Source organism: Loktanella agnita (genome assembly GCF_046640325.1).
Classification (GTDB): Bacteria; Pseudomonadota; Alphaproteobacteria; order Rhodobacterales; family Rhodobacteraceae; genus Yoonia; species Yoonia agnita.
On sequence record NZ_JBJMBF010000009.1, the window covers coordinates 1 to 56,431 of the forward strand.

Below are 56,431 nucleotides of genomic sequence, written 5' to 3' on the forward strand. Positions count from 1 at the left end.
GCCCAGCTCAATCCCGCGCTGACCTTGCTGGAAGATGGCGACGTGATCCAGCCCATCGCGCCGACCATCGGACAACAAGGCGGACGACCCTCGCGCATGTTCGCCGTCAACCCCGCGATCCACCAGACAGCAGGTCGCTAGACCTGCACCGGACCCCGGCGACAAAACCGACAAAACTGACATTACTCCCCCAAACCGGGGTTTTGTCAGTATTGTCGGTTTTGTCATGAGGTGAATCAGCGCGCGCCCGACCAAGCCGCGACGCCCCCGCTAGACCCGGGAACCTACCAAAAGCACAGATTCCATAACGGGGAGCAAAAGGGGGAACAGAAATCGCGCTAACGCGGATTTGTGTTTAAAAACAATGCTTTATGTGGGGTATCTGGCGGACAGACAGGGATTCGAACCCTGGAGACGGTCTCCCGCCTACACACTTTCCAGGCGTGCGCCTTCGACCACTCGGCCACCTGTCCGTGGAGCGCGGTTTAGCCGCATCCGCCCCCCTTTTGCAAGACCCCATCCAGATGTTTGTGACACCTGTTTGCCCTGCCCTGCGCCCTGCCCTATATCTGAACCTACAAAACCGAGGGCCCGGCGCGCCATGTTGTATGAACCATCACCCGCCACTGCCGCCGACAAGCGCAGTGACACAAATCGTTTGCAGACCGGGGCCCTTGTCATCATCGCCTTTGCGGTGGTGCTTTTCCTGCTTGTGCAAGCCCGGTTCATCCTGATTTCGCTGGCGACGGCCATCATCCTTTTCAGCCTGACGAGCGATGTGATCAGCTTCATCGCGCGGCAGCGGGTCGGGCCGTTTCGCATTCCGAATGCGCTGGCCAGCGTCGCGGCGATGCTGTTGATCGCGCTGGCATTGATTACGCTGACCTCGATCCTGTTGGCGCAGGTGAACACGGTGCTGGTCACCACGTTGTCCTATACTGAACGCGCCCCCTCTGCAGTGGCGTCACTTTTCAGTTTTCTGGGCGAGGATAGCCAAAGAGCGATCCTGAACGCGCTGCAATCTATCGAAGTCTCGGGCTATCTGCGCAGCGCCGCGAGCCAGGCCAGCGGCCTGACCCAAGCCACTGTGCTGGTGATTCTATTCGTCGGTTTTCTCTTTGCAGAGCGCATCTGGTTTCAAACCAAGCTGAACAATTTCTTTGGTGATGCGGATCAGGCGGAACGGGTTGGCAGGATTATCCAGTCGATCATCCACCGGGTGAACTATTACCTGCTGGTCAAAACGCTGATCAGCGCGATCACCGGGGCAATGATTTATGTGCTGGCCAAGGCGTTCCAGCTGGAACTGGCGACCTCTATCGGCATCATTACCTTTGTGCTGAACTTCATCCCGAATATCGGCTCTATCGTCGCGACGGCACTGATCGCGCTGGTGGCCCATGTACAGATTGGCGACCCGACAACGACATTGGCAATCTTCGCGATTGCAGGCGTGATCCAGTTCATCAACGGCAGCGTAATTGATCCGATGCTAATGGGACGCGCGCTGCGCCTGTCGTCTTTCGGGATCATCCTGTCACTGGCCTTCTGGGGGGCAGTCTGGGGCGTTCCGGGCATGTTCCTGTCGGTGCCGATCATGGTGATGCTGCTGGTCGTGTGCAGCCATGTGCCCAACCTGCGGCCCTTTGCAATCCTTTTGTCACGTGAAGGGCTGCCAGAGTCCGAAAAAATGCTGAATCAACCGATTGACCGGGATCTTTTCGGACAAGAGCTGCGCCCAGATCAATCAGAATAAGGCGCGATTCAGCGTGCAGGGGCCGCCGCTGCGGGCTTGCCGCTGACCGGCTGCCGCGCATAATAGGTCACGTCTTCGGTGAAATATTGAAAACTGTCTGCGTTCTCAATGGCATGGCGCGGGTTGTAGCTTGCCATATCAGCACATTCGCTGCGCGAATAGCAATGATCGTCGGTATTTGCGACCGACAAGAAATGCGATAGCTCGTGCACCACCGTCCCTTCGCGCGTTCCGTTGTCGCTGCGGCGCGTCCCCGGCTGAAGCGTCGTCAGCGCTGGCAGGTTGAAGAAAGACGGGCAGATATGCATCAAGAACGGTTCATGCGGATAGACCCAAGCATATTCGCCTGCATTACAGCCATCCTCGCCCACCGTGTGGCATTGCGCCGTCACCCCGCCGCCCCGGATCGCAGATACAACTGATTTGAGCGTGGCGCGGACCTGTTCGGCGTTACTGGCGGAATAGGTGCCGAACCAGCGGTCGTATTCCGCTGTGTCGCCGACGGCAGTGGCGGCTTTCAGGGTCAATTCCTTGGCGTTTCGCATGGCCGCGTCAAGGGTCAGCTCTTGCTCTTTGTTGCAGTCTTCAAAAACCTGCGCCATCGCCGGTGCGGCGAAAATCGAGACGACAAAACAAACAACCACGGCGGATTTCATGATACTACTCCAGATGCAGATAGACGCGACGGTTCTGGCGCCCCTTCTTTTCAATCTTGCCTAGCCGGACGCGGCCAATCTCTTCGGTATTGGCCACATGTGTACCGCCACATGGCTGCAAGTCGGCGGTTTCAGGACCAACGCCGATCCGGATCAGCCGGATTTGACCACTCCCGCGCGGTGGCTGAACGGACATTGTCTTGACCAGATCAGGCTGCGCGTCGAGCTCCGCATCGGTGATCCATTCCTCTGACACATCCATATTGCAGGCGATCAGGCGGTTGAGGTCATCCTCCAACGCCGCCTTATCTTCGGGCGCGTCGGGCATGTTGAAATCCAGCCTGCCCTTGTCCGTGGCAATGGCACCGCCAGAGACCGGCAGCGGAATGATGACCGACAAAAGGTGTAATGCCGTATGCACCCGCATCAGACGGTAGCGCCGGTCCCAATTCAGCTTTTGTGAAACCTCTTGCCCGATCGCGGGCAGTGGCGCGGGTTCGGCTGGTAGCAGGACAACATCATCCCCCTGCCCTTTGACAGCGGTCGCGATATCCAGCGTACCGCCCTTCCACGACAATGTCCCGCTGTCACCCGGCTGCCCGCCAGAGGTCGGATAAAAGACAGAGCGGTCCAGCACGATCCCCCCTTCCGAGGTGATCTCCGTGACCACGCCCGTCGCTTCGCGGCAGTAGGCATCATTGCGGTACAAAAGCTCTGTCATGTGTCCTTGTCTTTCAGCACCTCAGGGTTACGCAGCCAGATATCGCGCTGCGCAAACGGAATTTCGATACCTGCCTCGCCGAATTTCTTGGCGATTTCATGGTTCATTTCTGACTTTGTCGAGAGCACATAATTCACATCACGCAGGATAGCCCGGATTTCAAAATTCAGTGAATCCGCGCCAAAGCCTTGAAAGACCACCGAAGGGGGCGGTGTCAGCAACACCATCGGATGCGCCTCGGCGATACCTTTCAGGATTTCGGTTACCTTATCGACATCAGTGCCATAAGCCACACCGACAGGCACGATCACCCGCCCGATCAGGTTGCCACGGGTCCAGTTTGTCACCTGCCCGCTAACCAAATCGGCATTCGGCACAATCACGTCAGTGCGGTCAAACGTCTCGATCCGTGTTGACCGGACAGAGATCGACCGGACATAGCCCATCTGCCCGCCCACCTCGATCCAGTCGCCTTCGCTGACAGGCCGTTCAATCAGCAGGATGATCCCTGACACGAAATTCGAGACGATGTTTTGCAGACCAAAACCAATACCGACCGACAGCGCACCGGCAACAATAGCAAGGCTCGACAGATCAATCCCGGCACTGGTGATTGCTATAATCGCGGCCAGAATGACACCCACATAACCGAACCCGGCGACAACCGCATTCTGCCCGCCCAGATCAAGACGTGTGCGCGGCATCACGGTCCTGCGCAACGTGCCTTGGATAAAACGGGTCAGCAAGAAACCCAGCGCAAATACCAGTGCGAACGTCAGGAAATCGGTGGGCGAAATCCGGGTGTCACCAATGGCAAAACCTTCCCGGAAGCGGGCCCAAACCTCCAACAGATCATCGACGCGCGCGCCCCAGATCAATGCAAAGATCGGCAGGCTGGCAACATACAGCACGAAACTGACCAGCACAGGCAGCAAGGCAAAGACACCTTTGCCGCCCTCGTCATGTTCCGTGGGTTCGGAAAACGCCCCCAGCTCTGCAATGACCCGCTGCAACACCATCACGACGCCAATTAGCGACAGCGACAGAATTGATGGGATCATCAGCGCGCGCCCGGCAGCAACATAGCCAAATGCAGCCACGGTTGGCGCCGCAATGGCGACAATGATGCAAAGCCGCCCGATGAACCCGCGTGTGCGGCCCGGCGAAACTGGCTCGCCCTCCTCGGCCGTGGGGGCCTGCCGGATCGCCCGACCCAAGCGCCACAACAACAGCCCTAGGATCACAAGCACGGGCCATTCAATGGCCGCGCGGGTGCCGGCGCTCGTCTCAATCGTGCGCAATGCCGCGTCAAAGAGCGAACCAATCGCCAACACCCAAGCCAAGCTTAACCCATAGCGGCGGACCGTCGCCCGCGTTTCGGGGCAATATCCCAGATATCCGGGACGCATGCCCACCGGGAACAGCTGCCGCCCCAGCCACCACGCAAAGACCACAAGAAATCCGGCCCGGGGAATGGCCGAAATCACGTCACTGCCGCGCACCCCGAAAATCGGCAGGGCCTGCAATCCAGTGGTCAAAGCCCAAAGCCCCGCCACAGGCACCGCCATCTGCGCGAGCGACAGAATAAACAGCCACAGTGGTAAAAGCGGCCTGTTGCCATCGGCAAATTCGGCGCGCCGTGCCGTGATCCAGCGGCGGCCAATGCCGAGCAAGACAATGGCCAGCCCCACAAGAAAAATCGCCCGTGGCAGGTTCGCCATAAGCTGCTCGCCGGCGATGCTCTGTCGGGCTTGCGATGCCGTTTCCGTCGTTACAATATGGACCGTGCTCCAAACCGCCGTCGCTGCACCCAGCAAATGTTCGGGATCAAGCGGTGTCGCGCCGCGCGCTGTCAACTCGCCAGTCTGCCGCTGCAATAACTGCGTATCCAATTCGCCGATTAGCCCGTTGGCGCGGGCATAGGCCTCTTCCGCCAGCAGGCGCGGTGCAATCAATTCAAGACGTTGGGCGACCAACTGCGCGCGGCGGTTCGCGACACTCTCCGCTTCCTCCCCGCTGTCAGGCGCGGGACCAAGGGCGGCAATCTGCGTATTCACCGTCGCAATACGGCCCCCATTGACAGAGGTTTCCGAAAGAAAGCGATCCCGCCATTGCACCAATTCAGCACGCAGGCGGTTCAAGGCAAAACGCGACACATCTTCGCGCATCGCCATGCGTTCGGCACGGCTGGCAAGCCGTTCCCACTCCGTATCCGGCGGTGGTGGCACCTCCTGCGGCTCTGCCTCGGCGGCGGGCGATTGGGTTGTCTCAGTTTCGGTCGTCGCTTCAGGCGGCGTTTCCTCAGCTGCCGCATCTTCTGCGGCGCCGCCAAACAGCTCATTCAGTACCTGCGCATCCGACAGCGCAGGCCAACCGGCAATCAGCGTCACCAGCCCCAGACAAAGTAAAAGACTGCGGATCATTCGGCCTCGAAAACGGCGGGAAGTACTGTTTTACTTTCCAGCCAATCTGGCACCGGCAAACCTTTTTCGCGCATGAAATCAGGGTTGAACAGCTTTGACTGATACCGCGTGCCATAGTCGCACAGGATCGTCACAATCGTATGACCGGGTCCCATATCGCGCGCCATGCGGATGGCACCTGCGATGTTAATACCGGTGGACCCCCCCATGCACAGACCTTCGTTTTGCAGCAGGTCAAAAACAATAGGAACGGCCTCTTCATCGCTGATATTATAGCAATAATCCGGCTTGAGCCCTTCAAGGTTCTTGGTAATCCGGCCTTGCCCGATCCCTTCGGCGATTGACCCGCCTTCTGACTTCAACTCGCCCGTTGTGTAAAACGAATAAAGCGCAGCACCATCGGGATCGGCCAATCCGATCTTCACACCTTTGTCCTGCAACGCCGTAGCGATACCTGCCAAAGTCCCGCCAGAGCCAACAGCGCAGATAAAGCCATCGACCTTGCCATTAGTTTGTTCCCAGATTTCGGGGCCGGTGGTTTCCACATGTGCCTGCCGGTTGGCGACATTGTCAAACTGGTTCGCCCAGATCGCGCCGTTCGGCAAAGTCTCGTTCAGCGTGTTCGCCAGCCTTTCGGAATAGCGTACGAAATTGTTCGGATTGCGGTATGGCGCGGCGGGCACTTCGACCAGTTCCGCCCCTGCCAGGCGCAGCATGTCCTTCTTTTCCTGACTCTGGGTTTCAGGAATGACAATCACCGTCTTGAACCCCATAGAGGCACCGACAAGCGCCAGACCGATGCCTGTATTGCCTGCCGTCCCTTCAACAATGGTTCCGCCGGGTTTCAAATCACCCCGCGCGATGGCGTCCTTGATGATGTAAAGCGCCGCGCGATCCTTAACCGACTGGCCGGGGTTCAAAAACTCTGCCTTGCCCAGAATTGTGCAGCCTGTCGCATCGGACGCGGCGCGCAGCTTGATCAGCGGGGTATTTCCAACAGCGTCGGCAAGATCGTTACGGATCGTCATCAGGGCGGCCTTTCATTCTATCGCCCCCTGTGTAGGACTGCGCCTGCGGGACATCAAGCCATCGCGCGCAGGCGGTCACGGTGCCGTGCAAGCCAGTTGAGCAGGAAAAGCAGCGGGCCGGTGGCAATCTCGCCGGTATCGGCCAGTTCCATCGCGCGATCAAAACTGATCGGATGCAGGCGGATATCCTCGCCCTCTTCTTCCAGCCCACCCAGATAGGCCGTGCTGCCCGGCAAATCGCAAAGCCCGACATAGGTATAGAAATAATCGGTCGATGATCCGGGCGAGCAATAAAATGCGCTCACCTTTTCCACATGGCGCAGGGTCAGCTCTGCCTCTTCCGCCGCCTCGCGATGGGCCGCGTCTTCGGGTGTTTCGCGGGCATCGACGATCCCGGCAATCGGTTCCAGCATCCAAGGGTTCGGATCACGGCGCGCCGCGGGTCCCATGCGCACCTGCTCGACCAGCAGCACCTTGTCGCGGACCGGGTCATAGGGCAGCAGGATCACCGCATCGACGCCCAGAAAAACCTCGCGTACCAGCACATGTGAGCGTTGACCATCAAAACGCCGATGCGTCACATCCACACCCTGCAACCGAAAGAACGACCCATGCGGCGGGCGCTCTGCGACGATACGCATATCACCCGGCACCGCATCGTGACGCAGCGCGCTTGGCGCGACAGTCGCCCGATGCCGCGACCACGCCCGCGATTCAATCATTGGCCACATGCGGCGCAACGCGCCCGGATCGGGCAAGGGACGGTGGGCGTATAGTTCTTGGGCGGCATAGATCGACGGCTGCAAATGCGCGGCGGCCCAATCGTCGAACGACCAGATACCTTCTTTAGGCAGATTTTCCGACAGAGGCATGTAACAGCGGGCCATGATATCGCCCCCACTCACGGTTATAGCGAGCTCTTCCGGGCTGTACCCAAACGGCGTTTCATAAAGATCTACGCGTGCGATTTGATCAGATGTCAGCCCACGCCACAGGATACCTTCGACCACAGCCTCTTTTTGCGGTGTAATGACGGGGAAAACATCATGGGAGACGGGGCGAACGATATGGTCGCGCAGCGTCGCGGGCACGGGATCAAGCGGGCCCGCGCCCGCCACTGCGCGCATCAGTTCCGGGGCCATCAACGTGCCGTAGGTGAACAGATCCATAAGCTTAGGGGTACTTCTGACCGAAATACTCTGTCACCCAGGCACAAATCACAGCACCAATCAACAGATTGGCAATCAGGTTGAAACTGGCAAAATCCTGACCATATTCGATCATCAGGCTGAATATATCCGCAACGGCTTCCATCGGGCCGTCATAAAGACGGCGCCAAGCATTTTTCCACATTTGGTCGAACGCCATGCCGAACAAAATCCAAAAGGCATAAGATGCACCAGCAGTCAAACCGATACCGATGGCAGCATTATAACCATGCCCGGCCCTGCCGCCCACCATGCGCCACCCCAAGAAGATACCAAGGGCCACCGATGCGGGTACCAACATTGATGGCGGTCGTTCTTCAGGGAAGAACGGCGTCATCAGCCCGGCAATATACCAGAAAAACAATGCGAAGATAATGGCCCCGGCGAGCCGCCCTGCGGTTGGCATGTCACTGCGTCCTCTTGTTGACGCGCGCAGGCTCGTTTCAGGCGGCCCGCGTCACGGTAATCTGCGTTACGTCGCAGTTTCCGCTATGAAAACTGCCCGCGCAAGAGGTCAGATAAAAGTTCCACATGCGCCGGAACCGATCGTCAAAGCCGTGCGCTGCCACATCATCCCATTTGTCATTGAACGTCTCATGCCAGCGACGCAGCGTCTGGCTGTAACTTTCGCCGAATTCAATTGAAGTTTTCACCTTTAATCCAGCCTTTTCAACCTCTTGGCGCAGGATGCTCGGGCTTGGCAGCATACCGCCCGGAAAGATATATTTCTGGATGAAATCGACCCCGCGCTTGTAAACCTGCCAGCGCCGGTCAGCGACGGTGATGATCTGAAGTGTTGCGTGTTTGCCCGGTTTCAGCCGTTCGCGCAGGGTGTCAAAATAGACCGGCCAGTATTTTTCGCCCACCGCTTCGAACATTTCTATGCTTGCGATCCCGTCATATGTGCCGGTCTCATCGCGGTAATCCTGCATCTTGATCTGTACCTTGTCGGACAGGCCAGCACGCGCGATCCGGTCGACAGCGAAATCATGTTGTTCGCGGCTGATAGTCAGCCCGGTGACATTCAGCCCACGTTCGCGTGCTGCATATTCGGCAAATCCACCCCAGCCGCAGCCGATTTCCAGCACATGATCGCCGGGCTTTGCGCCCATCTGATCGACCATACTTTTGTATTTTTCGATCTGCGCAGCCTCCAGACTTTGCTGGCCGGTGTCGAATTTTGCCGATGAATAGGTCATCGTATCATCCAACCACAAGCTATAGAAATCATTGCCCAAATCGTAGTGATAGCTGATGTTCTTACGCGCCTGCGCTTTGGAGTTCCTCTGCATCCAGAACCGCATCTGTTCGTAAAAGCGGACAAGGAATTGCCCCGGAAAACCATCATACATGTCTTCGGCATCATCATGGACCAGATCCATAAAGGCCATCAAATCAGGCGTACTCCACCAGCCATCCATATAGGCCTCACAAAAACCCAGATCACCTTCGCGGATCGTACGGGCAAACACATCATCGTTATGCACGTGCACTTCGGCCACATACCCCGGCTCAGGACCTTCCGCCCGAAAATGCCGCCCATCGGGCAGGATCACATCAATCCTGCCGCGTTTCATCGACTGCAACGTATCAAACACAGCTTTGAAGTAGCGTGGCAAACGCGCCTGCCCATCGGTAGAAGTCAAAATCATAAATCGTTCCTGTATGCGCTGGCGGCGGCTGATCGGCCACGCGACGCTTTCGTGTTGAAGTTAATATTTGATACGTTGAAGTCACGGAAAAGGTTCAAAAAAACCTGTGCCGTTAACGTTTCCATCAAAAATCCCGGTTTTCATAGGCGTCAAGCGCACGCTTGCGCCCTGCATCAACAGTTACCACCGGATCAGGATAGGGATTATCCGACGCCATATTCCATTGGCGCGGGATCATCGTGAAATAGGAAAGTGCCGTGTCGGTCGGGGCGTCATATGGCTCTGCCAGCCAGCGTTTGGCGTAGTTGCGACCTTTATCGAACTTGTCCAACTGCGTGACCGGATTGAAGACCCTGAAATAGGGCGTCGCATCCGGGCCGGACCCGGCCGACCATTGCCAACCCATCGCGTTACTGCACGGATCCCAGTCGATCAGGCAGTCAGCAAACCAATCCAGCCCGATCTGCCAGTGGCACATCAGATGTTTGGTCAGATAAGATGCCACAATCATCCGGCCCCGGTTATGCATCGTGCCCGTCACATACATTTCGCGCATCGCCGCATCGACAAAGGGGATACCCGTCCGCCCCTGCTTCCATGCCTTGACCTCTGCCAGCCGTTCATCGGTGTTCCAGGGGAAGGCGTCCCAGTCTTCCTTCCAATTGTCAGAGGTGATGCGCGGGGTGTGATGCGCCAGATGATAGGCAAACTCGCGCCAGACCAGTTCTTTCAGGAACACCTCTGCATCGGATTTCCCGTCGTGCAGCGCGCGCCATCCGGCGTGCCAGCAGGAACGCGGACTGATTTCGCCATAGGTCAGGTTCTCTGATAAGCCAGAGGTACCATCGACGCCGGGCAGGTCGCGGTTCTTGGAGTAGTCAGACACACGATGCGCCATGAACGCGCCGAGCCGATGCGAGGCGGCAGTTTCCCCAACGGTGCAATAGCCACGCAGGATCTCTGCCCCGCGCTGCATCGGCGCGTCCATCTGCCAGTCTTCCAGATTATCTGACTGCGGCCAGCTTTCCGGCGCGGGAATATCGCCCGGTGTCGGCAGGGTACCAGCCAAATCACGACTGCGCACTGACTTCCACATCGGGGTAAAGACCTTGTAGAACCCACCCGTCTTGGTTTCCACACTCCATGGCTCAAACAACACGTGCCCTGCAAAGCTCTGCGCGTCCACGCCATCATCCTTCAGCGCGCTTTTCACAACCATGTCCCGCGCCTTGCTGTCAGGATCATAAAGCCGCGACCAATAAACCGCCCCTGCCCCGGTCTCGCGGATCAGATCACGCAAAACGCCCAGTGCCTCGCCCCGGCGCAGGATCAGGCGGCTGCCCTTATCCTCCAGCGATTGTGCCAGATCAGCCAATGACAAACCCAGCCGAAACTTGGGCGCAGCGCCGTGGCTTTCCACCACCTCATCATGGATAAAAACCGGGATCACCGGGTGCCCGCTGTCGCAGGCAGCCGTCAGCGCCTGATGATCGCCAAGACGCAGATCGCGGCGGAACCACATGATAACAGGGGATTTACGCATGACGCCTCCATGGCGGGCCAGTTATAGAACCTGATCTAGCGCCGTAATCAATGCGTCAACCTCTGCCTTTTCGGTGTAATGTACGAAACTGACCCGCAGCACGCCTCTGTCCAGATCAACACCCATCGCCTGCAAGGCACGCTGCGCATAGAAATCGCCACCGCCTGCCATGATGCCATGGGGCACAAGCTGTTCCGCAACCTCTGCGGCATCGCCTTCCAACGCCAGCGCCACAGTCGGTGCGCGCTGAACCGCATCAGAAGGGCCGATCAGCCGGACTGAATTCTTTGCGCTGGCATAATCCAGTAGTGGTTGCAGCAAAGTGACCTCATGTGCGCGCATCAGATCATGCGCTTTACGAGCGGCCTCTGGTCCGGTACCGCCGCCATGGTGCTGCGACAAAGCATCAAAGTAATCCGCCATACCGGCACTTGCAGCCACCTGCGCATGATCCGGTCCGGCGGGGGTAAAGCGTTTATACAGCGTGTCCCCGTTGAAATGATGCGCCTGATTGGGCAGTTCCATCCCCCAGTCTTCGCGGATCACCATGATCCCCTGATGCGGGCCATAGGTTTTGTAGGCGCTGAACAAATAGACATCACAGCCCAACGCGCCCACATCCGGCAACCCATGCGGCGCGTAGGAAACACCATCCACCACAACACGCGCGCCCGCGTCCTGCGCGAGGGCGGTGATCGCCGCCACATCGTTGAGCGCGCCCACAACATTGGAACAATGGGGAAAACAAACCAGCGCCACATCATCGTCCAGCATGTCGGCAAGATCATCCGGGTTCAGCGCGCCGGTCTCTGGATCAATCTGCCATTCGCGGATCGTGATCCCCTCCTCGGCCAACCTGCGCCATGGGCCGCTATTGGCCTCGTGATCCTGATTGGTGACAATGATGCTTTGGCCCGGCTTGATCCAACGGCGCACGGCCTGCGCCAGTACGTAGGTATTCTGCGTCGTAGACGGACCAAAAGACAGCTCATGCGTCGCAACACCCAGCATGGCGGCCAGACGGCTGCGCGCCTCGTCCATTTCAGCGCCACCCAGCCGGGACGACTCATAGGGGGCGTAGGGCTGCACCTTTCGCTGGGTATAAAAGCGGTTCATGCGGTCAATCACCTGACGGCAGGTGTATGACCCGCCAGCATTTTCAAAAAACGCCTGACCCTGCAAGGACGACTGTTCAAAAGCGGGAAATTGGGCCCGGACCCATGCAATATCATATTTCATAATGGAGAGTTGAAACGCAAACGCCCCGATGCGCAAGCACCGGGGCGTCTGATTACAGTTTTGATCCAGCTCAGGCGCGGCGTTCGCTTTGCAGACCCTTAAAGATCGCCCAGCACATCAGCAGCAGAACAAGGGTAAACGGCAGACCGGTCGAAATCACCATTGCCTGCAACGCCCCAAGGCCACCGCCCAGCAACAGAACGATGGCGACCGCTCCTTCGAAGATACACCAGAACACCCGCTGCGGCACCGGCGCGTCCACCTTGCCCCCGGCGGTAATCGTGTCGATCACCAGCGAACCAGAGTCAGATGACGTCACAAAGAACACCACCACAAGGATGATGCCCAACGTCGATGTCACCGCCGCGAAGGGCAGATCGGCCAGCATGCCAAACAGGCTCAGCTCCGGGCTGTAGCTGTCGATCACATTGGCTTTCACAAGGCTTGTCTCAGGCGAGGCAAAGACCTGATCAATCGCGGTGCCACCGAAAACGGCCATCCAAAGCACGCAAACCAGCGACGGGATTAACAACACGCAAACGATGAATTCGCGCACGGTCCGGCCCCGGCTGACTCGGGCGATGAACATGCCCACAAAAGGTGACCAGCTGATCCACCACGCCCAATAGAATGCGGTCCAGCCCTGACGATATCCGTCATCCTCGCGGCCAACCGGATTAGACAGCGGCACAACATCCCTGACATAGGCGATCAGACCTTCGCCAAATCCGGTCAGAATCGCCAGCGTCGGCCCGACCAGCAGTACAAAGATCAGCAGCAGCGCGGCCAGACCCATGTTGAGCTCGGACAGAACCTTAACCCCGCCATCTAGCCCACGCAGCACCGACACTAAGGCAACCGCCGTAATCCCGGTAATCAACAGCACCTGCACATTGATCGTGTTCGGAATGCCATAGACGAATTCCAGCCCGGCTGCAGCCTGCTGCGCGCCAAAGCCCAATGACGTGGCCAAACCGAACAGCGTAGCAAACACCGCAAGCGTGTCGATGATATGGCCGGTCCAGCCCCAGACACGTTCGCCAAAGATCGGGTAAAAGGCCGAACGAATAGTCAGCGGCAAGCCTTTGTTATAGCTGAACAAAGCCAGCGCCAGCGCAACAATCGCATAGATCGCCCAAGGGTGCAGACCCCAGTGATAGATCGTGGCCGCCAGCCCCATCTCGCGCGCGGCATCCACATTCGCCGCGATGACATTGCCATCAGCATCGAACGGTGCAGGCACGCCCAGCGGTTCGGAAATCGCCATGTGATAGACCGGTTCAAGCACACCAAAGAACATAAGCCCGATGCCCATGCCTGCGGCAAACAGCATCGCAAACCAACCCAGATAGGTATAATCCGGCGACGCCTCTGCCCCACCAAGACGGACATTCCCATACGGGGTCACGATCAGCACCAGACAGAACAGGACAAAGACGTTGGCGGCACTCAGAAAGAACCAGTCAAACGTTCTGGTCAGCCAAGGGCGCAATGCGCCAAATACCTCTGACGCCTGCTCTTGAAACACCAGCGCGTAAAAGACGAAAAGCACGATGCTCAGCCCCGAAATCAGAAAAACCGGGTTGTGAATATCCAGACCGAACGGTCCAACCTGCGCCTCGAAATTGTCCTGCCCGATTTCATAATCGGTCTGGATAATGTCAGAGCTTCCCTCCGGTAAAGGGATCCCCGTATTGGGTACTTCATCGGCCATATGCGGCCTCCTTGTATTAATGGTTACTTTGCGGCGTCAGCACGAACGAGGAACACAGAAACATCCGTATGGGTTGCCAGCCGCCCGCCATTGGACGGCCAGATCAGATCGGTGACACTGGGCACATGAGTCGCCATGACCACCAGATCAGCGCCAACTTCGGTGACCGCTTTGACCAGATCACGGTCAAGATCGGCAGTCGGATCATGCGAGACGATCACATGGGAACTGGCCGTCTCGCCATGTGCGGCGGCCTGTTCCTGCGCAAAGGCGGCAAGCTTCGCACCATATTCATCAGGCGTATGCGCGACAGAGCTGGGTGCCGATGTGGTCACGCCCACATAACAAACCTCTGCTCCGTAAGTACGGGCAAGTTCAGCGGTGACATCAATCGCCGCGCGCAATTTCTCGCGATGGGCCAGATCGACTGGCACCATGATTTTGCTAAACATGTCTTCCTCCTGTTGTGGCGTGCAGGTTCCTGGCGACCACGCCACATTGGTGGGATCGACGCGGGTCAGCGTCCCATCCCTAACAGAAGCCTAACATCACAACGCCCAACGAAACACCCTGAGCAGAAGATTAGTTGCCGGACAGCGCACTACCGCACGCGATACCCCTTAAAATTCAGCACCATAGGCGGCGCAGGCCACCGCCCCCGCCGCCCTTGGATCACCCGTTCACGTCTACCACGACGCGGCCCTTGACCTGCCCCTTCAGGATATCCGCGCCCAGTTGCGGCAGGTCGGTCAGTGTCGCCTCATGGATCATCGCGTCAAGTTTGGCCATTGGCAAATCCTGCGCAATCCGCGCCCAAGCCCGAACACGATTGTCATAAGGCTGCATCACACTGTCGATGCCCAGCAGGTTCACACCACGCAGCAGAAACGGGATCACCGTGGCTGGCAGCCCAGCCCCACCCGCAAGCCCGACAGCCGCGACTGAGCCACCATATTGCATCTGCCCCAACACGCGGGCCAGCATCGCGCCGCCCACCGCATCAATGCAGCCGCCCCATGTTTCGGCCTCCAACGGGCGCTTGGTGGTTTCATTCAGATCTTCACGTGGGACGATCTGGGTCGCACCCAGACTTCGCAAATATTCTTCGGTTTCAGGCCGTCCGGTCACGGCGGACACCTCATGCCCCAGATGCGCAAGGATCGCCGTAGCGACCGACCCGACGCCGCCTGCCGCCCCGGTAACCAGCACCGGACCGTTCTTGATCCCGTGATCTTCTAGCGCCATTACGGCCAGCATCGCAGTAAAACCCGCTGTGCCGACCGCCATGGCAGACCGGGTCGTCAAGCCGTCAGGCAGCGGCACCAGCCAATCGGCTTTCACCCGCGCCTTTTGCGAATAACCGCCCCAATGGGCCTCGCCCACGCGCCAGCCGGTCAGGACAACCTTGTCGCCGGGCTTGTAGCGATCATCGTCAGAGGCTTCGACAGTGCCCGCGAAATCAATGCCCGGCACATGCGGATAGTTTCGCACCAACCCGCCCCCCGGACCGATGCACAGACCGTCCTTGTAGTTCACCGTAGAAAAATCGACCGCGACGGTGACCTCACCCGCGGGCAGTTGGTCCAACGACAGCTCTTGCACATTGGCATCTGTCTTTCCCTCTGCGTCCTTTTCAACAACGAGCGCCTTGAACATTCGATCCTCCTTTGTGGTTTCCCACTTTCGCCTTGGTCAAAAAACGCCCGCCGAAGGCTCCGGTCGGGCAAGCAGCGTCAGTACCAGAAACTTTCCTGCACCTGCACATCACGCATGCCATCCGGCGTTTCCACCTGCAACCGGGTGCCCGCATCCCAATGGGTCATACGCACCATTCCGATGGCCACGTTGCAGCCAAAATCAGGTGAGCGCGCGGCCGAGGTGACTTGCCCCACGTTTTTACCGCCCCCAATCAGCGGCCAGACACGGTCACAGCGAGGCAGATCGCCCTCGATAATCAGCGGCCGGATCTGACGGGTGGGCCCTTCCTTGGCCACCCGCAGCAGCGCATCACGACCCACACAGCCAATCGCAGTTTGGGTCGAACAGAACCGTCCCAACCCGCATTCATGCGGCGTATTCTCGCGGGTCATATCATTGCCATAGGACAACAGCCCGCTTTCGATCCTCTCGATCAGATTGGGGCAACCAGCACGCACGTCCAGATCACGGCCTGCTGCGAACAGAGCGTTCCAAACGGGCATGCCATTTTCGGTGCCATCAACGTAAATCTCAAACCCGCCCTGTTTGGAATAGCCCGACCGGGCCACCGCCATGCTAACCCCTTGAAAATCGAACCAGCCAAAGCGAAAGAACCGCAGCGCGCGGATCGCATCACCAAACACGCGGGCGACCAGATCATCAGCCAGCGGCCCCTGCACTGCAAGGGGTGACACATCGGGTTCATCCACCAGCACATCAAGACGATAGCCATAGGCCAAGCCTTTGACCCAAAATAGCAAATCGCTATCCGCGATGGAAATCCACCAACGATCTTCAGCCAGTTTCAACGCCAGAGGATCGTTCAGCATCCCGCCCGTTTCGTCGACGATAGGCACGTAACAGCACTGGCCCGGCAGCATGCCCCGCAAATCGCGCGGGGTCAGCATCTGCATCAGCCGACCCGAATCCGGACCGCGCAATTCAACCTGACGTTCGCAGGCCACATCCCAGACCTGCACGGCGGATTTCAGGTGGTGATAGTCTTCCTCCACACTCGCGAAAACCGTGGGCAGCAGCATGTGGTTATAGACCGTATATCCTTTGACGCCCGCCGCCTCGACCCCGGCGCTGAAGGGTGTGCGGCGCACGCGGCGGGACGGGGCAAGGCCAACCATTACGCGGACCCCGACATCAGATGCGCGACAAGATCAACTTGTAAGCCACGATATTGAAATACATAATACTGCGGTCTTTTCGAAAAATGGTCCGGCGTTATCATTGTCAACTCCTATGGTGGAGGTGCGACCAACAACCTTAAGCAGGCGCAGGCATGAAAGGCAGATCAGTATCGTTTGGCTTTTGTCCCGCCGCGGTCAGCATCGCATGGACCTGACCACGATGGTGGGTCTGATGATTGAACAGTTGCATAACGCAAAGCGCCTTTGGCTTTGCAAAATCCCGCTTCATGGAACCCGAATACCATTTCAGGTCGCCCGCCAGATCAATCGCGCTGACGCTTTCGGCCCAAAGTGTAATTCTTGCATCTGTCCGAAACCGCTCCGCCGCCCAGACAGCCGGGGTCGGGGTCATCTCTGTGCTGTCAGGGATTGTCTGGTCAGGTGCATCGCCGCCGTCAAACCGGCTGATCCACAGTGCATCCCCCCACAGCAGATGGTTCAGTGTCGCCATGATCGAACCAAAGAACGCCCCGCGATCCTGATAAAGATCCGCCTTTTCCATCCCGGGGATCATCTCGCGCAAACCAGTGTTTTGCCATGCGTTATAACGGGCCATGGTTTGGCAGTATTCCGGGGTGATCATGGCTTTGGCCCTTTCCAGTCAATCGGGCAGATTTCAGCGGATTTACCGCCAAAATCCCAGACACGCCCATAGTCACGGACCCGAGATTTCGTGCCTTGGGCGGCGATAATATCCGGGCCCATCCAATATTTCGAATTGCTGATCATCACCGGATGATCCGCGCTCTTGCCTTTGATCGTTTCAATCTCGCCCTGAATTTTTCGGCCGATATATATGCCACGCTTGTCGCCATCGCGCACGATTTCAACCTTTTCGCGCTCTGCGCCGATGATCTCGGACACCAGCATGGTGAACAGTCCTGTGGTCCCCCCTGCGGCACCGCTGAAAATCTGTAGCAACCCGTTATAGGCTTTCTGGGTCGCGCGTTCGTCCACATAGGCCGCAACGCGCCAATTTCCTTCGGCCATCTTGCCCGGAATATCGACCAGCAGACCAACATTCAGACCTGACAGATCCTCGCCCTCAAAATGGCCCTCATCAATCGCGATGGCCATCCACGCATGGCAGTAACCTTCAGTCGGAGGATGCGCGCCAAGGCTGATCACACAGGGGCAGAAGACGGTGCAAGAGCAGTTCAAAAACAACTCGCCCTTGATCGCCCATGTGGTGGGCTTCATCTTGCGGCGCAGCGGGTTGCTCTCCATGCGCTGGTTGATCCGCTGCGAAATGGGCAGCCGGTCGGCTGGTAATCTATTTTTTGTATCAACCATCTACAGTTCTCCCTTAAACAATTGCCAGACCTAGGCCACCCGCGATCAAGACCACACCCACAGGCCGAATTATACGTTGCCCGATGTCAGGCAGTTTTTCCAATATCATCAGGACTGTTGCCAGCCCCATCCAAAGCAAGCTCATCACGCCGCCAACAAACCCCAGCGCCATGAACCCCCAGCAGCACCCAGCGCAAAACGCACCAAGGCCCAACCCCATACGCAAGCCACCGGCAAAGCCTGTGCGCCACTGGCCCAGAAAATAGCGCATCGGTGCATGGCAAACTCCGTGGCAGACCTCTTTCGCGCGGGTGAACTGGAACGCGCCAACAACGATCAGCAATATCGCCGACAACCAGCGCGGGGCGACGCCCAGCATATTGATCACGCCGCCAAAGAGCAGTGCGATCTGTGCGGCCGCGATAAGTGCCGCAAATGCGACCCAGACGATGAAATACCCCAACAGCACCCCCAGCCAGCCGGCACGTGTGCCGTCGGCACTGACCATCAACTGCTCATAGGTCGTCAGCGTCGGCACAAGGGTCGGCAACATCATCGCCGCCATCATGATCGCCCACATCGTGAACAGCGGACCAAAGCGCGCCATGGGCATATCCATCGGCATACGCGGGTCCATATCGGCCATGCGTTGGCCCATCGGACCCGGACGGCCCAGCAGGTCCAAATCCATATCCATCGCCATCACATACATGATCCACCACGCCGCAAGGATCGCGCCGAAAAACGCCAGCCAAAGTGATGATCGGATCACATGCGACACTACCGCTCTCTCTCCCCCCAGCGAGTCAGGACCTGACCAAAGATATGTCAGAGCTTGGAGCGGCTGACAAATGAAACGCACTTTGATGAGACAGGCGCCATACTGTAAAGCGAACCTATGCGCACATTGTCGCAATGGGATGATGTGCCGATCGCTGAAGATTTCATCGAAAAGCGGACAGTTAAGCCTACAAATGATACTTGCCGCGCCCCCTGCGCAAACCTAGCTTATCAGTCAAAATACAACGGGAGAACACACATGAGAATCACCCTGCCCCTCGGCGCCGCAACCCTGGCCTTTTTGGCCAATGCAAGCGTCGCACAAGACGCCGATCTGCTTGTCTTTGACTATTCAGGCTTTGAAAATCCGGACTTCCACCAAGCCTATATCGAAGCCCATGGCGATAGCCCCAGCTTTGCGTTTTTCGGGGACGAAGATGAGGCATTCCAGAAAATCCGTGCCGGTTTCAAAGCAGACGTGGCCCATATCTGTGCGGGATCAGTCAGCAAATGGAGCGAAAGCGGCATTCTAGAGCCGTGGGATACCAGCAAGATCACAGCTTACGACGATCTGGACAGCAACCTGACCGGCACAGATATCTCTGGGGGAGAAACCTTTTTCATCCCGACCGATTTCGGCTCCACCGCCATTGCCTATAACCCAGAAGAGGTCGCCGAAGACGCGGTGGCCAGCCTCAACGTGTTCAAAGACCCTGCCTATGCAGGCCGGGTGACCCTGCCCGATAATGTCGATGACGCCTATGCGCTGGCCTATCTGGCGACCGGAGTGGACAACTGGCAGAACGCGACTGATGAAGAATTCGAAGCGGCCTCCAACTGGCTGCGCGAAGTACATCCGAACCTGCGCACCTATTGGACTGATCCGAGCGAGCTGGCACAGCTTATGGCCTCGGGCGAGATTTTGATCAGCTGGGCGTGGAATGAAACCTACCCGACCATGGTCGAAGAAGGCCGCCCCATCGGGTTCCAGCGCGAGGCCGCAGAAGGATCGTCTCTTTGGCTTTGCGGGTATGTGAACCTTGCTGACGGTCAGGGAAGCGAAGACAAGACCTATGATTTTCTGAACGCAATGCTGGCTGAATCCTCGGTCATGCCGCTGCTGGACGAAGGATACGGCTCCGCCAACGCCGTCGCGCTGACAAGCCAGGTGGATGAGGCGGATCTCGAAGCCTCTGGTCTGGGCGTGATCGACGTCCCGGTTCTGGCACAGCTCCCGATGAGCAACGCGATGCGCGAACGGCAGGCCGAAACGTTTGAGCTGATCAAGGCAGGGTTCTAAAGCGTTTCGGTTTTAACCTGAGACATCACAAATCACCAATTGCGTTTGAGCCGCAAGCGAAAGGCAGCGATTGATGATTCAGGTGTCAATCGAAATGCTCTCAGCCCCCTGCAACGACACGGCACAGGGCAGCGCATCACACGCTGCCCTTTTTGTTATGGCGGGGGTGGGTCAAGACCCACCTTACGACGTCGCAACGGTGCGCGTGTAACACTGACGCAGCATCTGACATTGCCGTTTACTCTGACGCCAAACAGGTTAATGACTTCACCAACTCACGCACAATCCGGACACAGATGACCCCGCGCACGATCATAGCACCCGTATCAGCCCCCCGCCGCGGCGGTGACGCATGATCTGGCGTGCTTTCATCACAGCGCTGCTTACGCTGGCGTTGATGCTGGTGGGCACCGGGCACAAGCCGCTTGATCCTTTGGCCGAACAACAGGCGACCGCCTATGTTCTGGCTGGCGGATCTCTCGCGGATATTTGCGGGGGTGCGACTGGCGATACGGATATGTTGCATACGGGCCCGTGTCAGGCCTGTATCATCAGCGCGACCTGCGCCCTGCCCGCCCCCGCGACAGTGACCGCGCAAGAGAACCTGTCATTTGCCATCCGCTGGGTGGCCCTGCCAGCGCGGCTGGGCACAATTCGAACCATACACGCCGCCCCGGCCCGCGCGCCCCCTTTTCGGCTGATCGCCTGAACCATCCATACGATCAACCCGACCGCGCCACCGCGCTGGTCAACCGAAAGACAAAGCAATGAAACTGACTCAACTGGCCGCACTGGCCGTATTCGCCTTCACCGCCGGCACCGCACTGGCTGACGAGACACTTAAGATCGAAAAGCCCCACGCCTTTGAAACACCCCCCACCGCAGGGGCTGGCGGCGGATTCATGAGCATCACCAATATGGGCGAAACTGACGACGCGCTGATCGCCGTCCGTGCTGATTTTCCCCGTGTTGAACTGCACACCACCGAATTTACCGATGACGTCGCCCGCATGAAACATGTGGAAGAAATTACCATTCCCGCGGGTGAAACTGTCGCCTTGGAGCCGGGCAGCTATCACGTGATGCTTATGGGCATTCAGGGCATGCCATTGGTCGCGGGTGAAAGTTTTCCCGCCACACTGGTTTTTGAACACGCCGGTGAGGTCGAAGTCACATTCGACATCGTCACACGTGATATGGACCATGCGGGCCATGCGAACCATAATCACTAAATTCGGATCGCGCTGCCGGATATGTTTCGGCAGCGCCTGCACAGTCAGGAGACATCCATGAAACCTGCTCTTTTTGGTGTTGCGGTTATCGCAGCGGCCGCCGGGCTTGGCGGTTATGCCACCTATGTTGCCAAACAACAGACCAACCCCTGCGGCAGCACCGCTGTTGCGGGCGGTGCCATTGGCGGCCCGTTCGAGCTGATGTCCGAAACTGGTGAAACCGTGACGGATAAAGACGTGATCACCAAACCCACGCTGGTCTATTTCGGCTATACGTTCTGCCCCGATGTTTGCCCGCTCGACAGTATGCGCAACGCGCAGGCGGCCTATCTGCTTGCGGATCAGGGCGTTGATCTGGGCACCGTGTTCATCTCTGTCGATCCGCAGCGGGATACACCCGAAGTCGTGCGCGATTTTACCGACAACTTCCACGATGACATGATCGGGCTGACCGGCACCCCGGAACAGGTCGCCGCAGCCTCGCAAGCCTATAAGACCTATTACAGGGTGCAAGAAGGTGACCCGGAGTATTATCTGGTGGACCATTCCACCCAGACCTATCTGGTCTTTCCCGATACAGGCTTCGCAACATTCTTCAGGCGTGACACCACACCCGAAGAAATCGCCGCAACCACGGCCTGTTTCGCGTCTCAAATGACCTAAAAGAATGTCCTGCGCCATGTGAAAACAGGCGCAGGACACATCGCGCCCCGCTGCGCTGCCATGCAGCTATTGATTTCGGCCACAGGCGCGCCAATTCGTGGCAGGTGAACAAAAGGACCGGCCATGGATATCATCAACATCATCTTCGCCCTCGCCAGCATCGCGCTGGGCTGCTTTGGCTGGCTCGCGCCGCGCTACACGATGCAGACGCTGGAAATGCAAGCAGGCGCATCCACAATGGCAACATCCGAAATCCGCGCATCTGCCGGGTGCCTGTTCGTGGGGATGGGGGTCGGGGCGCTGCTGCTCAGCACCCCCGCCGCTTATACGATGCTGGGGTTTTGTTGGCTGGGTGCGGCCACAGGCCGTCTGACGTCCTTGCTCTTTGACGGGCGATCACGCAAAAAAATTGTGTTCTTCGTTGTAGAGGCCAGCGTTGGCCTGACCGCAATTGCGATCAACCTTTAAAGAACGCAACACACTTGCAAATAGCAAAAGACCGCCCCGATCACAGGGCGGCCTTTTTGTTCAGTGAAATGCCCCAGTAAAAAGCATTCAGCGGTAAAGGGTCGAGCCTGACACAAAAGAGATTTCCGCCTCGGTCAGTTCATACTCAGCATCCCGATCTTGACCGCATCCGGTAATTTCCATGTCACCGCCAAGATTAAGATGGCTGTCACTTTCAAAATAGACGCCAGTACCCTGCAACGCCCCGCCGGGGTGAAGCATCGGCGCCACGCCAACCATGCCGTTGACACGTGCACCTTGTCTCCAACCACCAAGTGACAATTGATTAGTGCCAAAGAGATAGACATTGTAAGCGTCATCGTCACAAGGATCTGCTTGATCCCCCCAATCAACGCTTCCAGAGAAGTTTAAGTTTGTCCCCATAAAAAAGATATCGTCGAAAAACAATTTCGGACCACCGCCTACGCCAATATTTCCCTGAGAGACAATGGCGACGTCTTCGATATCCACACCACCCGAAAATTGGACACCCGCACTGGACAGGTAAATCGTATGTGGCAGCAGGTCTCCGGGCTGAATAGACCAGTAGTTTTCACGCATATGCACCGTCGTTTTGCCCTGCGCGTCGAAAACAAAATCCGGAATGATGCCTTCGTAGTCGTCCTGCTTCAATGTGTATTCGCCAACATAGTACCATTGTTGCCCGCCGTAAGGCGCGGCAGGCTTATACCAAAGCGCTGAATTATCCGCGCGCCCTTTCCATAATTCATCCCAGATACTGGCATGCATGGCGTCAAGCTGCGGCAACAAGGTTGGCTGCATCGAACGCGCAACCTTCAAAGCGTCTTCTTCAAGAGTTTTTGGCTCATAACTCGCGATATAGATATCATCCAGATCTGGCGTGGACATTTTAACAAGGGGATTGTAGTAATCGCCCCCTCCGGTCGCGACGCCCTGTTCACCATGGATACAGACGGCGCCATTCAATTCGTTGCTGCCGCCAGTCTGCACTGTTTTGGTGCTGATAAACACCGCATCACTGCACCCAACGCGCGCACCACCTGCTAGCCCGGCGCTGCCAATGGCAACAGATTGGGTCGTAACATCCAGTGTATCCAACCCCACAAACTTTAAAAGATACGTGGGAACAGAGTTTTGTCGCAATAAATTGCGTTCCGCATCAACGCGCACCGCATTAAAGGTTTCATTTTCATCAAGACCATGCACAAACTCAAACGTCTCCGGGTCGATATGCCCCAGATGAATGTCAGATTCGGTGATTGCTTGCGTTGTCGATAAGTTCATATTCGCGACTGTCATTGCAATCTGCCGGGCGATAGTCTCATCATGCAAATTCGCAGCACCTGCAAGTGACGCCGCATCCGTTGCGATCTGCATTTTCGTTCGGATGCGCCAGCCATTAGCCTGATCAAGCGCCAGTCCCATGATGCAAAGCGCAAACAACGTAAAAAACAAGCCCGCGATTGTGGCTCCGCCATCTTCGTCCGTTTTAAAGGAATGAATCTTATTTCTAAGCGATTTAGCCATCATCTTGACCATCGCTTTCTACCCACATGGCAACTTCTGCCGACAATTGGCCCGAGGACAGAAAACCACTTAGCCGGGCCGTTTGTGAAAAAGGCATACTGGCCGTCGTTGTAACGAAACCATTCGCTTTGACGATATGAACCTCGATATCGCCTGAATCAAAGCGGGTCAGAAAAAGCTCTTCTGCTTCATCTTCTGTTTTCAAACCCAACGCGACCTGACGCGATGAATCACGCGCCGCATTATACATATTCTGCTGCTCATGCATTAAAAGCGTCGCATCAGTTGTTAAGGTCAATAACGCGACCATTACGGGCAACCACAACAAGAATTCAATTGTCACCACACCGTCTTCATTTTGACGCCAGCGGCGGACATTCGACAAGTTGGCCATATCCACACCTATTAGATATTTTCGTATTTCTCGATATACGCGACAACTTGCTGACAGCGGGACTAATGCTCGGCATATATTCGCCACGTATATAATCAGTCCACTAAAGCAAGCAATATCAATAAGTTGAGCCGCAACCAATTCCTTAATTTTGACAAAATTCGACCCAGATTACCACCGTCCGAATTAACAGTAAGAGACTTTTTTAAGCAAATGGGTTGTTTCATTGTGCAACCAGCACTATGTGTCATCTGTCCTTCGGGACTATGGACATAAACGCGCTCGTAATAAGCGGATCGGACCCGGGGGCGGTACCCGGCGTCTCCACCAAATATCCTTCATTTGGGGATCATGGGGACGAAACAGGATCGACGAACGTCTAAAGGGGTTTTGCTTTGTCTCGGTGAGATACCACCGTTATCGGTTCAAAAAAGCTAGTTGCAAATGACAACAAAGCACCGATGGCTCTCGCAGCGTAAGCTGTGCGAAATATCGAAAACTTAAGCCCTATGGTTTTGCGACCATAGGCGGGGTTCGCAGGTACCTGGCAACAGAAACCTGCACTTTCCCCCTTCCATCCAGCCAAGTCAGTCGGCGCGTATCTCGTGCATTGGCACAGTCAGATCACCTGCCTGTCCCTGCCCTGCCTGCGGGTTTATCTCTGTCGTGTCAGCGACCATAGGTGTGGTCACCATGGCAAATAGGATCACAACGGCCAAGGCGCGAAGGTTTCGTTGATACATGGGTCAGACCTCTCCGGGGTGCTGCGCGTTAAACTTGTGCCAGCGATTCCGCCAGCACAGGCAATAGATAGGGTAGACCGCCACGGCGATCCCCGTACCAATGGGAGAACTCAACAACGCACATTGAAACCATCAAACCTTGCACCAACCGGGCAGTCGATGATGTGACTTGCATTGGATGCGCGGCATGCGCACGATGCTGTCATGCCTCATATTAACTTACTGTTTGCATTTCTGATAGCGCTGGTTCCCGTATCGGCGGTTCCTTGCGAAACGGCACTTATGCTGACGATTGATGTGTCCAATTCCATCGACAGTACAGAATATCGACTACAGACAGACGGGCTCGCCGATGCGCTGCGTGACCCTGAAATCGTCGAAGCGATGACTGCGGGCAGAATCGCGATCGCCGTTATGCAATGGTCCGGGGCGGACCGGCAGGAACTGTCGATCCCCTGGACCCGGATCAACACTACCTATGACGCTGCAATCCTGTCACGTGAGGCCCGCGCGATGGAACGCGCCTTCATTCTGTCCGACACCGCCCCGGCAGAGGCGATCTATTTCGCGCTCCAACAGTTCAACAGCGTTCAAGATTGCGAACGACGGGTCATTGATGTGTCAGGCGACGGCACGCCCAACGGCGGCACAAACGTGCACGCAGCACGCAATGCAGCAGAACAGGCAGGCGTCACCATCAACGGTATCGCGATTGAATCCATGGGCATGGCCATCACCAATTTCTATCGCAGCGCGGTGATTACTCGAAACGGCTTTGTCATCACCGCCCGCACCCACCGGGATTACCCCACCGCGATCCGCGCAAAAATCCTGCGCGAAATCAGCAAGATCATCGGCTGAATATTGACGGCACGCCCCCGATGTCACACCCCTGACACAGTGCTAAGGTCGGGGTGACACCATGGAAATGACAGGCAAATCGCATGCGTGCTGAACTGCTGCGGGTCTTCGGGCGGATCGGGCTACTCTCCTTTGGCGGGCCCGCAGCCCAGATTGCGCTGATGCACAAGGAACTGGTCGAAATCCGCAACTGGCTGACCGAGCCGCAATTCCTGCGCGCCCTGTCCTTTTGCATGCTGCTACCGGGGCCAGAGGCGATGCAACTGGCCACCTATGCAGGCTGGAAACGTCAGGGGATCATCGGCGGGCTGATCGCAGGCGGGTTGTTTGTACTGCCCGGCGCGGTCGTGATCGCACTGCTGGCGCTGACATATGCCACCTATGGGAACCTGCCACTGGTGCAAGCGCTGTTTCTGGGGGTCAAAGCAACCGTTGTCATCATTGTTATCCAAGCATTGATCCGAATGTCGCGACGCGCCCTACAGCGCCGAACGCATCTGTTCATCGCAATCGCCGCCTTCGTTGCGCTATTTATCTTCGCCCTGCCCTTTCCGCTGCTCATATGTATCGCAGCGCTGATCGGGGCGACCCAGCCTGACGGGGAAGCCGATCCGCCACTGGCAACGCAGGGGCAGTTCCGGCGCAGTCTGTGGGTGGTGCTGTTCGGTGGGCTGATCTGGGGGGCGCCTCTCCTCATTCTCGCGCTGCTCCAACATGACTTCCTGCTGGATGTGGGGCAGTTCTTTTCCACACTGGCCGTGGTGACATTTGGCGGGGCCTACGCTGTGCTCGCCTATATGACGCAAGCGGTCGTGCTCCAGTATGGCTGGATCAGCACGGCGCAAATGCTGGATGCGCTGGGGCTGGCTGAAACCACACCGGGGCCGCTGATCCTCGTCACGCAATTCGTGGCAATGATCGCCGGGCAAGCACAGGGCGGGATCGGGCTGGCGCTGCTGGCCGGTGCATTGGCGCTTTGGGTGACCTTCGTGCCTTGCTTTATCTGGATCTTCGCTGGGGCCCCGCTGATCGACTGGCTCGAAGGACGACCGCGACTGCGGGCAGCACTCGCGGCTGTCACCGCCGCCGTGGTGGGCGTGATCGGCAACCTGTCACTTTGGTTCGCGCTGCATGTGTTTTTCGGCACGGTAACTAGCATCCGCTGGGGGGCGGTGACCACATCGGCACCCATGCTCAGCACACTACAACCTGCCGCCATCGCACTCGCGGGCATCGCCGCGATACTGCTTCTGTGGCGGCGTTGGCCCCTACCTGCGGTGCTGCTAATGACCGCGCTGCTCGGTGGTCTGCTAAGCTTAAGATAAGATCACTCTTTCCTCCGGCATCGAATCCCCTATGCTGGCAGGGGTGATGTGAAAGGATTATGTTGTGGACCGTTCGATTGACTATGGAAACCTGATGCACCGGGCAATGCGTGGCCTGATACAGGAAGTCCTGATTTCGGTCGCGAAAGACGGGCTGCCCGGCGCACACCATTTCTTTGTTACGTTTGATACCATGCACCCGGATGTGGAAATCGCCGACTGGCTGTCCGACCGCTATCCGGGCGAAATGACGGTGGTGATCCAGCATTGGTTCGACAATCTCGACGTCACGAACGAAGGCTTCACCATCACGCTGAATTTCGGCGACAGCCCGGAAACGCTCTATATTCCATACGACGCAATCAAAACCTTTATCGATCCCTCTGTGGAATTTGGCCTGCGCTTTGAAACACAGGATGATGACGGCGAAACAGCTGAGATCGTCGAAGCGCCAATGGACGAAATGGTTGAACCTGACCCTTCGGACAATACAGAACAGAAAGAGGCCGAAGTCGTCAGCCTCGACCAGTTCCGCAAGTAACCAGACGCACACCCTGTCTGCATTGCGATATTGCGGTCTGCCATCCCCCCCAATATAGGTCTTTCAAGATTTATGAGGGGATATCATGACCGATACACGTACCGAAACCGACAGCTTTGGCCCGCTTGAGGTCCCCGTTGACCGCTACTGGGGCGCGCAAACCCAACGTTCGATCATGAATTTCCCGATTGGCTGGGAAAAACAGCCCGTCGCCATCGTGCGCGCGCTTGGGGTGATCAAACAGGCCTGCGCCATGGCCAACCGCGACAGCGGCAAGCTGGATGCAGAACTGGCCGACGCCATGATCGCCGCCGCGGCAGAGGTCGTCGCAGGCAAGCTTGACGATCACTTCCCGCTTGTCGTCTGGCAAACCGGGTCCGGCACCCAATCCAACATGAATGCCAATGAAGTGATCAGTAACCGCGCCATCGAAATGCTGGGCGGTGAAATCGGCTCCAAATCCCCCGTCCACCCTAATGATCACTGTAACATGGGGCAATCATCGAACGACACCTTCCCCACCGCAATGCACATCGCCGCCGCGACCATGGTACGCGACGTGCTGCTGCCGGGGCTGAACAAACTGCTGGCTGGGCTGGAAGCGAAATCCGAAGAATTCAAAGATATCATCAAAATCGGCCGCACCCATACGCAGGATGCGACGCCACTGACGCTGGGCCAGGAATTTTCCGGCTATACCCACCAGATCCGCCAAGGCATCGCGCGCATCGAAATGGCCCTGCCCGGTATTTATGAACTGGCCCAAGGCGGCACAGCCGTCGGCACTGGCCTGAACACGCAAACCGGCTGGGGCGAAACAGTCGCCGCCAATATGGCCGAAATCACCGGGCTGCCTTTTGTGACCGCACCGAATAAATTCGAAGCACTGGCCGCCCATGACGCGATGGTCTTCATGTCCGGCGCGCTCGCGACCGTGGCCGGGTCCATGTATAAAATCGCCAATGACATCCGCTTCCTCGGCTCCGGTCCCCGTTCTGGCTTGGGCGAACTGGTACTACCGGAAAACGAACCCGGCTCTTCGATCATGCCCGGCAAGGTGAACCCGACCCAGGCAGAGGCGATGACCCAAGTCGCGGCCCATGTGATGGGCAATGACGCGGCAATGAAATTTGCAGGATCACAGGGCCATTTCGAACTGAACGTCTATAACCCAATGATGTCCTATAACCTACTGCAATCCATGCAGCTTTTGGGCGATGTCGCGGACAGCTTCACCGAACGGATGCTCAACGGGATCGAAGCGAACAAGCCGCGTATCGAAAAGCTGATGCAGGAAAGCCTGATGCTGGTCACGGCACTGGCGCCGACCATCGGCTATGACAACGCGACCAAGGTCGCCAAGACCGCGCATAAGAACGGCACCACGCTCAAGGAAGAAGCCATCGCGCTGGGCTTTGTGGATGCAGACACCTTTGACAAAGTTGTGCGCCCCGAAGATATGATCGGGCCCAAGTGAAGCCGATCAACCTGAACCAGGCGCGCAAGGCGCGTGCCCGGGCTGCGGCAAAAATCAAAGCGGATGAAAACGCCATCCGCTTTGGCCGCACAAAGGCCGCGCGCGCATTGGATACAAAAACGGCGCAACAGGCCAGCGACCGGCTTGATCAGTTGAAACGCGACGATGACAGCTGACCACCGGCGCCCGGTCAAACGCTCGCTCACGCTGCGCGGCCACCGGACCAGCGTATCACTCGAAGATATTTTCTGGGATGAATTCCGACGTATCGCGGATCAGGACGGCAAAACCATCAATGGTCTTGCCTCTGAAATAGACGAAGGCCGCGGAGACATCGGTCTCGCATCGGCCTTGCGTGTCTACGTGTTAGAGCGCGCATTGTCGCGTCAGCCATAGCGACGCGGTTCAATGCGCGATCAGTCTTTTGAATAAAGCGCACCGCGCAGATTAGACAGGCGGTCACGATCCTGCTTTTCACCATCATTCAGCTTGGCAGGTTTGACATCGCGCGTGGATTCAGCGCGCGAGCCATTTGTGAACAGCCTTGCCACCTCATGTGGTTTCAGCGGTTTTTTCGTCACGGTTGTTTTGTTCTTCTCTGCGGCCCGCTTCCGTCCCAGAAGCCCAAATTTTGAAGAACCAGGTAAAGCAATCGTCATGTTAACCCCCATATCCTTTAGAGTGTCTGTCGGCACATCTTAGGTCGTATTCAGCAAGAAGATAGCAACGCGTGTTTGGTAGCGCTAAACTACATTCCCATTTAAACAGGATCGGGTCCAGCATCCTGATCAAACGGATGAATTTTAGGCGCGTCTTCGCCGAATATGCGCCATTCCCCTTATGTCCTGTGACCAAATTGCCCAATTTTCACGCTGTTCACGGCGGTGTGAATGCCTCTGCTCCTATCGCGGTGCGAATCGCAACCAAATTCCGTTCTCAGCGCGCACCGTCAGATGCGCCACCGGCACCGGTTCTTGCCCCTCTGCCAATGAAAACTGATAGTTACGCAGCATTTGCGCCAGCAACACGACCCCTTCGATCATCGCGAATCCGGCCCCGGGACAGACACGCGGCCCGCTTGAAAATGGCAAATAAGCTTCCCGCGCGCAGCTTTTGCCGTTCTCTGTTTCCCAGCGCGCTGGATCGAATGCGTCCGGGTTTTCCCAAAGCCGGGTCTGACGATGCAAATGCCAGGGCGACAGGACAATCTGCGCGCCCACAGGCACATCCCGGTCGCGGAAATGCTCTGGCTTGACCGTTTCGCGTACCATCATCGGCACCGGCGGATACAACCGCAGCACCTCGCGAAACACATCACGGGTCTGCTTCAGCTTTGACAGATCAGCAAAGCTATCGCCAAACCCCCGCGCCTCTGCGGCCAGCCTGTCCTGCCATTCAGGATAGAGCGCCAGCAGATACAGCGCCCACGCCAGTGCTGACGCGCTTGTCTCATGCCCTGCGAGGAAAAAAATCGCCACCTGATCAACCATCTCATCACGGGTGAACCTCTGCCCGGTTTCAGGATCGCAGGTTGTCATGATCTTGGTCGCCAAATCATCCGGTGCATCGCCCGTCGCGATCAGATCCAGCCGTTCCTGCGTCAGATCAGTGATCAGCGCACGAATACTCCGGGCGTTCTTTCTGGTCCCCCGCCGAAAAAACCGGGGCATCCAGCTCGGGCCGGGAACAAACGCAGCAAGGTTCAGGATCGGCTGCGAGCGTTGATAGGCCTTGAACGCAGCAAACACCCGGCTTGCGGTTTCATCCTCGATCGGCAGCGAAAACAGCGTGCGAAAAATGACATCCGCAGCCACATGACTTGTCAGCGCCTCGCACTCTTGTGGGGTATCATCCGCCAGTGGGGCCATCCGGGCCACAGCCGCCTGCCCCGCCGCCAATATCCCCGGAAACGTGTCGCGTAACCGGCCGCCTTCGAAGGCGGGATCAATGATCCGGCGCTGCCTGCGCCAGATATCACCATTGGTAACAAAGACGCTTTCCCCCAATAACGGACGCAACCCGGCGCCGATCCGATCCGATTTCGGGAAATCCGCAGGGCGCGCATTCAGCACCGTGCGGATCAGCGGCGGATCATTCACCAGATAGCTGCGAAAGAACGGTGTGCGAAACTCTGCCATCCACGCCCGATAAAGCCGCGCAGGCTGCGCCGACAGGATATCGCGGCGAAACAAACGCAGATGCCGCCATAACGATACCTTATCCGGGCGGGCCGTCGGTTTCGGAGGCGCGCGCCCGCTCAAGGCATCAGCGACGTATAGCGCGACACCGCCACATCAATCCGCGATTTCGATGGGGGCCTGTCACGATAGCGATCCGCCAGTAAAACCGGGCCCGCCGTGATCTGGAAATAGTCGTAGTCGCGGGGACGATCAAACGCGCAGAGATACTGAAAATGCAGGCGGAAGAACCTCCATCGCAGCTCTTTCCACGTTTCCGGTGACAAGGTCTGCGTGAACGCCGCCGACATAATCAACGGCCAGCGTTTGCCCGGCGGCGTGATCCCTGTCACGGCCACCGGATCGCACAGCGCGAAAGAACAGCCATCCCCCGGCGCCGACACATCAATCCACGTGATCAGATCATGGGTGGCCAGAAACACCATATCACTGCGCAACCGCCGGGCACGCGGCAGGAAAGATACCATCGGAATCACCTGCCCCAACGACAGAAATGCCAGCTTAGGCCCCCCTTCCGCCGGAACCCGGCCTGACCGGATCAGGTCAGCCAGAACCGAAATCGCGATATGCGCACCAGAGGAATGCCCAACCACCAAAATCTCATCCACATTACCGCTGAATGCGTCACCGATGGTTTTGGTAAACTCTGCAATCCGCTCTTCCAGCTCTGGCGGATTCGCCCCGCGATGCTTGGCGGTAAAGGCATAATCATGCATCAGGTAATAGGCATATAGCTTGCCATCCTGCGCCTTGAACCAGCGCAGCAGGTTGACCAACACCACCGCCAGAATGCCATATTTCAACAGCGCGGCCACCCAGCCCAATGCAGTCGCCGCACCGCCAGAGGTCAGCCCAGCCAAAGCGGCAAGCCATAAAAGGGCTGATTCAACCAGACCACCCAGAGCAAGACCCAGCCACAAGGCAAAGAACAACTGCGCCAACAGCATTGCCACCGGATAAAGCGCGGCCAGCACCGGGCCTTTGCGCATCCAGAACAGGCGGCGCAGCGTGCCGGTGGTGATATAGGTCCAAGAGGTCTGAAATAATTGCAGATATGTGCCGGGGATCGACTGTGTCATGCTTTGACGCACAATATCCGACCAGGTCAGCACATCGACACGGGCCACGACATCCTGATGATCAATCGTCGCCGCAACAGTCCAGCCATCTGTCTGCCCTTTGGCCTGCCCTTGCACCGCAATGTCATAGCCGCTCAGCCCGGCCTGCTTTTCACTTTCGCTGCGATAAAGCTCACGATAGCGCCGCGCCGGAAACGGATCATAGCCCGGAATATGAAATACCCAGCGCCGTTTGACCCGCGTCATCTCTTCAGTCATCGATTGGTCCCGTCTTCATCCCCGCAAGGCAAAGCGTATCCGGTTTGAATTGGGAATATAAGTCTTTAGCCCAATGTCGCGAGGGCGGGAAATCGCTCAAGCAGCCACCAACTCAGGGCGGTGAACTGCCCGGTCAGCATCATCATGCCCACAGTCCACAGCAACAGGCCGGAAATCCGCTCAATCCGGTCCATATGTCGCTTCATCCAACCCATGACATTCTTGAGCCGTGGAAAGAACGCCGCCACCAGCAAAAAAGGAATCCCCAGCCCGAACGCATAGGCGGCCAGCAGAACAGTACCACGCGCGACCTCGCCTTCGGTTGCAGCCAGCGACAGGATCATCCCTAAGATCGGGCCCAGACAGGGCGTCCAGCCAAAGGCAAACGCCAGCCCAAGGATATAGGCCCCAAAAGCAGACCCGCCCCGGTCACCCGCCGCCACTCGCATCTCACGGTCCAGAAAGCCGATACGAAAGACACCGATGAAATGCGCGCCGAGGATCATCACGGCAACCCCGGCAATGATGATGAACCACTCCTGATACTGCAACAAACTGCGCCCCAGCGCCGACGCCGCCATGCCCAGCAACATGAACACGGTCGACAGACCCAGAACAAAGAACACCGCCGCGCCAAAGACACGGCGTCTCGCCTGACGCGCCTCTTCCATCTCGGACACAGACACACCGCCCATATAGGCCAGATAAGGGGGGACAACCGGCAAGACGCAGGGGCTGAGAAATGACAAAAGCCCCCCTACCAACGCCACCAGCATGGCAGGGATCAGGGCCGCATCTAGGATCAAACTGGTCTCGAACATCGCACTTCCTTTGCGCCTTCCTATGACAGGCGCAGGCAGAGGTCACGGCGCATTGCGTCACAACTTGGTGGACAATCTGAAATATTGCACCTACCTCGCGGTCATGACCCATGATGCCGACCTTGATGCCAAAGGGCTGCTCTGCCCCCTGCCAGTTCTGAAAGCGCGCAAACGGCTGCAAGCGTTGCGCAGCGGCCAAATCCTACGGGTCGAGGCCGACGACCCCGCCGCCATCATCGACATCCCCCATTTCTGCCATGAGGCCGGGCACACTCTGCTGGGGTCCGAGGATCTGGGTAAAACGCAGGTCTACCTGATCCGCAAAGGCTGACAGGTTAGCGTGGCAAGAGCCGCAGGCGAGCGAATACCTGGCCCGCTATTATACCATCGCTGACACACACAGATTTACCGTCTTTAAATAAGTAAATATCCCGAAAGGAATAGAAAACATGATTGCCTATGTCACAGTCGGCGCCGATGATATTGCCCGTGCAAAACAGTTTTACACCGCATTCCTACCCGCTCTTGGGTACGGATTGGACGAAGGACCAGAAGGTCTAAGCTACACCCTGCCCGTCGAACCGGGTCAGCGCCCGGCACTGCCCGACTTCTATGTCAAACCCACCTTCGATGGGCGGCCAGCCACCGCTGGCAACGGGTCCATGGTCGCCTTCGAGGCAAACAACCAAACACAGGTGCAGGATCTTCACGCCGCCGCACTGGCCGCAGGCGGCACAGACGAAGGGCAGCCGGGCTTTCGCGCCGCTTACGGACCACACTTCTACGTCGGCTACCTCCGCGACCCAGAAGGCAACAAAATCGCACTCTTTTCCAGCGATCCAAACGACCCCACGCGTGACGGATAACGGCGCATACTGCCAAAAGGTCTGGCACGAGCCGCTGCTCATAAAATGGTGGTATCTGGCGTCGCTCTCAAAACCTATATGATCGACAGTTGGGCGATTCCACGGCGCTAAGCTTAGCACTGACAAAGATGATGCCGCGCGAGCCGCTCGGATCCTTTGGAACAAATTTTAGGACTATGCCAAGACCGAATGGCCCCTATAACGGGATAGGGCTGCAGGTTAATTTCTACTAATGCGCGATACGTCAACATCATAAGGACGTCATTACAATGCCAGCACTTGATGCACAGGCAGATGGGGCGGGCCAGTCAGGGAAACTGCGCCGTTCTCTGACCACACCGCTGCTTACGCTCTATGGGCTTGGCGTTACCATCGGGGCCGGGATTTACGTACTGGTTGGGACAACAGCGGCAGAGGCCGGGATCTACGCGCCAATTTCCTTTCTGGTCGCCGCAATCGTTGTTGCCTTCACGGCCTTTTCCTACGCCGAGCTTTCGACACGCTATCCGGTCAGCGCAGGCGAAGCTGCATATGTGGAAGCTGGCTTTCGCTCCGCTACGCTGGCCACGCTTGTCGGACTGGCCGTCGCTCTTTCAGGTATGGTTTCTGCGGCCGCTGTCGCCATAGGGGCTGCATCCTATCTCCAAGGTTTGATCGCAGCACCGCACGCTGTGCTGACCGTTGGGGTTGTCGCGTTGATGGGGCTCATCGCCATGTGGGGCATCACCCAGTCAGTCACGGTGGCTGCAATCATCACACTGATCGAAATTGGCGGTCTGATCTTTGTAGCTGTTTGGGGCTTTGGTGTATCAGAGCCTCTTGGCGTTGCTTTGCTCGATATACTGCCGCCCCTCACTGGCCCCCACTGGACAGGAATCGGCGCAGCCTCACTATTGGCGTTTTTCGCATTTGTAGGCTTTGAGGACATGGCCAACGTCGCAGAAGAGGTGAAAGACCCGGCATCGACCATGCCAAAGGCTATTGTATTTACGCTGGTCATTGCGACTTTGCTATATATTGTGACGACGACTGCCGTGCTCTTGGCTGTACCAATTGACGCCTTGGCCTCTTCCGCGGCCCCGCTCTCTTTGGTCTTTGCCACAGCGCCAGCAGGCATCCAACAAAGCTTTGCGATCATCGCAATTGTCGCCACTGTGAACGGCGTATTGATCCAGATGATTATGGCATCGCGCGTCATTTATGGTCTCGCAGACCGAGGGCATCTGTTTTCTTCTTTGGCGATCGTATCGCGCAGAACACAAACGCCAATCGTCGCAACGGTTCTGGTCGTGTGCATCATATTATTGTTGGCCTTGGCATTGCCAATCAGCGCCTTGGCCGAGCGCACATCGCAGATCGTTCTCTTGGTTTTTATTTTGGTGAACGTCGCATTGATACGGCTGAAATGGCGGGGCGACAACGGGTCCGACCACTTCACGGTACCAATGGTGGTGCCCGTCATGGGCGTCCTAACGAGCTTGCTTTTGTTCGCGACCGCGTGGATTTAAAAGCGGAGCCAACATTCCTACAGACCGCAAATAAAAAGCCCCTACCAATGGCAGGGGCTTTTCCATTTCTTAAACCTTGCCCCGCTCAGCCGCGGCCCAATGACCACCAGCCTTTGCGCTTTGGCTTGGGCGGGCTGGCCTTCTGCGGCTCAGCCGGGACGGTATCAGCGGCCACAGGCTCTTTCGCAGGTTCAGGTTCAGCGGCCACCGGTGCGGGTTCCTCTACAGGGGCAACGGGTGCCGTCGCCTCTGCCACCTGCGCTTTGGCTTCAACCGGCTCCGGCGCTGGCTCCGCTTTCGGCTTCGCCCGGCTCCGACGCTTGGGCTTTGGTTTTTCCTCCGCCTCAGGCGCGGGCGCTTCCGCTTCAACAGGTGCCTCTTCGGCAACCGGCTTCTTACGCGCCCGTGTACGTTTCTTCGGCGCAGGCTTCTCCTCAGAAGCATCTTCGGCTTTTGGTTCCTGGGCAACAGGCGCGGCTGCCTCAGCCTCTTCCGCTGGCTCCTCAGCTTTCTTGCGGCGTACGCGCTTGCGCTTGGGCTTTTCAGCCTCTTCAGCCGGGACCTCAGCGGCCTCTGTCGGCGCTTCTGCTTCGGTCACAGCAGGCGCTTCGGCCTCAGCCTCCGCTTCTTTACGCTGCTCATCCGCATTCACGTCCGACGCATCAGATTGCTGCTGATCGGCATTGTGGTCACCATTATTGCCACCACCCCGCCGCCGACGACGCCGCCGACGCTTGCGCTTCGGGCGATCCTCGGAATCCGCCTCATCTTCTGGCTGGTCTGCCAAAACCTCTTCCGGCTCATCCTCGTCATCTTCCATCATGATCGAGGTGGTCACAACAGGTGCAGCCTCAGGCACCACACGTGTGGCGGTCTTGAACTTATCCAGCGCGTAATCCGGGGACACAAGCGTCGGATCGCATTCGATCCGGACCGACATGCCGTAACGGGCTTCCACATCCGCAATATGTTCGCGTTTGCTGTTCATCAGGAAATTGGCGATGGAAATCGGGGCTTTGATCAGGACCTCTTTGGTACGACCACGTACGCCCTCTTCTTCCAGCGACCGCAGGATCGACAAGGCAACATTGTCATCCGAGCGCAACAGACCCGTGCCATGGCAATGGGCGCACATTTGGGTCGTCGCCTCCAGCATGCCGGGGCGCAGACGCTGGCGGGACATTTCCATCAGGCCAAAGCCGGAAATCCGGCCCACTTGAATGCGGGCGCGATCCGTCTTCAGCTTGTCCTTGAAGCGCTTCTCGACAGCCGCGTTGTTCTTGCGCTCGTCCATGTCGATGAAGTCGATCACGATCAGACCGGCCAGATCGCGCAGGCGCAACTGGCGCGCCACCTCATCGGCGGCCTCAAGGTTGGTCTTTGTCGCGGTCTGCTCGATCGAGCCTTCCTTGGTCGCCCGGCCAGAGTTCACGTCAATCGCGACCAATGCCTCGGTGATGCCGATCACGATATAGCCGCCCGATGGCAGCTGCACGGTCGGGTTGAACATGCCGCCCAAATAGCCTTCGACCTGATAGCGGGCATAAAGCGGCAGTTGTTCGGCGTAGTATTTCACGTTCTTGGCGTGGGACGGCATGATCATCTTCATGAAGTCCTTGGCCGTACGATAGCCAGCCTCACCCGCGACGATCACCTCGTCGATGTCCTTGCTGTAAAGATCGCGGATCGACCGTTTGATCAGGTCGCCCTCTTCATAGATCTTCGCAGGGGCGGTGGATTTCAGGGTCAGCTCGCGGATCTGTTCCCACATGCGCTGAAGATATTCGTAATCGCGCTTGATCTCGGCCTTGGTACGCTGCGCACCGGCAGTACGGATAATCAGACCAGCCCCATCAGGCACGGTCATCGCACCGGCGATTTCCTTCAGCTTCTTGCGGTCAGCGGCATTGGTGATCTTGCGGCTGATACCGCCGCCACGGGCGGTGTTGGGCATCAAGACGCAATAGCGACCGGGCAAGGACAGATATGTCGTCAGGGCCGCACCCTTGTTGCCGCGTTCTTCCTTGACCACCTGGATCAGCAGGATCTGGCGGACCTTGATGACTTCCTGGATCTTGTAACGCTTCGGGCGCGGCTTGCGGACCGGGCGCACCTCGTCGGTATCATCCTCTTCGGCGACGCTTTCGATTTCGTCGTCCTTGTCGGTCGCCGCCATCTCAGGCTGATCATCATCGCTCTGATCATCGTCAGAGGACGGCGTTTCAACAGGCGTGTCGCCCACCAGCACCATGGGGGAATTACCCTCATCGGCCTCATCATCGTCAAGGTCGATGGTTTCCATACCCGCGATATCGCCAGAGGTTTCCTCCTCTGGCGTTTCGACCTCTGCGGTGGTGACCGCATCAGCACCTTCGGCGTCGGCAGCCTTAGTACGACCGCGACGGCGTTTGGGTTTGGATTTCTCGTCGTCTTCCTCGTCCTGCGCTTTCAGACTTTCGGCATAGGCGCGTTCCTCGGCGATCAGCGCTTCGCGGTCCGCGACGGGGATCTGATAGTAATCAGGGTGAATTTCCGAGAACGCAAGGAACCCATGGCGGTTACCACCATAGTCCACAAAAGCAGCCTGTAGCGACGGTTCGACCCGTGTAACTTTGGCTAGATAGATGTTCCCGGCAAGCTGGCGCTTGAATTGACTTTCGAAATCAAAGTCTTCGACCTTGTTTCCGTCGACCACAACAACGCGGGTTTCTTCCGCGTGTGTGGCATCGATGAGCATTTTCTTTGGCATATTGTCCGTTCGCACATAACTGCGGGGGCGCCCCTGGGGGCGCTGTTGTCCGTGTTACATGTCTGATTGTGGCGATCTGCACGCGGGCTGTGCCAGCGCCCTTCAGGGCGGCTGCATCTTGCCTGCTATGTTGCGCGCGTTGCATCGCGTTTCTTCTCCGACCGCGTATTCTGCGGCCCGTTCAAGGCCCGGCCTGCATCTGAGTAAACACAGCCAATGGCGTACTTCTGACCTTTCGGCCAAATCAGCTGTCCGGTTGTGACGGGCAATCTGCCCTCATCATCCAAAACAGAGAATTCTTGCGGAAGATGCCACGCGTTGTCTGCAAGGCTTTCCGTCATTCCTACATAATGGAGGAAGCCATAGTATTACAATGACAATTTCACTTATTGTCCCCCGACAGGAAACGCAGACCCAAGCCACCTGCGGTTGCGGCACTTGAAAACAAGGCACTTTTAGCGCTCCAACGCACCCTTACCTGCCATGATCTTGTCACGAAATTTTTCAATCCGATTGAACCGCGTGGCCGCTTGCTTGGCCCCGTTGAGGTTGATGAGGTAACTTTTCTGTCGCCCCGGTGTCAGCGTATGGAACGCCTCGGCCAGTGTCGGATCGGCTTCCAGCGCCGCGATCAGCTCTTCGGGAAAGTCCGGCATGCTGTGATCCTTGGGCGGCTTGATGCCCTGCGCGGCATAGCCCATCGCCTCAGCCAGATAGGCCCTGATGATCGGGGCCTTTGGCGCGACTTGATCATTGGCCGTAAACCGCAGCGTCCCGGCGTGGCGGGCATTCGGACCATTCGGCTCCAACACATCGTCGGGGTCTGTCATTAAAGCCGGATTCATAAAGCTTAGGCGAAAATCCCCGCGAAACGCACCAAAAATCGCGATATTGCGGCCCAGATGCATATAGCAGGGATGCGCCCATTTCACCGTCTCTTCCAGCCCCTCCTCCAGACAAAGGCTGCGCAGGGCGTTCAACCCGTCAGCCCAGGGCCGGATCGAACAATCGGGGGTGTCAAAGCGATCACAGCGCCCGCAGCCCTTGGTGAAATAGTCTTCGATATCCGTGATCATGATAAACCCACTATCCAGTGCCGCCCCGTGATCAAACCACGCAAGCGTGGCTTTGGATAGAGGATTGTCAGATCGTGGCACCCCAACGGCCGGCGTTCAGCGCCCTGCCCGCCCCGGATCAAAGGGTTAAGAGCGCATTCATGTTTTGCACCGCACGCTGCCTTAACCCGGCAAACCGCGAAAAAAAGTCCGACGCTTTTCCGATGCATATCCGATGGCAATCCGAACGCCTAAAATCCCAGAAAATCAGGCATTAACACCCGATTCCATAAAACATAAAAAACGCGCCCCACAGAATGGGACGCGCAACGCTTCGGGGTATTAACCCCTTGTTCAAAGATAGTCGGACCGCTGTAGCCCGTATTTCGCCATCTTCTCGTTCAGCGTCCGGCGCGGCAGACAAAGCTCTTCCATCACCGACACGATTGATCCTTTGTGACGGCGCATCGTGTTGTCGATCAGCATGCGTTCAAAAGCTTCTACGAATTCTTTCAATGGCTTGCCCTCGGTCGTCATCGCGGGCTTCATTTCCTCGGTATCGGCCATCAACAGCGATGCGATGGAGCCGGTCCCGCGACGGTTTTGCAGCACGGCGCGTTCAGCCACATTGATCAGCTGACGGACGTTCCCCGGCCAAGGCGCTTGCAGCAATTGGGCCGCTTCCTGCGCACTGACCTCAGGCGCGTCACAGCCATATTCGTCAGCAAACTGATCGCCCAGACGGGTGAACAGCGACAGGATATCCTCGCCCCGCTGACGCAGCGGTGGCACCGTAATCCGCAGCGCGGCGAGACGGTAAAACAGGTCCGGGCGCAGCACGGTTTCACAGGTTTTATCCTGCTCTTGCAGGTTACAAATCGCGACAATCCGGGTCTCTGCCGGTGTGCCCTGCTCGTTGATTGAGGTCAGCAAACGGGCCTGCAACGCATGGCTAAGTGCTTCAATATCCTCAAGAACCAAGGTTCCGCCACGGGCCTCTTCGATGGCCGGGATTGGCTCATCGTCCTTGGCCGGGCCAAAGATCCGGCGGGCCAGCGTTTCCTCGTCATAGGCAGAGCAGCTGATCAAAACGAATTTCTTGTTGGCACGGGCACCCACAGCATGCAGCGCGTGGGCCACAAGCGTTTTACCAGTGCCGGTTTCGCCTTCGATCAGCACATGGCCATCGGCCTGCCCAAGATCCAAGATATCTTCCTTCAACCGCTCCATCGGGGCGGACTGGCCGATCAGCTTTTTCATCAGCGCCGTACCGTCGGACAGCTCTTTGCGCAGCGCACGGTTGTCCAGCGTCAGACGACGGGCGGCCGTGGCCTTTTTGGCCAGCTCGGTCATGCGGTCAGGGTTGAACGGCTTTTCCAGAAAATCAAAAGCACCGACGCGCATCGCCTCAACCGCCATCGGCACATCGCCGTGGCCCGTGATCATGATCACCGGAAGAGAGCTATCCACGCCCTTGAGTTTCTTCAAAAATTGCATCCCGTCCATGCCGGGCATACGAATATCACTCACAACGATACCTGGAAAATCGCTCCCCAGCCCCTTCAGCGCATCCTCTGCCGAAGCATAGGTTTCTGTGTCGAAACCTGAAAGCGCGAGCCACTGGCTGATCGATTGACGCATATCTTTTTCGTCATCGACAATTGCAATTTTCATGGCCTTGGTCGTCATATTTCCATCCTTATTCTGCCGCAGCTACGCTTTGCTTCATGACCGGCAGTTGTACTTCAAATATCGCGCCACCATCCACCGCGTTACGCGCTGTGAGGCGACCACTCATATCGTTGATGATACCCGACGATATCGCAAGCCCTAAGCCGGTGCCGTCCCCCGGTGCTTTGGTTGTGTAAAAAGGTTCGAACAGCTCGGCCAGGTTTTCGATACCTTCGCCGTTATCACGAATTTGCAGGTTAATTATGTCCCCGGCAACAAGCAAAATTTCAATCGTGGGATTAGTTGCCTTTTTTGTCGCATCCAATGCGTTGCGCAGCAGGTTGATGATGACCTGTTCCAGCCGCAGCCTGTCGCCCCAAATCATCACCGGTTCATTCGGCAAAGTGCGGATAATATTGACCGCACGGGTCTTCAATTGCGGCTCCATCAAAGCCAGCGCCATGGACACCGCAGCCCTTGTATCAACGGGTTCAAAGGCTTCTTCACCCTTGCGGGCGTATGATTTCAGCTGCCGGGTGATCGCCCCCATCCGGCCCAGCAAATCATCGATCCGCTGGAACGATGACAGGGCCTCATCCGGGCGCTGACGCTGGAGCAAAAGCCGGGCACCGGCAAGGTATGTTTTCATCGCGGCAAGCGGCTGATTCAGCTCGTGGCTCACAGCCGCTGACATCTCGCCCAAGGCGGCGAGTTTTGACGATTGCGCAATGGTCTGTTCGGCCACTTCCAGCGTCTTTTCGACCTTCTCACGTTCAGCAATTTCCCGCTGTAGCCTGCGGTTCAATGCGCGAAGCTCTGCTGATTCACGCTGGAAAAACACCAATCGCGACGCGGTCTTACGCGACATGAACCAAAACATGATGGCCAGCAGAATCGCGAATCCCATCACTTCCAGCGCAAGAATGCCGTTCACCTTCTCGCGGACCGATGCATAGGTGGTAAAGCTGACCATCTTCCAGCCTTGATGCGGCACACGCACCTCGCGGCGCAGCACGGCCTCACCCTGTAGATAAGCATCCGCCGGTAGCGACGCCCAAGCCTGCGTCATACGAATGGCACGTTCGATGGCCGAAGGGGCCGATTGCAACGCCAGTGCCTCCGCCTCTTGCAGACCGCGCCAGCGGGGCTCTGTGGACATGATGATCATGCCTTCGCTGTCGGCCACGAATACAGCATCGGACACGCCCGCCCAGCTTTGTTCCAGACGCGGCGCGTCAACTTCGACCACGATCACACCCAGCATCCGATTGCTGGATTCGACCTTGCGCGAATACACAAGCGAAAAAGCGTTGGTCTCCGGGTGGCGGTATGTCGAATAGACAGTCTGATTATTGCGCATCGCAGCGACGAAATACGGCGCGTTACGGTGGTTCTGGCCCAAGCGACCACGATCCGTTGCCGCAACCGCGCGCCCGTCCCGGTTCAGCAGGGTCATTGTCATCGCCCCGGCCTCATCCACAAAGGACATCAGCCGCGCAGTCGACAGCGCATGGTTATTCGTTATCAGCGCGGCAATCAGATCAGAATCACGCGCCAGCACCTGCGGCACGAAGGAGCTCCCCTTCAATTCCGAAATCAGGCTATTCATATTTGAATTCAACCGGACCTCGGCCCGGTTGCGGATCGTATCGGTAAAGCGCTGGGTCAGAAATTGATTACTGACATAGATAACGATGACAGCAAACAGGCAAAACACCAAGATTGACAGGCGTAAATACCAGCGTGCTTTGCCCTTGCCCGTGCCCGTTTTTCCAAAAAGGCGGAGCTTCTCAATACCCAGTTTTTCAAACAGGTTGAATTTGCCGAAGTCATACATCTTAATAGCTTACGACCGTCATGCGATTGCAGCAAGGACGTAGATCAAGCTTCTGCAAATTGTCCGACAAGCCCACGAAACAAGGCTTGCCCGCCTGTCCCGCCATGGCCATCATCAACCGCCCGTTCAGGATGCGGCATCAGCCCCAGCACGCGCCGGTTTTCCGACAGCACACCAGCGATATCCGCCACGGCACCATTGGGGTTATTGATATAGCGAAATGCGATCCGCGCTTCGCCTTCCAGCCGTGCCAACGTATCCGGGTCGGCTGTGTAATTGCCATCGTGATGGGCCACCGGATAAGTGACCACATCCCCTGCAGTGTAACCCTCGGTAAAGGCGCTATCAGCGGTTTCCACTTTCATTTCAACTGTCTTGCAAATGAATTTCAGGTTGGCATTGCGCATCAAAGCGCCGGGCAGCAGGCCGGTTTCGGTCAGCACCTGAAATCCGTTGCAAACGCCAAGGGCAAAGCCGCCACGTTCCACATGCGCCACCACAGCCTTGCAAATCGGTGATTGCGCGGCAATCGCCCCGCAGCGCAGATAATCCCCAAAGGAAAACCCACCGGGAATGGCCACAAGGTCGATGCCCTCGGGCAATGCGGCATCCTTGTGCCAGACCATGCTGACATCGGCCCCCGCCGCCTTGAGCGCGACAGCCATATCTCGGTCACAGTTGGAACCGGGAAACACGATCACTGCCGCGCGCATCAAAGAAGCTCCACCTGGTAGCTTTCGATCACAGTATTGGCGAGCAGCTTTTCACACATTTCGTTCACCGTCGCCTCAGAGGTGCCATCGGCCAGCTCCAGCTCGATCACCTTGCCCTGGCGGACGCCGTCGACACCGTCAAACCCCAGCGTGCCAAGCGCATGGCGCACCGCCTCACCCTGCGGGTCAAGGACCCCGTTTTTCAGCATCACATGCACACGTGCCTTCATGGTCGGGGCCTTTCTAATTGATCAGTGTCGGCTTTGCGGGCCGGTGGGTCACGTTAGAGGGCATCACGCCAAGGCGCTTTGCCACTTCTGTATAGGCATCGGTCAGATTGCCCAGATCCCTGCGGAACACGTCTTTGTCCAGCTTCTGGCCGGTCTCGATATCCCACAGACGGCAACTGTCAGGGCTGATTTCATCGGCAAGGATCAGGCGCGGGAATTCATTGTCCCAGACGCGACCCACCTCGATCTTGAAATCAACCAACTTGATGCCAACGCCATACATCACGCCCGACATCCAATCATTCACCCGCAAGGCAAGACTGACGATATCATCCATGTCCTGCTGGGTGGCCCAGCCAAAGGCGATGATATATTCTTCGGGGACCAGCGGATCGCCAAGAGCGTCGTCTTTATATGAAAATTCGACAATGGGGCGCGGCAGTGACATGCCCTCTTCCATACCCAGACGTTTGGCCATGGATCCGGCGGCAAAATTGCGCACGATCACTTCCAGCGGTATGATTTCCGCCTGACGGATCAACTGCTCGCGCATGTTCAGGCGTTTGATGAAATGGGTCGGGATACCGATCTGGGTCAGGCCGGTCATGAAAAATTCCGACAGGCGGTTGTTCAAAACGCCCTTGCCCTCGATCACGGCCTTCTTCTCGGCATTGAACGCGGTCGCGTCATCCTTGAAATACTGGACCAAAGTGCCCGGCTCAGGGCCTTCATACAAGATCTTGGCCTTGCCTTCGTATACTTTCTTGCGGCGCGCCATACGTACCCCTCGTTCTGCGCGGCCCGATGCGGGGCGCGACTTGTCCGCGTCATAGTGCATGCCCCCCTTGCGGGCAAGGACTTGCGAAGGCATATCAGGAACAACGCTATTCAAACCAGAGGTCACCCCCATGAGCACATTCGACGACCGCGAGCACGCCTTTGAAGCCAAGTTCGCCCATGATGCCGATATGCAATTCAAAGCCGAAGCGCGGTGCAACAAGCTGCTGGGCCTTTGGGCCGCCGAATTGATGGGCAAAACCGGCGCCGATGCCGATGCCTACGCCAAAGAGGTCATCAAGGCCGATTTCGAAGAACCCGGCAACGAAGATGTCTACCGCAAGCTTTCGTCCGATCTGGGCGACAAAGCAGACGAAACAACGATCCGCACAAAAATGGTGGAACTGCTGGCAGTGGCCAAGGCGCAGCTGCTTGAAGAGCACTGAGTTAATTTAAGTTGTTAACAGTTTAACGGCGCGTCACTTCTGCTGACGCGCCGTTTTGCACTGCACACACCGACCAATTAACGTCCTGTTCACCCGGCGACCCTAGCTGCATCGCAGGTGGTATCGGAGTAGTCATGTTTCAGTTGCGTCCAGAACTCTCGGGGAGTTTCCCGAAAACGCTTGTTCAATTTGGTTTGCCCATTGGGGCGCTTGTTTTGTTTGGCGGATTGCTCTGGCGGGAACTGGCAGCAATGGATCTGGCCGCGATTGGCGTGGCCTTGGGGCAGGTCAGCACCGCAAGTTGGATCATCGCAGCCTGTGCCACATGGTTCAGCTTTCTGGCTTTGGGGCGATATGACGCCATCTGGCACGAGGTTCTGCGCACAGGCGTCAGCCAACCCGCCGCTAGGCGCGCAGGCATTCGGGCCGTGGCCATCGCGCAGATGGTGGGGTTTGGCGCGGTTACCGCAAGCCTTGTGCGTTGGCGCTGTCTTCCCACGCTCAGCCTGTGGCAGGCCACGCGCCTGTCCGCTGCGGTCACGCTGACATTCACCGCCTGCTGGTTCCCCTTCGCCCTGATCGCCCTGTGGTGGGTCGGCGCGGATGCGTTGCCGGTATCGCTGTCCCTGCCCTGGCTCACGACGTTGCTATTGGGCACGGTCGTTTTGCTGGCGCTGGGGTGGCGGCGCTTTGTGCCGCAAATGCAGGCCACACATCTGGCGCGTCTGATGGTCTGGACGGGCATCGACATGAGCTGCGCAGCACTCGCGCTTTATGTCTTGCTGCCCGCCGGGACGAACGTACCCTTCGATATCATCATCGCGGCCTATGTGATCGCGCTGGGGCTTGGGCTGATCTCAAACAGCCCCGGCGGTACCGGTGCGTTTGATCTGACGTTGCTTGCGCTGATCCCGATGCTTGCGCCCGAACAGGTGGTTGGCACGATCATCGCGTTCCGGATCGTCTATTACCTTGCGCCCGCCCTTCTTGCCCTCGCATCAATCGCCCGCCCGACACGACCCACAGCGCGACCAGCACAAGCCCCCGCACACTGGGGTTTGATCGCCCAGACAGGGGAATTGCGCGACGTTGCGGATCAGCCCTATTTCATCGGCGACGCGCCGGGCATCATGTGCGCTATTGGCCCGCAGATGCAAAGCGCACCACAAGTATCTGATATCAATAATTTTTGGCGGGAAAGCCTGACCCGCGGCCGCGTCCCCGCCTTTTATAATTGCGCATCAAGGCATGCGCTGGCGGCCCGCAAAGCAGGATGGTACGTGCGCCGCACCGCGATGGAGGCGATGATCCAGCCCGCCACATGGACCACATCCGGCGGCAAACGGCAGACCTTGCGCCGCAAGCTGCGACAAGCAGAGCAGGCGGGCGTCACGGTGACGCAAACGACCGATCTGTCCATGGCAGCGCTTAGGGACATCGCAGCAGAATGGGCCATCGCCCATGGTGGGGAATACGGGTTTTCCATGGGCCGTTTCGCACCCGATTTGATCGCGCAGCAGCGTGTTTTTCTTATCAAGCAGGACAACCGGATCATCGGCTTCATCAGCTTTCACACCAGCCGGGCGGAATGGACGCTCGACCTGATCCGCCATGTGGCAGGGCTGCCCGATGGCACAATGCATGCGGCGATTGTTGCCGCGATCAGCCAAGCCCGCGCCGAAGGTGTCGCGCGGCTGTCGCTCGCCGCCGTTCCAGATCCGCGCCACACCCCTGCTTTCTGGGCGGAAAAGCGCGCCGGTCTGATCCAGTTCAAGCGCAGCTTTTGCCCGATCTGGGTCGGTCGCTATCACGCCGCGCCAAACAAGCTGACCTTCTGGTTCACCGGGGTCGTGATCGGAATTGCGGTACACCGACCATTGGCAAACCTTTCTTGGAAACTTGCCGCGCGGGTAAAACCGGGCCTGTAAAGCCGCCGCGCCCTGCGGTTTCGATTTGCAGTCAGGCGGCAGACATGAGAAGCGAAGGGCGACGTTTTCCAAGGGAACAGATCGCAAATGACCAATGCTTTGTCCAAACTGCTCGCAAGCCGTGACTGGCTGATGGCCGATGGGGCCACAGGTACCAATCTGTTCAATATGGGGCTGATGTCCGGTGACGCGCCAGAGTTCTGGAACGTGAATGAAACCGCGAAGATCAAAACCCTTTACAAAGGCGCTGCCGATGCAGGCAGTGATATCTTCCTGACCAACAGCTTTGGTGCCAACGCCTCGCGCTTGAAGCTGCATGACGGGCAATCCCGCGTACACGAGTTGAACAAAGCCGCCGCAGAGCTGGGACGCGAGATCGCCGATGCGTCAGGGCGTCAGATCGTCGTCGCAGGCTCTGTCGGCCCCACAGGCGAAATCATGGCCCCGATGGGCAGCCTGACCCATGAAATCGCCGTCGAGATGTTCCACGAACAGGCCGAAGGGCTGAAAGCCGGCGGCGCAGATGTGCTGTGGGTGGAAACCATCAGCGCGGCCGAGGAATACAAGGCTGCGGCTGAGGCGTTCAAACTGGCCGATATGCCTTGGTGCGGCACGATGAGCTTTGACACCGCCGGGCGCACAATGATGGGCCTGACCTCCGCCGAGATGGTCAAGCTGGTTGGCAAGATCGAACACCAACCCATTGGTTTCGGGGCAAATTGTGGCGTTGGCGCATCCGATTTACTGCGCACGGTTCTGGGCTTCGCCGCCGCTGGACCAACCCAACCCATCATTGCCAAAGGCAATGCGGGCATCCCGAAATACCATGATGGGCATATCCACTATGATGGCACGCCGGAACTGATGGCCGATTATGCTGTTCTGGCGCGTGATTGCGGTGCAACGATCATCGGCGGCTGCTGCGGCACCACGCCAGAGCACCTGCGCAGCATGCGGGAAGCGCTGGAAACGCGGCCCAAAGGTGACGCGCCGACACTGGATATGATCACCGAAAAGCTTGGCGGCTTTTCCTCTGCCTCTGACGGTACGGATGGCGCCGGTCCTGCACCCAGCCCCCGTCGTGGACGTCGGAAGCGCAGCTAATGCGCGTCATCTTGATCGTGTTTACGTTCTTTTAACCACGTTAGTTCAATATTGAATCACGGGACAGGCGTGCTGGCCTACGACCGTTACAAAAACAGCCCTCGCACGATTGTCGTGGTCGTGCGGGGGCATCTTTCAGCGATAATCCCCCTTAAAGAAACGACATCTGATCACCCGGCTGCGGCGGGCGTGCAAACAGATCCGTGCGCAGCTGTGGCAATGACCGGTCCAGCCCCAGCTTGCGGGTTGCCAGACGAAAGCGCTGCCGCAGAATCGCAGCCCATTCGCCCTGCCCCGTCATCCGTTGGCCGAAATGCGGATCGTAATCCTGCCCGCCATGCATTTCACGGACACGGCCCATGATCCGGGTCGCGCGGTCCGGGAAATGTTCAGCCACCCATTCACGGAACAGATCCGCCACCTCGCGCGGCAAGCGCAACACGATAGAGGATGCCGCAACCGCCCCCGCCTCTGCACAGGCTTGCAGGAGCGCCTCCATCTCGTGGTCGGTCAGAGCCGGGATCACCGGCGACACCATCGCGCGCACCGGAATACCCGCGTCGGTCAACTGCCGGATGACCCGCAGCCGGGCGGCAGGCGACGGCACGCGGGGTTCCATCGCACGCGACACAGCGTTGTCGAGCGTGGTGACAGAGACCCCAACGCGTACCAACCCCTGCGCGGCCATCGGCGCAAGAATATCCACATCCCGCGCAATCAGCGTACCCTTGGTGACAATCGCTACCGGATGATTGAAATCGCGCAGCACTTCCAACACGGCACGCATAATTTTGCGTTCTTTTTCAATCGGTTGATACGGATCAGTATTCGTACCGATGGCAATCGTTTTCGGCTGATAGCGCGGGTTGGACAGCTCTTTGCGCAACTGTTCTGCCGCATTGGGGCGGGCGATCAGGCGGGTTTCAAAATCCAACCCCGGCGACAGGCCCAGATACGCATGGCTGGGGCGGGCAAAGCAGTAGATGCAGCCATGTTCACACCCACGATAAGGGTTGATGGATCGGTCAAAACTCAGATCAGGGGAACTATTGGATGTAATCACCTTGCGCGCGGTTTCATCGCGCACCTCGGTGCGCAACACCGGCAGCTCTTCGTCGCGGGCCCAACCGTCATCCACCGTTTCCGCCGTGAAGCGATCAAAACGGATATCGGGATTGGACGCAGCCGCGCGCCCCGGTGTGCGATGTGATTTTTGAACCGGATGTTCAGACATGATCTTTATTAGAACATTTCATGAACCACAACAATGGCAGGTCGGTCACGATCTGCTGTATGTCGTTATTCAGCAGGTAGTAAATTGCGTTCGCGCGCACTACTACATTAACAAGCGTTTCAAGAGGTTCCGCATGTCTGACGAAGAAGACGACATCATCCTGTCCGAGTTGAGTGACGAAGAACTCGTCCAGCAGATGTTTGATGATCTGTATGATGGAATGAAGGAAGAAATAGAAGAAGGCGTGAACATCCTGCTTGAACGCGGTTGGCAGCCTTACAACATCCTGACAGAGGCGCTGGTCGGGGGTATGACCATTGTCGGGATCGACTTTCGCGACGGTATTCTTTTCGTGCCAGAGGTTCTTCTTGCGGCCAACGCGATGAAGGGGGGCATGGGTATCCTCAAACCATTGCTAGCCGAAACCGGCGCACCGCGCGTGGGCAAGATGGTGATCGGCACCGTCAAGGGCGACATCCACGATATCGGCAAGAACCTTGTTTCCATGATGATGGAAGGTGCCGGATTTGAAGTCGTCGATCTGGGCATCAACAATGCCGTAGAAAGCTATCTGGAAGCATTGGAATCCGAAGGTGCCGACATTCTGGGCATGTCCGCGCTGCTGACAACCACCATGCCTTACATGAAGGTGGTCATCGACACGCTGGTCGAAAAAGGCATCCGCGACGATTATATCGTGCTGGTCGGCGGCGCCCCGTTGAACGAGGAATTTGGCAAGGCAATTGGCGCCGATGCCTATTGTCGTGATGCAGCGGTCGCTGTGGAAACAGCCAAAAGCTTTATGGCGCGCAAGCATAATCAGGGATTGGCCCGCGCCTGATCCCTTTTTATCGGTCCGCCCCGCGCTTATGTTACAGGGGAAGGAGAGGACCATGCCACTCGACAGATTAGTTCTGATCATCATCTGCGTGATCGCTGCCGCCGCGGCAACGATCTGGGTTGGCGCAGCTTTGCTGGCCAGCATCCAGGCACCGCCATTCATCGGTTTCGCGATCCTCAGCATCGTGGCACTGGTCGTCTATATCGGCTGGCGCGTGATCGCAGAGCGGCTGAATAACAAGGACGATGACCATTATGACCGTTTCAAAAACTGACATGCTGATCTGCACGACCGACACCGTCCCCGGGCGCGAGGTTCAGCAAACCATGGGGCTGGTGCGCGGGGCGACCGTGCGGGCCAAACATATCGGCACCGATATCGTCGCCGGTCTGCGCAACCTCGTCGGGGGAGAGATGACAGGGTATTCCTCCCTTCTGGCCGGGGCGCGCGAACAGGCGCTGGACCGGATGAAGGACGAAGCCCGTAGCATGGGTGCAAATGCCGTGATCGGCTTTCGGATGGAAACCTCTGCGATCATGAACGGGGCCTCTGAAATCGTGGCCTACGGCACGGCGGTGCGGCTGACGTGACCAACGATACCGCCCTGACCTCTGACGGGCTTGCGCCCCAAGGCGTTGGGTCGGTGCTGTTGATTGCCTGCGGCGCGCTTGCGCGGGAAATCCTTGCGCTGAAGGCAGCCAACGGCTGGGACCATCTGGACCTGCAATGCCTGCCCGCGATTTTGCATAACCATCCAGAACGGATCGTGCCCGCCGTGCAGGCTGCCGTGGCGAAACACCGCGCTGATTACGACCGGATATTTGTCGTCTACGCCGATTGCGGCACCGGCGGGCAATTGCAGGCAGCCTGCGCCGATATGGGCGTAGAGATGGTCGCAGGTCCGCATTGCTATGCCTTCTTCGAAGGTGTCGATGCCTTTGCCGCACGTGATGAAATCACGGCGTTCTACCTGACCGATTTCCTCGTCCGGCAGTTTGATGCCTTCGTTTGGCAGCCGCTGGGTCTGGATCGGCACCCCGAGCTGCGGGATATGTATTTCGGGCATTACGAGAAGCTCGTCTATCAGGCGCAAACAGACGATCCGCAGCTCACACAAATCGCCCAAAACTGCGCCGACCGGTTAGGCCTGATGTTTGAACGCCGCCTCACCGGCTACGGCGATCTTGTACCCGCATTACGTCACGCCTAAAGCGTTTCAATTTCAACCTGAGGCATCACGCGTCACCGATCATGTCTGCGCTAACGGCGACAGGCAGCGATGCGTTTTGCAGCTATAAACCGAAATGTCCTGAGGCATTTTAGGACAAAAACGCAGTAATGTTTTGCCGACCGCAGAGACAATCTATGCGGGACTGTTTCAATTACTATAAATTCTTAAACGATCACAGAAAAACAACCTTAAGGAATTGACTCAGAAAGTTAACTCACGTTAACGATTATTTATCTTTTTAATTAGTGCCGCATGATTGCTTCAATATTTGCGATCAGAGCCATGATGAAAGCGTGACAATGCCCTCAGCAACGAACTTGTTCCAACCTCACCCCAGTGGCATCACACTTAATATTTTTGGCACGACGACAGTGCTTCTGAACATTCTCAACAGCGGTGCCATCGGAACAGTCACAGATCCCGATGATGCCCTGCTTGAACCGGGGGACAGTGTCACCCTTACCGGGGGCGCATTCACGGATGAACCGATGACTGTCAGTGCGGTCGGCACCGCACGTGTTGGGCTTACTGTACTCACCCTGGGTCCGCCGTTCCAAGTTGCCATTCTGACAACCGCAGGTGGCGACAGCTACTATTTCTGGCCAGACGGGCCACCAAATTTGTTGGGAAACGTTGTTATGGTGTTGGATCTGGACGGCACCCCAGGGAACACTGTGCCCTTATGCTTTGTCGCCGGAACACCGTTGCTGACCACTGGCGGCTACAAAAAAGTCGAGGATTTGCGCCCCGGCGACCACCTTGTCGATTGGACCGGGCAGGCTGTGCGCATACTCTGGTCCGCGCAACAGCGGGTCGGCAATCTGACCGATCCGAAGCGTGCCCATTTGCGACCGATTACGTTCTCAGCCGATAGTTTCGATCAAATAAACAACACATCAAAGGTCCGCGTTTCAGGCAACCACCGGATGATGCTCTCCGGGCCGGACAACGCGCTAAACTTCGGCGCACACGATGTGCTCGCCCCGGCAAAGGCTTTTGTCGATGGCCATCGCGCCTATGTCGAAGACTACGAAAATACGGTCGATTACTATCACGTGCTTTGCGAACGGCACACCGTTGTCTGCGCTGCGGGTATCTGGTCTGAAACGCTTCTTCTTGGCCCCGTATCACAAGGCGTCCTTGGCACGCGCCAGATGGCGAAAATCGACAAGATCGCACGCGAGAATGCGGCGTTGACGGTTGATCAAGTCTACGACAGCTGTCTTCCGGTGCTTACAAAACGCGAGACTGAATTGATAGCAAGGGATGAATGGCACCAGTGTGCAGGTCAGAACACCACAAAGGCGGCTTGACCGCTACGCCGCCGCCGCCGTTTCCCGTATCCGCGCGACCATCGCGCGCAATCCATTCGACCGCTGCGCCGACAGGTGATCGTTCAGCCCCAACCGCCCCAGTTCAGCCACCGCGTCGATCCGGGTAATTTCAGACACCGGCTGATCACTATAAAGCGTCTTCAGCACGGCAATCAGGCCCCGAACGATCATCGCATCGCTGTCCCCACGGAAACGAAAAGTGCCATCGCTGATCGTCGGCACAAGCCAGACCTGACTGGCGCAGCCATCAACCTTGGTGGCGGGCACGCGCAGCGCATCTTCAAGCGGGTCCATCGCCTTGCCCATATCGATCACATGCCGATAGCGGTCTTCCCAGTCGTCAAGGAATTCGAAGGTATCCACCAAGTCTTCGAAATCGGGATTTGCCATGAGCCTGCCTTTCCGTTGCGCCCCATCATGTAGGTGCGGCACCCTGCAAGGTCCAGATCAAAGCGTGACGGTCACGACTTTCTGCCCTTTGACAGCCAGCCCTACCTGCCCCTCGCACAGACGCAGCGCATCATTACCAAACACTTCCTTGCGCCAGCCCTTCAAAGCGGGCAGCGTACGCTCGCCCCCGGCCAGCGCATCCAGATCAGAGGATGAGGCGATCAACTTTTGTGCAACACCCTCATTATCCGCCTTCGCCTTGAGAAGGACGCGCAGCATATCCGCCAGCGCCGGGTTCACCTGTAGCTTGGCCCGCGCAGTATCAGGCTTGGGCATATCTTCGGGCTTCATGGCAAGGCCAGTTTTAATCGCGGTCAGGATACCTTCGGCAATGTCACCCTTGCGGGCCTCACGCAGCAACAGCCGCGAGCGGCCCAGATCCTGTTCTGACTGCGGCTTGGTCGAGGCAAGTTCGATCAGCGCATCATCCTTATAGACCCGCGTGCGGGGGATGTTGCGTTTCTGGGCATAGGTTTCGCGAAACCGGGCAAGCTCGCGCACCAGCGCCAGAAATTTGCCAGACTGCGTGCGTGTTTTGACCCGCAGCCAAGCATCATCCGGATCGGTGCGATAGGTTGATGGGTCTTCCAGCACATCCATCTCTTCGGCCACCCATTTCTTGCGGCCAGATTTTTCCAGCTGCGCCGCAAGAAATTCATAAATGTCCCGCAGATGGGTGACATCCGCCAGCGCATATTTCAGCTGCGCATCCGTCAATGGGCGGCGCGACCAGTCGGTAAAGCGCGAGGATTTATCCAGATCGGCCTTGGCGATCTTACGGACCAGTGTTTCATAGCCGACCTGCTCGCCAAAGCCACAGACCATGGCAGCCACTTGCGTATCAAACAGCGGTTCCGGGATCACACCCTGATCGACAAAGAATATCTCAAGGTCCTGCCGCGCGGCATGGAACACTTTGACCACACCGTGATCACGGAAAAGATCGTAAAGCGGCTCGAGCGACAGCCCATCAGCCAGCGGATCAACAAGTGCGGCGTCTTCGCCCGCCGCATCGCGATAGGCCAGCTGCACAAGGCAAAGCTTGGAATAATAGGTGCGCTCACGCAGAAATTCGGTATCAACGGTGACAAAAGGACGTTTGGCAGCCTCGCTACAAAAAGCAGCCAATTCGGTCGTGGTAGTGATCTTTTTCATTCTTGTTCCGTCAATCGTACTGGCTCACAGCGCACTGCGACCCACTATTACGCGATTGTCAGAACGAATGAAAGAACAAGCAGATGTTACGCGCCAAGTGTGACCATTCTGCGGTCCCCGGTGACATAGCGATGCAGGACCGCAGGGTATAGCTGATGCTCCAGCGGCAACAGCTTTGCGGCAAGGGTTTCGGGTGTGTCATCCGACTGGATAGCGATGCGCGCCTGTCCCAGAATGGGTCCGCCATCCAGCTCTGCCGTGACCTCATGCACACTGCATCCATGTATCTTGTCACCTGCGTCAATAGCGCGTTGATGGGTGTGCAGCCCTTTGTACTTCGGCAGCAGTGACGGGTGGATATTCAGCATTCGCCCGGCCCAATGCCGGGTAAAATCCGGCGTCAGGATGCGCATGAAACCGGCAAGACAAATGATATCCGGCTTCGCAAGCATCAGGGCGTCTTGCAGGGCCGCTTCGAAAGCGGCGCGATCCTTGCCAAAGGGGCGGTGATCAACGGCAAAGGTCGGCACATTCAGCGCGCGCGCCTTAGCCAAACCACCGGCTTCCGGATCATTCGACAAAACCAGTACCGGCCGTGCAGGATGATCGCTGGTCATCGCATTGACCAGCGACACCATATTCGACCCGCCACCTGAAATCAGGATCGCAACGCGCTGCGTCACAGCAGCGCGCCTTCGTAGCTGACACCAGCCCCCTTGGTCACGGTGCCCAACCTGTGCACGCTCTCGCCTGCATCCGTCAGCATCCCGGTCAGCGCGTCCGCCTGATCTGCAACCACGACCAGCACCATGCCGATCCCGGCATTGAAGGCTTTGAGCATTTCAGCCTGCGCCAGCCCACCAGTTTCAGCCAGCCAACGGAACACAGGCGGCAGTTCCCAAGCGTTCAGATCAATCTGCACACCCAGATCATCGGGCAACACGCGCGGCAGGTTTTCGGTCAGACCGCCGCCGGTAATATGGGCCAGTGCATGAACGCCCCCTGCCCTGATCGCAGCCAGCGCGGGTTTGACATACAGCCGTGTCGGCGCCAGCAAGGCGGCCCCAAGCGCTTCGTCCGCAAAGGGTGCCTGATCCGCCCATGACAGGCCTGACACATCCACGATCCGCCGGACCAGCGAATAGCCGTTGGAATGCACACCATCTGCGCCAAGACCCAGCAATACGTCACCCTCCGCAACCCCGCCGGGCAAATCAGCCCCGCGCTCCATCGCGCCGACGGCAAAGCCTGCAAGGTCGAAATCGCCGTCATGATACATGCCGGGCATTTCTGCGGTTTCGCCACCGATCAACGCGCAGCCTGATGCTTCGCAGCCTGCGGCGATACCGTTAATGATGCGGGTCGCCTGATCCAGCTCCAGCTTGCCCGTTGCGAAATAATCAAGGAAAAACAGCGGCTCTGCCCCTTGGCAGACCAGATCGTTCACACACATGGCGACCAGATCAACGCCGATCGTGTCCACA

The 56,431-nt window shown here is 57.6% G+C and carries 58 protein-coding genes, 1 tRNA gene and 1 other RNA gene (1 of these 60 cut by a window edge); 24 read left to right on the plus strand and 36 right to left on the minus strand.

Annotated elements, in window-relative coordinates:
* Positions 1-383: 383 nt before the first annotated feature.
* Positions 384-473 (minus strand) — tRNA-Ser (locus tag ACJ5NV_RS11515).
* A 128-nt stretch (positions 474-601) separates the two neighbouring features.
* Between ACJ5NV_RS11515 and ACJ5NV_RS11520 the strand changes: the two genes are divergently transcribed.
* On the plus strand, positions 602-1,756 hold the full coding sequence (locus ACJ5NV_RS11520) for an AI-2E family transporter (RefSeq protein WP_411643852.1): 1,155 nt from the start codon (positions 602-604) through the stop codon (positions 1,754-1,756).
* Positions 1,757-1,764: 8 nt separating this feature from the next.
* On the opposite strand, the gene ACJ5NV_RS11525 is transcribed toward ACJ5NV_RS11520, so the two are convergent.
* The 16 genes from ACJ5NV_RS11525 to ACJ5NV_RS11600 form a co-directional block, all read right to left on the minus strand.
* Complete coding sequence (locus ACJ5NV_RS11525; RefSeq protein WP_411643853.1) at positions 1,765-2,412, minus strand: M35 family metallo-endopeptidase; 648 nt, start codon at positions 2,410-2,412, stop codon at positions 1,765-1,767.
* A gap of 4 nt (positions 2,413-2,416) precedes the next feature.
* Complete coding sequence (locus tag ACJ5NV_RS11530; RefSeq protein WP_411643855.1) at positions 2,417-3,133, minus strand: alanyl-tRNA editing protein; 717 nt, start codon at positions 3,131-3,133, stop codon at positions 2,417-2,419.
* The gene (locus ACJ5NV_RS11535) at positions 3,130-5,556 is read right to left on the minus strand and encodes a mechanosensitive ion channel family protein (RefSeq protein WP_411643856.1); all 2,427 of its coding nucleotides are present in this window, start codon (positions 5,554-5,556) and stop codon (positions 3,130-3,132) included. The genes ACJ5NV_RS11530 and ACJ5NV_RS11535 overlap by 4 nt, the downstream gene beginning before the upstream one ends.
* Positions 5,553-6,584, minus strand: coding sequence for a cysteine synthase A (locus tag ACJ5NV_RS11540; RefSeq protein WP_411643858.1), 1,032 nt, complete (start codon positions 6,582-6,584; stop codon positions 5,553-5,555). The genes ACJ5NV_RS11535 and ACJ5NV_RS11540 overlap by 4 nt, the downstream gene beginning before the upstream one ends.
* Before the next feature lie 53 nt (positions 6,585-6,637).
* Positions 6,638-7,753, minus strand: a complete 1,116-nt coding sequence (locus tag ACJ5NV_RS11545) for a gamma-glutamylcyclotransferase (protein WP_411643859.1) — start codon at positions 7,751-7,753, stop codon at positions 6,638-6,640.
* Positions 7,754-7,757: 4 nt separating this feature from the next.
* A complete protein-coding gene (locus ACJ5NV_RS11550) occupies positions 7,758-8,198 on the minus strand; it encodes a TrgA family protein (RefSeq protein ID WP_411643861.1) in 441 nt (146 codons plus the stop codon).
* Positions 8,199-8,235: 37 nt separating this feature from the next.
* On the minus strand, positions 8,236-9,444 hold the full coding sequence (locus tag ACJ5NV_RS11555) for a class I SAM-dependent methyltransferase (RefSeq protein ID WP_411643863.1): 1,209 nt from the start codon (positions 9,442-9,444) through the stop codon (positions 8,236-8,238).
* Positions 9,445-9,568: 124 nt separating this feature from the next.
* The gene (locus ACJ5NV_RS11560) at positions 9,569-10,987 is read right to left on the minus strand and encodes a cryptochrome/photolyase family protein (RefSeq protein WP_411643864.1); all 1,419 of its coding nucleotides are present in this window, start codon (positions 10,985-10,987) and stop codon (positions 9,569-9,571) included.
* Between the two features lie 21 nt (positions 10,988-11,008).
* A complete protein-coding gene (locus ACJ5NV_RS11565) occupies positions 11,009-12,226 on the minus strand; it encodes an aminotransferase class V-fold PLP-dependent enzyme (protein WP_411643865.1) in 1,218 nt (405 codons plus the stop codon).
* Positions 12,227-12,296: 70 nt separating this feature from the next.
* Positions 12,297-13,940, minus strand: a complete 1,644-nt coding sequence (locus tag ACJ5NV_RS11570; protein WP_411643866.1) for a BCCT family transporter — start codon at positions 13,938-13,940, stop codon at positions 12,297-12,299.
* Between the two features lie 23 nt (positions 13,941-13,963).
* Positions 13,964-14,392 (minus strand): universal stress protein, encoded by a 429-nt coding sequence (locus tag ACJ5NV_RS11575; protein WP_411643868.1) that lies wholly within the window; start codon positions 14,390-14,392, stop codon positions 13,964-13,966.
* Positions 14,393-14,612: 220 nt separating this feature from the next.
* A complete protein-coding gene (gene acuI, locus ACJ5NV_RS11580) occupies positions 14,613-15,596 on the minus strand; it encodes an acryloyl-CoA reductase (protein ID WP_411643870.1) in 984 nt (327 codons plus the stop codon).
* 77 nt (positions 15,597-15,673) lie between these two features.
* Positions 15,674-16,774, minus strand: coding sequence for a dimethylsulfoniopropionate demethylase (locus ACJ5NV_RS11585; RefSeq protein WP_411643871.1), 1,101 nt, complete (start codon positions 16,772-16,774; stop codon positions 15,674-15,676).
* 139 nt (positions 16,775-16,913) lie between these two features.
* On the minus strand, positions 16,914-17,420 hold the full coding sequence (locus tag ACJ5NV_RS11590; protein WP_411643872.1) for a DinB family protein: 507 nt from the start codon (positions 17,418-17,420) through the stop codon (positions 16,914-16,916).
* Complete coding sequence (locus ACJ5NV_RS11595) at positions 17,417-18,130, minus strand: DUF1326 domain-containing protein (RefSeq protein WP_411643874.1); 714 nt, start codon at positions 18,128-18,130, stop codon at positions 17,417-17,419. Before ACJ5NV_RS11595 ends, ACJ5NV_RS11590 begins: the two co-directional genes overlap by 4 nt.
* 13 nt (positions 18,131-18,143) lie before the next feature.
* Entirely contained in the window at positions 18,144-18,911 is a 768-nt protein-coding gene (locus ACJ5NV_RS11600; RefSeq protein WP_411643876.1) for a DUF2182 domain-containing protein, read from the minus strand.
* A gap of 258 nt (positions 18,912-19,169) precedes the next feature.
* On the opposite strand from ACJ5NV_RS11600, the gene ACJ5NV_RS11605 reads away from it, so the two are divergent.
* The 5 genes from ACJ5NV_RS11605 (at position 19,170) to ACJ5NV_RS11625 (ending at position 22,573) form a co-directional block, all read left to right on the plus strand.
* Positions 19,170-20,210 (plus strand): extracellular solute-binding protein, encoded by a 1,041-nt coding sequence (locus ACJ5NV_RS11605; protein ID WP_411643877.1) that lies wholly within the window; start codon positions 19,170-19,172, stop codon positions 20,208-20,210.
* Positions 20,211-20,562: 352 nt separating this feature from the next.
* Complete coding sequence (locus ACJ5NV_RS11610) at positions 20,563-20,919, plus strand: hypothetical protein (RefSeq protein ID WP_411643878.1); 357 nt, start codon at positions 20,563-20,565, stop codon at positions 20,917-20,919.
* Positions 20,920-20,977: 58 nt separating this feature from the next.
* Positions 20,978-21,442 (plus strand): copper chaperone PCu(A)C, encoded by a 465-nt coding sequence (locus tag ACJ5NV_RS11615; protein ID WP_411643879.1) that lies wholly within the window; start codon positions 20,978-20,980, stop codon positions 21,440-21,442.
* 57 nt (positions 21,443-21,499) lie between these two features.
* Positions 21,500-22,105 (plus strand): SCO family protein, encoded by a 606-nt coding sequence (locus ACJ5NV_RS11620; protein WP_411643880.1) that lies wholly within the window; start codon positions 21,500-21,502, stop codon positions 22,103-22,105.
* 123 nt (positions 22,106-22,228) lie between these two features.
* On the plus strand, positions 22,229-22,573 hold the full coding sequence (locus tag ACJ5NV_RS11625; protein ID WP_411643882.1) for a DUF4345 family protein: 345 nt from the start codon (positions 22,229-22,231) through the stop codon (positions 22,571-22,573).
* An 87-nt stretch (positions 22,574-22,660) separates the two neighbouring features.
* Here ACJ5NV_RS11625 and ACJ5NV_RS11630 read toward each other — a convergent pair whose 3' ends face one another.
* Both ACJ5NV_RS11630 and ACJ5NV_RS11635 read right to left on the minus strand, forming a co-directional pair.
* Entirely contained in the window at positions 22,661-24,133 is a 1,473-nt protein-coding gene (locus ACJ5NV_RS11630) for a Tad domain-containing protein (protein ID WP_411643884.1), read from the minus strand.
* A complete protein-coding gene (locus tag ACJ5NV_RS11635; protein ID WP_411643886.1) occupies positions 24,114-24,515 on the minus strand; it encodes a TadE/TadG family type IV pilus assembly protein in 402 nt (133 codons plus the stop codon). The genes ACJ5NV_RS11630 and ACJ5NV_RS11635 overlap by 20 nt, the downstream gene beginning before the upstream one ends.
* A 214-nt stretch (positions 24,516-24,729) precedes the next feature.
* On the opposite strand from ACJ5NV_RS11635, the gene ssrA reads away from it, so the two are divergent.
* Positions 24,730-25,080: a transfer-messenger RNA gene (ssrA, locus tag ACJ5NV_RS11640) on the plus strand.
* A gap of 22 nt (positions 25,081-25,102) precedes the next feature.
* Here ssrA and ACJ5NV_RS11645 read toward each other — a convergent pair.
* Positions 25,103-25,258 (minus strand): hypothetical protein, encoded by a 156-nt coding sequence (locus tag ACJ5NV_RS11645; protein ID WP_411643888.1) that lies wholly within the window; start codon positions 25,256-25,258, stop codon positions 25,103-25,105.
* A gap of 204 nt (positions 25,259-25,462) precedes the next feature.
* On the opposite strand from ACJ5NV_RS11645, the gene ACJ5NV_RS11650 reads away from it, so the two are divergent.
* The 6 genes from ACJ5NV_RS11650 to ACJ5NV_RS11675 all read left to right on the plus strand — a co-directional run bounded on the left by ACJ5NV_RS11650 (position 25,463) and on the right by ACJ5NV_RS11675 (position 29,858).
* Complete coding sequence (locus ACJ5NV_RS11650) at positions 25,463-26,119, plus strand: DUF1194 domain-containing protein (RefSeq protein ID WP_411643890.1); 657 nt, start codon at positions 25,463-25,465, stop codon at positions 26,117-26,119.
* A gap of 83 nt (positions 26,120-26,202) precedes the next feature.
* Positions 26,203-27,444, plus strand: a complete 1,242-nt coding sequence (locus tag ACJ5NV_RS11655; RefSeq protein WP_411643892.1) for a chromate transporter — start codon at positions 26,203-26,205, stop codon at positions 27,442-27,444.
* Between the two features lie 64 nt (positions 27,445-27,508).
* Positions 27,509-27,985, plus strand: coding sequence for an SspB family protein (locus ACJ5NV_RS11660; RefSeq protein ID WP_411643894.1), 477 nt, complete (start codon positions 27,509-27,511; stop codon positions 27,983-27,985).
* An 85-nt stretch (positions 27,986-28,070) separates the two neighbouring features.
* A complete protein-coding gene (gene fumC, locus ACJ5NV_RS11665; protein ID WP_411643895.1) occupies positions 28,071-29,462 on the plus strand; it encodes a class II fumarate hydratase in 1,392 nt (463 codons plus the stop codon).
* Positions 29,459-29,638, plus strand: a complete 180-nt coding sequence (locus ACJ5NV_RS11670; RefSeq protein ID WP_411643896.1) for a DUF4169 family protein — start codon at positions 29,459-29,461, stop codon at positions 29,636-29,638. The genes fumC and ACJ5NV_RS11670 overlap by 4 nt, the downstream gene beginning before the upstream one ends.
* Complete coding sequence (locus tag ACJ5NV_RS11675) at positions 29,628-29,858, plus strand: ribbon-helix-helix domain-containing protein (RefSeq protein WP_411643898.1); 231 nt, start codon at positions 29,628-29,630, stop codon at positions 29,856-29,858. Before ACJ5NV_RS11670 ends, ACJ5NV_RS11675 begins: the two co-directional genes overlap by 11 nt.
* Before the next feature lie 20 nt (positions 29,859-29,878).
* Here the strand turns inward: ACJ5NV_RS11675 and ACJ5NV_RS11680 are convergent, their stop codons facing one another.
* The 4 genes from ACJ5NV_RS11680 to ACJ5NV_RS11695 form a co-directional block, all read right to left on the minus strand.
* On the minus strand, positions 29,879-30,043 hold the full coding sequence (locus ACJ5NV_RS11680) for a hypothetical protein (protein WP_411643900.1): 165 nt from the start codon (positions 30,041-30,043) through the stop codon (positions 29,879-29,881).
* 321 nt (positions 30,044-30,364) lie between these two features.
* Complete coding sequence (locus ACJ5NV_RS11685; RefSeq protein ID WP_411644105.1) at positions 30,365-31,660, minus strand: cytochrome P450; 1,296 nt, start codon at positions 31,658-31,660, stop codon at positions 30,365-30,367.
* A 59-nt stretch (positions 31,661-31,719) separates the two neighbouring features.
* A complete protein-coding gene (locus tag ACJ5NV_RS11690) occupies positions 31,720-32,997 on the minus strand; it encodes a hypothetical protein (protein WP_411643901.1) in 1,278 nt (425 codons plus the stop codon).
* 65 nt (positions 32,998-33,062) lie between these two features.
* A complete protein-coding gene (locus ACJ5NV_RS11695) occupies positions 33,063-33,818 on the minus strand; it encodes a cytochrome c biogenesis CcdA family protein (RefSeq protein ID WP_411643903.1) in 756 nt (251 codons plus the stop codon).
* 103 nt (positions 33,819-33,921) lie between these two features.
* On the opposite strand from ACJ5NV_RS11695, the gene ACJ5NV_RS11700 reads away from it, so the two are divergent.
* From ACJ5NV_RS11700 to ACJ5NV_RS11710, 3 genes are all read left to right on the plus strand, one after another.
* A complete protein-coding gene (locus tag ACJ5NV_RS11700; RefSeq protein WP_411644107.1) occupies positions 33,922-34,149 on the plus strand; it encodes a sulfurtransferase TusA family protein in 228 nt (75 codons plus the stop codon).
* Positions 34,150-34,267: 118 nt separating this feature from the next.
* Positions 34,268-34,684: a VOC family protein gene (locus tag ACJ5NV_RS11705; RefSeq protein ID WP_411643905.1), complete on the plus strand. Its 417-nt coding sequence runs from the start codon at positions 34,268-34,270 to the stop codon at positions 34,682-34,684.
* A 269-nt stretch (positions 34,685-34,953) separates the two neighbouring features.
* Positions 34,954-36,192, plus strand: coding sequence for an APC family permease (locus tag ACJ5NV_RS11710; RefSeq protein WP_411643907.1), 1,239 nt, complete (start codon positions 34,954-34,956; stop codon positions 36,190-36,192).
* Between the two features lie 85 nt (positions 36,193-36,277).
* On the opposite strand, the gene ACJ5NV_RS11715 is transcribed toward ACJ5NV_RS11710, so the two are convergent.
* From ACJ5NV_RS11715 to purC, 7 genes are all read right to left on the minus strand, one after another.
* Positions 36,278-38,941: an Rne/Rng family ribonuclease gene (locus ACJ5NV_RS11715; RefSeq protein WP_411643909.1), complete on the minus strand. Its 2,664-nt coding sequence runs from the start codon at positions 38,939-38,941 to the stop codon at positions 36,278-36,280.
* A gap of 455 nt (positions 38,942-39,396) precedes the next feature.
* Positions 39,397-40,017 (minus strand): YdeI/OmpD-associated family protein, encoded by a 621-nt coding sequence (locus tag ACJ5NV_RS11720; protein ID WP_411644109.1) that lies wholly within the window; start codon positions 40,015-40,017, stop codon positions 39,397-39,399.
* 333 nt (positions 40,018-40,350) lie between these two features.
* A complete protein-coding gene (locus ACJ5NV_RS11725; protein ID WP_411643910.1) occupies positions 40,351-41,685 on the minus strand; it encodes a sigma-54-dependent transcriptional regulator in 1,335 nt (444 codons plus the stop codon).
* A 10-nt stretch (positions 41,686-41,695) separates the two neighbouring features.
* The gene (locus ACJ5NV_RS11730) at positions 41,696-43,504 is read right to left on the minus strand and encodes a sensor histidine kinase (RefSeq protein WP_411643912.1); all 1,809 of its coding nucleotides are present in this window, start codon (positions 43,502-43,504) and stop codon (positions 41,696-41,698) included.
* Positions 43,505-43,548: 44 nt separating this feature from the next.
* Positions 43,549-44,217: a phosphoribosylformylglycinamidine synthase subunit PurQ gene (gene purQ, locus ACJ5NV_RS11735; RefSeq protein ID WP_411643914.1), complete on the minus strand. Its 669-nt coding sequence runs from the start codon at positions 44,215-44,217 to the stop codon at positions 43,549-43,551.
* Positions 44,217-44,447: a phosphoribosylformylglycinamidine synthase subunit PurS gene (purS, locus tag ACJ5NV_RS11740; protein ID WP_411643915.1), complete on the minus strand. Its 231-nt coding sequence runs from the start codon at positions 44,445-44,447 to the stop codon at positions 44,217-44,219. Before purS ends, purQ begins: the two co-directional genes overlap by 1 nt.
* 13 nt (positions 44,448-44,460) lie before the next feature.
* Positions 44,461-45,225 carry a phosphoribosylaminoimidazolesuccinocarboxamide synthase gene (purC, locus tag ACJ5NV_RS11745; protein ID WP_411643916.1) on the minus strand — a complete coding sequence of 255 codons (765 nt, stop codon included), beginning with the start codon at positions 45,223-45,225 and terminating at the stop codon, positions 44,461-44,463.
* A gap of 130 nt (positions 45,226-45,355) precedes the next feature.
* Between purC and ACJ5NV_RS11750 the strand changes: the two genes are divergently transcribed.
* The 3 genes from ACJ5NV_RS11750 to bmt all read left to right on the plus strand — a co-directional run bounded on the left by ACJ5NV_RS11750 (position 45,356) and on the right by bmt (position 48,702).
* Entirely contained in the window at positions 45,356-45,670 is a 315-nt protein-coding gene (locus tag ACJ5NV_RS11750) for a DUF1476 domain-containing protein (protein WP_411643918.1), read from the plus strand.
* 134 nt (positions 45,671-45,804) lie between these two features.
* Positions 45,805-47,598 carry a phosphatidylglycerol lysyltransferase domain-containing protein gene (locus tag ACJ5NV_RS11755; RefSeq protein ID WP_411643919.1) on the plus strand — a complete coding sequence of 598 codons (1,794 nt, stop codon included), beginning with the start codon at positions 45,805-45,807 and terminating at the stop codon, positions 47,596-47,598.
* An 87-nt stretch (positions 47,599-47,685) separates the two neighbouring features.
* Complete coding sequence (gene bmt, locus ACJ5NV_RS11760) at positions 47,686-48,702, plus strand: betaine--homocysteine S-methyltransferase (RefSeq protein WP_411643920.1); 1,017 nt, start codon at positions 47,686-47,688, stop codon at positions 48,700-48,702.
* A 151-nt stretch (positions 48,703-48,853) separates the two neighbouring features.
* Here bmt and ACJ5NV_RS11765 read toward each other — a convergent pair whose 3' ends face one another.
* Positions 48,854-49,936: a PA0069 family radical SAM protein gene (locus ACJ5NV_RS11765; protein ID WP_411643922.1), complete on the minus strand. Its 1,083-nt coding sequence runs from the start codon at positions 49,934-49,936 to the stop codon at positions 48,854-48,856.
* A 133-nt stretch (positions 49,937-50,069) separates the two neighbouring features.
* Between ACJ5NV_RS11765 and ACJ5NV_RS11770 the strand changes: the two genes are divergently transcribed.
* From ACJ5NV_RS11770 to ACJ5NV_RS11790, 5 genes are all read left to right on the plus strand, one after another.
* A complete protein-coding gene (locus ACJ5NV_RS11770) occupies positions 50,070-50,777 on the plus strand; it encodes a corrinoid protein (RefSeq protein WP_411643923.1) in 708 nt (235 codons plus the stop codon).
* Between the two features lie 52 nt (positions 50,778-50,829).
* Entirely contained in the window at positions 50,830-51,051 is a 222-nt protein-coding gene (locus ACJ5NV_RS11775; protein ID WP_411643925.1) for a hypothetical protein, read from the plus strand.
* Positions 51,032-51,367, plus strand: a complete 336-nt coding sequence (locus ACJ5NV_RS11780) for a YbjQ family protein (protein WP_411643927.1) — start codon at positions 51,032-51,034, stop codon at positions 51,365-51,367. Before ACJ5NV_RS11775 ends, ACJ5NV_RS11780 begins: the two co-directional genes overlap by 20 nt.
* Entirely contained in the window at positions 51,364-51,987 is a 624-nt protein-coding gene (locus tag ACJ5NV_RS11785) for a DUF1638 domain-containing protein (RefSeq protein ID WP_411643928.1), read from the plus strand. Before ACJ5NV_RS11780 ends, ACJ5NV_RS11785 begins: the two co-directional genes overlap by 4 nt.
* A gap of 320 nt (positions 51,988-52,307) precedes the next feature.
* A complete protein-coding gene (locus ACJ5NV_RS11790; RefSeq protein WP_411643930.1) occupies positions 52,308-53,321 on the plus strand; it encodes a Hint domain-containing protein in 1,014 nt (337 codons plus the stop codon).
* A gap of 3 nt (positions 53,322-53,324) precedes the next feature.
* Here ACJ5NV_RS11790 and ACJ5NV_RS11795 read toward each other — a convergent pair whose 3' ends face one another.
* From ACJ5NV_RS11795 to purM, 4 genes are all read right to left on the minus strand, one after another.
* On the minus strand, positions 53,325-53,732 hold the full coding sequence (locus ACJ5NV_RS11795) for a SufE family protein (protein WP_411643932.1): 408 nt from the start codon (positions 53,730-53,732) through the stop codon (positions 53,325-53,327).
* A gap of 57 nt (positions 53,733-53,789) precedes the next feature.
* Entirely contained in the window at positions 53,790-54,947 is a 1,158-nt protein-coding gene (gene rnd, locus ACJ5NV_RS11800; RefSeq protein ID WP_411643934.1) for a ribonuclease D, read from the minus strand.
* A gap of 86 nt (positions 54,948-55,033) precedes the next feature.
* Positions 55,034-55,630, minus strand: a complete 597-nt coding sequence (gene purN / locus ACJ5NV_RS11805; RefSeq protein ID WP_411643936.1) for a phosphoribosylglycinamide formyltransferase — start codon at positions 55,628-55,630, stop codon at positions 55,034-55,036.
* On the minus strand, positions 55,627-56,431 hold the 3' portion of the coding sequence (purM, locus tag ACJ5NV_RS11810) for a phosphoribosylformylglycinamidine cyclo-ligase (RefSeq protein ID WP_411643938.1). It continues 242 nt past the right edge of the window; the window shows 805 of its 1,047 coding nt (coding positions 243-1,047); its start codon lies beyond the right edge, outside the window; its stop codon occupies positions 55,627-55,629. Before purM ends, purN begins: the two co-directional genes overlap by 4 nt.

What these genes read in the sequence shown, in the direction of transcription:
- ACJ5NV_RS11520 (WP_411643852.1), top strand. Translation starts at nt 602, where the DNA reads ATGTTGTATGAACCATCACCCGCCACTGCCGCCGACAAGCGCAGTGAC.
- ACJ5NV_RS11525 (WP_411643853.1), bottom strand. Translation starts at nt 2,412, where the DNA reads ATGAAATCCGCCGTGGTTGTTTGTTTTGTCGTCTCGATTTTCGCCGCA.
- ACJ5NV_RS11530 (WP_411643855.1), bottom strand. Translation starts at nt 3,133, where the DNA reads ATGACAGAGCTTTTGTACCGCAATGATGCCTACTGCCGCGAAGCGACG.
- ACJ5NV_RS11535 (WP_411643856.1), bottom strand. Translation starts at nt 5,556, where the DNA reads ATGATCCGCAGTCTTTTACTTTGTCTGGGGCTGGTGACGCTGATTGCC.
- ACJ5NV_RS11540 (WP_411643858.1), bottom strand. Translation starts at nt 6,584, where the DNA reads ATGACGATCCGTAACGATCTTGCCGACGCTGTTGGAAATACCCCGCTG.
- ACJ5NV_RS11545 (WP_411643859.1), bottom strand. Translation starts at nt 7,753, where the DNA reads ATGGATCTGTTCACCTACGGCACGTTGATGGCCCCGGAACTGATGCGC.
- ACJ5NV_RS11550 (WP_411643861.1), bottom strand. Translation starts at nt 8,198, where the DNA reads ATGCCAACCGCAGGGCGGCTCGCCGGGGCCATTATCTTCGCATTGTTT.
- ACJ5NV_RS11555 (WP_411643863.1), bottom strand. Translation starts at nt 9,444, where the DNA reads ATGATTTTGACTTCTACCGATGGGCAGGCGCGTTTGCCACGCTACTTC.
- ACJ5NV_RS11560 (WP_411643864.1), bottom strand. Translation starts at nt 10,987, where the DNA reads ATGCGTAAATCCCCTGTTATCATGTGGTTCCGCCGCGATCTGCGTCTT.
- ACJ5NV_RS11565 (WP_411643865.1), bottom strand. Translation starts at nt 12,226, where the DNA reads ATGAAATATGATATTGCATGGGTCCGGGCCCAATTTCCCGCTTTTGAA.
- ACJ5NV_RS11570 (WP_411643866.1), bottom strand. Translation starts at nt 13,940, where the DNA reads ATGGCCGATGAAGTACCCAATACGGGGATCCCTTTACCGGAGGGAAGC.
- ACJ5NV_RS11575 (WP_411643868.1), bottom strand. Translation starts at nt 14,392, where the DNA reads ATGTTTAGCAAAATCATGGTGCCAGTCGATCTGGCCCATCGCGAGAAA.
- acuI (WP_411643870.1), bottom strand. Translation starts at nt 15,596, where the DNA reads ATGTTCAAGGCGCTCGTTGTTGAAAAGGACGCAGAGGGAAAGACAGAT.
- ACJ5NV_RS11585 (WP_411643871.1), bottom strand. Translation starts at nt 16,774, where the DNA reads ATGGTTGGCCTTGCCCCGTCCCGCCGCGTGCGCCGCACACCCTTCAGC.
- ACJ5NV_RS11590 (WP_411643872.1), bottom strand. Translation starts at nt 17,420, where the DNA reads ATGATCACCCCGGAATACTGCCAAACCATGGCCCGTTATAACGCATGG.
- ACJ5NV_RS11595 (WP_411643874.1), bottom strand. Translation starts at nt 18,130, where the DNA reads ATGGTTGATACAAAAAATAGATTACCAGCCGACCGGCTGCCCATTTCG.
- ACJ5NV_RS11605 (WP_411643877.1), top strand. Translation starts at nt 19,170, where the DNA reads ATGAGAATCACCCTGCCCCTCGGCGCCGCAACCCTGGCCTTTTTGGCC.
- ACJ5NV_RS11610 (WP_411643878.1), top strand. Translation starts at nt 20,563, where the DNA reads ATGATCTGGCGTGCTTTCATCACAGCGCTGCTTACGCTGGCGTTGATG.
- ACJ5NV_RS11615 (WP_411643879.1), top strand. Translation starts at nt 20,978, where the DNA reads ATGAAACTGACTCAACTGGCCGCACTGGCCGTATTCGCCTTCACCGCC.
- ACJ5NV_RS11620 (WP_411643880.1), top strand. Translation starts at nt 21,500, where the DNA reads ATGAAACCTGCTCTTTTTGGTGTTGCGGTTATCGCAGCGGCCGCCGGG.
- ACJ5NV_RS11625 (WP_411643882.1), top strand. Translation starts at nt 22,229, where the DNA reads ATGGATATCATCAACATCATCTTCGCCCTCGCCAGCATCGCGCTGGGC.
- ACJ5NV_RS11630 (WP_411643884.1), bottom strand. Translation starts at nt 24,133, where the DNA reads ATGGTCAAGATGATGGCTAAATCGCTTAGAAATAAGATTCATTCCTTT.
- ACJ5NV_RS11635 (WP_411643886.1), bottom strand. Translation starts at nt 24,515, where the DNA reads ATGGCCAACTTGTCGAATGTCCGCCGCTGGCGTCAAAATGAAGACGGT.
- ACJ5NV_RS11645 (WP_411643888.1), bottom strand. Translation starts at nt 25,258, where the DNA reads ATGTATCAACGAAACCTTCGCGCCTTGGCCGTTGTGATCCTATTTGCC.
- ACJ5NV_RS11650 (WP_411643890.1), top strand. Translation starts at nt 25,463, where the DNA reads ATGCCTCATATTAACTTACTGTTTGCATTTCTGATAGCGCTGGTTCCC.
- ACJ5NV_RS11655 (WP_411643892.1), top strand. Translation starts at nt 26,203, where the DNA reads ATGCGTGCTGAACTGCTGCGGGTCTTCGGGCGGATCGGGCTACTCTCC.
- fumC (WP_411643895.1), top strand. Translation starts at nt 28,071, where the DNA reads ATGACCGATACACGTACCGAAACCGACAGCTTTGGCCCGCTTGAGGTC.
- ACJ5NV_RS11675 (WP_411643898.1), top strand. Translation starts at nt 29,628, where the DNA reads ATGACAGCTGACCACCGGCGCCCGGTCAAACGCTCGCTCACGCTGCGC.
- ACJ5NV_RS11690 (WP_411643901.1), bottom strand. Translation starts at nt 32,997, where the DNA reads ATGACTGAAGAGATGACGCGGGTCAAACGGCGCTGGGTATTTCATATT.
- ACJ5NV_RS11695 (WP_411643903.1), bottom strand. Translation starts at nt 33,818, where the DNA reads ATGTTCGAGACCAGTTTGATCCTAGATGCGGCCCTGATCCCTGCCATG.
- ACJ5NV_RS11700 (WP_411644107.1), top strand. Translation starts at nt 33,922, where the DNA reads ATGACCCATGATGCCGACCTTGATGCCAAAGGGCTGCTCTGCCCCCTG.
- ACJ5NV_RS11705 (WP_411643905.1), top strand. Translation starts at nt 34,268, where the DNA reads ATGATTGCCTATGTCACAGTCGGCGCCGATGATATTGCCCGTGCAAAA.
- ACJ5NV_RS11710 (WP_411643907.1), top strand. Translation starts at nt 34,954, where the DNA reads ATGCCAGCACTTGATGCACAGGCAGATGGGGCGGGCCAGTCAGGGAAA.
- ACJ5NV_RS11715 (WP_411643909.1), bottom strand. Translation starts at nt 38,941, where the DNA reads ATGCCAAAGAAAATGCTCATCGATGCCACACACGCGGAAGAAACCCGC.
- ACJ5NV_RS11720 (WP_411644109.1), bottom strand. Translation starts at nt 40,017, where the DNA reads ATGATCACGGATATCGAAGACTATTTCACCAAGGGCTGCGGGCGCTGT.
- ACJ5NV_RS11725 (WP_411643910.1), bottom strand. Translation starts at nt 41,685, where the DNA reads ATGACGACCAAGGCCATGAAAATTGCAATTGTCGATGACGAAAAAGAT.
- ACJ5NV_RS11730 (WP_411643912.1), bottom strand. Translation starts at nt 43,504, where the DNA reads ATGTATGACTTCGGCAAATTCAACCTGTTTGAAAAACTGGGTATTGAG.
- purQ (WP_411643914.1), bottom strand. Translation starts at nt 44,217, where the DNA reads ATGCGCGCGGCAGTGATCGTGTTTCCCGGTTCCAACTGTGACCGAGAT.
- purS (WP_411643915.1), bottom strand. Translation starts at nt 44,447, where the DNA reads ATGAAGGCACGTGTGCATGTGATGCTGAAAAACGGGGTCCTTGACCCG.
- purC (WP_411643916.1), bottom strand. Translation starts at nt 45,225, where the DNA reads ATGGCGCGCCGCAAGAAAGTATACGAAGGCAAGGCCAAGATCTTGTAT.
- ACJ5NV_RS11750 (WP_411643918.1), top strand. Translation starts at nt 45,356, where the DNA reads ATGAGCACATTCGACGACCGCGAGCACGCCTTTGAAGCCAAGTTCGCC.
- ACJ5NV_RS11755 (WP_411643919.1), top strand. Translation starts at nt 45,805, where the DNA reads ATGTTTCAGTTGCGTCCAGAACTCTCGGGGAGTTTCCCGAAAACGCTT.
- bmt (WP_411643920.1), top strand. Translation starts at nt 47,686, where the DNA reads ATGACCAATGCTTTGTCCAAACTGCTCGCAAGCCGTGACTGGCTGATG.
- ACJ5NV_RS11765 (WP_411643922.1), bottom strand. Translation starts at nt 49,936, where the DNA reads ATGTCTGAACATCCGGTTCAAAAATCACATCGCACACCGGGGCGCGCG.
- ACJ5NV_RS11770 (WP_411643923.1), top strand. Translation starts at nt 50,070, where the DNA reads ATGTCTGACGAAGAAGACGACATCATCCTGTCCGAGTTGAGTGACGAA.
- ACJ5NV_RS11775 (WP_411643925.1), top strand. Translation starts at nt 50,830, where the DNA reads ATGCCACTCGACAGATTAGTTCTGATCATCATCTGCGTGATCGCTGCC.
- ACJ5NV_RS11780 (WP_411643927.1), top strand. Translation starts at nt 51,032, where the DNA reads ATGACCGTTTCAAAAACTGACATGCTGATCTGCACGACCGACACCGTC.
- ACJ5NV_RS11790 (WP_411643930.1), top strand. Translation starts at nt 52,308, where the DNA reads ATGCCCTCAGCAACGAACTTGTTCCAACCTCACCCCAGTGGCATCACA.
- ACJ5NV_RS11795 (WP_411643932.1), bottom strand. Translation starts at nt 53,732, where the DNA reads ATGGCAAATCCCGATTTCGAAGACTTGGTGGATACCTTCGAATTCCTT.
- rnd (WP_411643934.1), bottom strand. Translation starts at nt 54,947, where the DNA reads ATGAAAAAGATCACTACCACGACCGAATTGGCTGCTTTTTGTAGCGAG.